Raw genomic sequence first — 49,060 nt, forward strand, 5'->3', positions numbered from 1 at the left:
GGTTTGTCATTCATCAATGATGTGACTGACAATCCGCCATCGCGAGCAGGCTCGCTCCCACAGGTATTGCATTCAACTCATGTTATCGGTGGCTGCCTCGGCCAGAGTGATCGCCGCGACCGTAGTGGTCACCTCGTCCACCGTGATTGCGTCCGCCACCACGGTAATCATTGTTCCAATTGCCACGGTTACGGCCATCCCAGCCGCCCCGGCCATTGCCGTCCCAACCGCGCCCCTGATGCGCCCGGTAATCGCTTCGTGGCGAAGGCTGGTAATAACGCGGTGCCGGTTGATACACCCGCGGCTGGTAGTAGTACCGCGGCGTTGGCTGGTAATAGCGGGCCGGCGGTGAGTAATACCGGCGCGGCGAGGTGTAGTAACCGCCACTGGAGTAGTAACCCCCGCTATCTGAGTAGTACGGCGCGGGGGACGTGTAAACCTCGGAACTGTAGTAGCTGCCTCCTCCATCGGCATAAGGCACGCACGCGCCAAGTGACAATCCCAATACAGCCATCAGAAGAATTGGGCGGAGCTGTTTTCGACAGAGCATGGCGGCCTCCTGGACCGCGAGTGAGCCACACCAGCGACGCTGGCGAGCGACAGTCAATTATTCGCTGACTGTCGAAAGATCAGACATCGTTTTCGACATCCGGTGCGCTCTTGAAACAAGTTGAAACATCTAGCCGATGAAAGGTTTTTCATCTATTCACCCGCTGATTAATGGTGCCGCCCATGGTATCCACCGCCGTAATAACGAGGGTGATGCCCGCCCCAATAGTAGTAGCGATAACCACCGTAAAAGCGCGGACCATAGTAATAACGCGGGCCGTAATAGTAGGAATACGGCGCATAGCCGGGATAGTAATAAGGCGTGGAATACACGTCGTAGGTGCCGGCGTAGTAGTAGCAGCCGGACAACCCGACACCGAGCACAACGCCCAGTAACAGTCGACGAAACATGGCGGCCTCCTGAAAGACCACAGCCGATACAGCCGGCTGACACCTGTTTTGACTGGCAATGCGTTGGCGAGTGCCGGGCGACGCCTGACCTTCGGATCAGCGGCCAGCCACGCTGCATCTCAGTGCACGGGCGCACCATCACAAAGCAGCGAACGGCCCTTGCGCCCTCCCGAAAAATGGCAATCCCCCGGCCCAGAGCGCTTCGAGCGACTTGGCACGGCTCTCGCTTTAGCAAACCCGTGCAGGAGTCATCACAGGTTCGCGGCACCACAATTTGCAATGGCTGACTAGGGTTCCGGCTCGCTAAGGCGAGTGGCTGGTCCGAGAGTTGGCGACCTCCAGTTGAGGTTACACGGCGGGACAAAAGCCCGGGAGACAAGCCACCGTTCGCGGTGCCGCGTTGACTCCTGCCCGCCCTTGATCAACTGGAGAACCACCATGTCCCGACTTCGTTTACCCGCCCTCCTCGCCGCTGCCTTCGCAGCCATCGTGAGCGTCTCGTCCCAGGCCGCGCCAAAAGACCACTTCAGCGTCTGCTGGACCATTTACGCCGGCTGGATGCCCTGGGAATACGCCGGCAGCCAAGGCATCGTCGACAAATGGGCGAAGAAGTACGGCATCAAGATTGATGTGGTGCAGCTCAACGACTACGTCGAATCCATCAACCAATACACCGCCGGCCAGTTCGACGGCTGCACCATGACCAACATGGACGCGCTGACCATTCCGGCCGCCGGCGGCGTCGACAGCACTGCGCTGATCGTCAGTGATTTTTCCAACGGCAATGACGGCATCGTGCTCAAGGGCGACGGCAAGAAAGTCGCCGACCTCAAGGGCATGGACGTCAATCTGGTCGAGCTGTCGGTGTCCCATTACCTGCTGGCCCGGGCCCTGGATTCGGTGGACCTCACCGAGAAAGACCTGAAAGTGGTCAACACCTCCGACGCCGACATCTCCGCCGCTTTCAACACGGAGCAGGTCAATGCCGTCACCACCTGGAACCCGATGCTCTCGGACATCAAGGCCAAGCCGGGCGTGACCGAAGTGTTCAATTCCAGCCAGATCCCCGGCGAGATCATGGACATGATGGTGGTCAACAGCGCCACCCTCAAAGACAACCCGGCCCTGGGCAAGGCACTGACCGGCGCCTGGTTCGAAGTGGTCGAGTTGATGAACGCGAAAAACGCCGCCAGCAAGGCTGCGCTCGAACACATGGCCAAGGCCTCGGGCACTGACCTCGCAGGTTTCCAGGCGCAACTCGACACCACCAAACTGTTCGCCACGCCGCAAGAAGCCCTGGCGTTCTCTACCAGCAAGCAACTGCCGGAAACCATGCGCAAGGTCGCGGAGTTTTCCTTCCAGCACGGCTTGCTCGGTGAAGGCGCCAAGGACACCAGCGCGGTCGGCATGGCCTTCGCCAACGGTGTGACCAGCGGCGACAAGAGCAACCTCAAGCTGCGCTTCGATCCGAGTTACGTGCAGATGGCTGCCGACGCCAAGCTGTAACAAGAGGACCTGGCCATGCGCCTGATCAATCGCCACCCGGATCGCCCGAGTCGCCTGTTGTTGGTGATCCTGCCGTTCGCCCTGGTGCTGTTCGCCTACTTCATGGGCTCGGCCGAACGGCTGCTGGACAACCCTAACGACAAGCTGTTGCCGAGCGCCGTGCAAATGACCGACGCGGTAAAGCGCCTGGCGTTCACCGCCGACAGCCGCACCGGCGAATACGTGCTGTGGCAAGACACCGCGTCCAGCCTGCGGCGCCTTGCCATTGGTCTGGGCATCAGCGCGTTGGCCGGGCTGTGCCTCGGCATCGCCGCCGGAACGTTGCCGCTGTTCGGCGCGCCGTTGTCGCCGTTGCTGACGGTGCTGTCGATGGTGCCGCCGCTGGCGATCCTGCCGATTCTGTTCATCGTCTTTGGACTGGGGGAGTTATCGAAAGTGATGCTGATCGTGATCGGCATCACCCCGTGCCTGGCGCGGGATCTGGAGCAGCGCGCCCGGGAAATACCGGTCGAGTTGCTGATCAAGGCCCAGACCCTCGGTGCCTCGACCTGGACGCTGATGCTGCGCGTGGTGCTCCCGCAATTGCTGCCGCGCCTGATGATCTCGTTGCGGCTGATGCTGGGTTCGGCGTGGTTGTTCCTGATCGCCGCCGAAGCCATCGCCTCCACCGACGGCCTCGGCTACCGGATTTTCCTGGTGCGCCGTTACCTGGCGATGGACGTGATCCTGCCGTACGTGGTGTGGATCACCCTGCTCGCCTGGCTGATGGATTGGGGCCTCAAGCGCCTGACTCAACGTGCGTTCCCTTGGTATGAAGGAGCCCGCGCATGAGCTTCATCACGGTAAAAAACGTCTGGCAGCAATACGCCGATCAGGTGGTGCTCGAAGGCTTGAACCTGAACGTCAACGAGGGTGAGTTCTGCACCTTGGTCGGCGCGTCGGGCTGCGGCAAATCGACCTTCCTGCGCCTGTTGCTCGGCCAGGAACGCGCCAGTCGCGGCGAGATTCTGCTGGACGGTCAACTGCTGGCCGGCGAACCGGATTCGAGCCGTGGCGTGGTGTTCCAGCGCTACTCGGTATTCCCGCACCTGACGGTGCTGGACAACGTCGCCCTCGGCCTCGAACTGCCGCGCTCACCGCTGCTTGGGCGCCTGTTCGGCAGCGCCAAAAAAGACGCCCGCGAACAGGCCTCGGTGCTGCTGCAAAAGGTTGGCCTCGGCCACTCGCTGGACAAGTACCCGGCGCAGCTCTCCGGCGGCATGCAGCAACGGTTGGCCATCGCCCAGGCGCTGATCATGAAACCCCGCGTGTTGCTGCTCGACGAACCGTTCGGCGCGCTCGATCCGGGCATCCGCAAAGACATGCACGCCTTGCTGCTGCAGCTGTGGCGCGAGACGCAACTGACGGTGTTCATGGTCACCCACGACCTGTCCGAAGGTTTCAGCCTCGGCACGCGATTGCTCGTATTCGACAAGGTTCGCGTCGACCCGCACGCCCCCGGCGCCTATGGCGCGCGCATCACTTACGACATCCCTTTGAACAGCGACCGCCGCGCCACGCGCGCCGCCGTCGATGCCTTGCCGGAAACACTGGCAGGCGCGCTTCGCACCGCTTAAGAGGATTTTGCACATGACTGATTCGACTCAACTGTTCCCGCCCTTCGCCGAGGAAATGCTCCCCGGCGGCGGCCATCGCTCCTTCGTATTGAAACGCGGCCAATTGCTGCGCCTGACCGACCTGCGCGGCGGCGCCAACGTCAGCCTGACGTTGCTCAATGCCAATGAAAAAACCGAACGCCTGAACCTGCCCGACAGCCTCAAATGCCAACACACCGCCAAGCTCACCACGGGCCATTGTTTGTACTCGGACATGGGCCGCGTGCTGGCGGCGATCACCGCCGACACCTGCGGCTGGAGCGACAGCCTCGGCGGTGTGCTGTGCGCTGAAGAAGTCGCGGAAAAGTACGGCGCGGGCCGCTATCAGGAACTGCGCAACGGCTTCTTCCGCAACGGCACCGACAACCTTTTGGTGGAACTCGGCAAATGGGGTTTGGGCCTGTCGGACTTGCTGATGACCCTCAACCTGTTCAGCCGCGTGAACGTCGACGAAGCCGGGCGTTTCCACTTCGTCGAAGGCAACTCCAGGGCCGGCGACTACATCGAGTTGTACGCGCCGATGGACACGCTGGTGGTGCTCACCGCCCTGCAACATCCGATGGATCCGTCGCCGGAATACGCACCAAAACCGTTGAAGCTGAGCTGGATGAACGCCGACGCCAGTGTCGCCGAACACTGCCGCACCTCGCGCCCGGAAAACGAGCGCGGCTTCATCAACACCGACCGCCTGTTCGCCTGAGGATCGCTGCCATGTCACTCGCAATCGCTACCGCTCAAAAGCATCCAGAAACAGCGGTCTACCGCGCCACCATTCCCGCCGGCGAACCGTGGCTGATGGAGGTCAAGGCCGGCCAGACCCTGCGCATCCTCGACCTGGAAGGCAATCAGGCGGTTGATACGTTGTTCTACAGCGTCGCCAACCCGAAAGAACGCTACGACGTGCAACGCACCTTGCGCCGGCAGAACAGCGTCTACCTGAGCACCGGCAGCGTGCTCTATTCCAACCTCGGCAAACCGATGCTGACCATCGTCGCCGACACCTGCGGACGCCACGACACCCTCGGCGGTGCCTGCGCACAAGAGAGCAACACCGTGCGTTACGCCCTGGAAAAACGCTACATGCACAGCTGCCGCGACAACTACCTGCGCGCCTGCGTCCACGACGGGCGACTGGGCAAGGGCGACATCGGGCCGAACATCAACTTCTTCATGAACGTACCGGTCACGGCGGATGGCGGGCTGACCTTTGAGGACGGTATTTCGGCGCCGGGCAAGTACGTGGATTTGCGGGCGGAGATGGATGTGATCGTGCTGATTTCCAATTGTCCGCAACTGAATAACCCGTGCAATGCCTACAACCCTACGCCTGCGGAGCTGCTGGTATGGAACTGAAATTGAACCGTCTGCGTCGCTGGTTGTTTGCCCTGTGCCAGGCCCGTTCCGGGCAGTGCCTCAAACCTCAGGAACACCACTAACCCCCTGTGGGAGCGAGCCTGCTCGCGAAAAACCCAAGTGCACCGCGGGGCATCTGGTTTTACGCGTAATCGTTCACGACCATCGCGAGCAGGCTCGCTCCCACAGGGTTCAGCGGTGTTCTGAAGACTTGTGATTTTCCGCCGGGGACGACCCCGGCGCCCAACGAAAAACTGCGGGACGGCCCGCATCCCCTCCAGGGGTTATGCCATGTTCGAAAAAGTCCTGATTGCCAACCGTGGCGCCATTGCCTGCCGCGTCCTGCGCACCTTGCGTGAACTGCACGTCAAAGGCGTCGCCGTTTACTCCGAAGCCGATGCCGCGAGCCTGCACATCCTGCATGCCGATGAAGCCCACAGCCTCGGTGAAGGCGCGGCCGCCGGTACCTATCTGGCGGTCGATAAAATCCTCGCCATCGCCAAAGCCACTGGCGCCACGGCGATCCATCCCGGCTACGGTTTCCTCTCGGAAAACGCCGCGTTCGCCGAAGCCTGCGAAGCGGCCGATATCGCGTTCATTGGCCCGACGCCAGAACAGCTGCGCGTGTTCGGCCTCAAACACACCGCGCGCGCCCTGGCCAAGCAACACGGCGTGCCGATGCTCGAAGGCACCGAGTTGCTCGACAGCCTCGACGCGGCATTGATCGCCGGCGATCAGGTCGGCTATCCGGTAATGCTCAAAAGCACTGCCGGTGGTGGTGGCATCGGCATGCGCGTGTGTCGCAGTGCTGGCGAGTTGAGCGAATCCTTCGAAGCCGTAAAACGCCTCGGCCAAAACAATTTCAGCGATGCCGGCGTGTTCATCGAGAAGTACATCCAACGCGCCCGACACCTGGAAGTTCAAGTGTTCGGCGACGGTCGCGGTGAAGTGATCGCCCTCGGCGTGCGCGACTGTTCAGTACAACGGCGCAACCAGAAAGTCCTCGAAGAAACCCCGGCGCCAAACCTGCCCGACGGCATGGCCGATGAGCTGTGCGCGGCGGCGATCAAACTGGCAAAAGCGGTGAACTACCGCAGCGCCGGCACCGTGGAATTTGTGTTCGACAGCGCAGACCAGCGCTTCTACTTTCTGGAAGTGAACACCCGTTTGCAGGTGGAGCACGGCGTCACCGAACAGGTGTGGGGCGTGGATCTGGTGCGCTGGATGGTGGAACTGGCGGCGGGTGATTTGCCGCCGTTGAGCGTGTTGAGCCAAGGTTTGAAAGCCGAGGGCCATGCGATTCAGGCGCGGCTTTATGCAGAAGATCCGGGGCGCGATTTTCAGCCGAGCCCAGGTTTACTGACCGCTGTAAATTTCCCTGTCACCGACGGCAAACAGCTGCGGATCGACACCTGGGTCGAGGCCGGTTGCGAGATACCGCCGTACTTCGACCCGATGATCGCCAAGGTCATCTGCTGGGCGCCGACCCGCGAACAAGCGCGTGCGGATTTGCATCAAGCACTGGGCGACAGCCAGCTCTACGGCGTGGAAACCAACTGCGATTACCTGCGGCAGATTTTGCTCGACGCGCCGTTCACCAGCGGCCAACCGTGGACCCGTTGCCTCGAAAGTCTGGTGTATCAGGCCAACACTTTTGAAGTGCTCAGCGCCGGTACGCAGACCAGCGTTCAAGACTATCCGGGGCGACTCGGTTATTGGGCCGTGGGCGTGCCGCCGTCAGGGCCGATGGACAGTCGTGCATTGCGATTGGGCAACCTTTTGCTGGGTAACGAAGAAGGCGCCGCCGCGCTGGAAATCACCATGAGCGGGCCGTTGCTGCGTTTCAATTGCGACGCGGTGGTGGCGGTCACCGGAGCAGTGATTCCGCTGACGTTGAACGGCGAAACCGTGGCGATGAACACGGCGCTGCTGGTTCCGGCAGGCACTACGTTGAGTCTTGGCACGATTGCCGGCGCAGGCGCCCGCAGCTATCTGTGTGCGCGCGGCGGATTGCAGGTGCCCGACTATCTGGGCAGCAAAAGCACCTTCACCCTTGGACAGTTTGGCGGCCATGGTGGTCGCGCATTACGGGCCGGCGATGTGTTGCATGTGCCGGCGTTGACCGATCACAGCGTCGGTGAGCAACTGCCTGCAATCGCTGAGTTGCCTGCCGTGCGGCAGATCCGGGTGATCTACGGCCCGCATGGCGCACCGGAATATTTCACCGAAAACTACATCGGCACGTTTTTCGAAACTCAGTGGGAAGTGCATTTCAACTCCAGCCGCACCGGCGTGCGCCTGATCGGGCCGAAGCCGGAATGGGTCCGTGCGGACGGTGGTGAGGCGGGGCTGCACCCGTCGAATATCCACGACAATCCGTATGCGATAGGCGCCGTGGATTTCACCGGGGACATGCCGGTGATTCTGGGGCCCGACGGCCCGAGCCTCGGCGGGTTTGTGTGCCCGGTGACGGTGATCGAGGCGGATCTTTGGCAACTCGGCCAGCTCAAGGCCGGGGACAAAGTGCAGTTCTCGCCAGTCGATCTCAAAACCTCCCGCACCCTCGCCCTGAAATGGAACACTTGTAGGAGCCGGCTTGCCGGCGATGAAGTTAATGCGGTGCCTGTTAGGGCCTCATCGCCGGCAAGCCGGCTCCTACAGTCGCCTGTGGTTTTGGATTTGGGTCAGGACGATACGCGGTTGGTTGCGCGACTGTCGGGGGATACGCACCTGCTACTTGAGATCGGCGCACCGGAACTGGACCTGGTCCTGCGCTTCCGCGCCCACGCCCTCATGCAAGCCCTGGAAAGCAAACACCTGCACGGCGTGATCGACCTCACACCCGGCATCCGTTCGCTGCAAGTGCACTACCAACCCGAGCAACTGCCGCTGGCCGATCTGCTCGGTATCGTCGCCGGTGAATGGGACGCGGTGTGCGCCGCCAAGGATCTGCAAGTGCCGTCGCGCATCGTGCATCTGCCGCTGTCCTGGGACGATCCGGCTTGCCAATTGGCGATCGAGAAATACATGACCACCGTGCGCAAGGACGCGCCGTGGTGCCCGAGCAATCTGGAGTTCATCCGCCGCATCAACGACCTGCCGAACCTCGACGAAGTGCAGCGCACGGTGTTTGACGCCAGCTATCTGGTGATGGGGCTGGGCGACGTCTACCTCGGCGCGCCGGTCGCCACCCCGCTCGACCCGCGCCATCGTCTGGTGACCACCAAATACAACCCGGCCCGCACCTGGACTGCGGAAAACTCGGTGGGCATCGGTGGCGCGTACATGTGCGTGTACGGCATGGAAGGCCCCGGCGGTTATCAGTTCGTCGGTCGCACGTTGCAGATGTGGAACCGCTACCGCGAAGTCGCCGCGTTCGATGGCAAACCGTGGTTGCTGCGCTTCTTCGACCAGATCCGCTTCTACCCGGTGAGCGCCGATGAACTGCTGCGCATCCGTCGGGATTTTCCCCTCGGGCGCTTCGATTTGAACATCGAACACAGCCAGTTGAACCTCGCGGATTACCAGGCGTTCCTGACCAAAGAGTCCTCGAGCATTGCAGCTTTTCGGGATCAACAGAAAGGCGCGTTCAACGCCGAGCGCGAGCGCTGGATCGCCAGCGGCCAGGCCCACTTCGACAGTGAGGAAGCGGCCCCGGAAACGACCGAAGACGCACCATTGGCCAGTGGCGAAATGAGCGTCGACAGCCACATCGCCGGCAACCTCTGGCAGGTCCAGGTGGAGACCGGTAGCCGCGTTGCCGCCGGTGATGTGCTGGTGATTCTGGAGTCGATGAAGATGGAAATCCCGCTGCTGGCACCGATGGCCGGCGTGGTGCGCGAAATCCGCGTGCAACCGGGTTCGGCCGTGCGCGCCGGACAGCGCGTCGTGGTGCTGGAACTCGACTGAACCCATTTTGCAAAGGACTCACTTCATGACCATCAATCTGCAACTCGACGCACTGCGCAACGTTTATCGCGACGGCAGCATCACACCGCGACAACTGCTGCTGAACCTGCGCGATAAAGCCGCCGCCCTGAACCCGGACTATCACCTGTTCATTCATTTGCTCAGCATTGAAGAACTGGAGCCGTACCTCGCCGCGCTCGACGGCCGCGATATCGACAGCCTGCCGCTGTACGGCGTGCCATTCGCGATCAAGGACAACATCGATCTGGCGGGCATTCCGACCACGGCAGCGTGCCCGGCATTTGCCTATGTGCCGCAGCAGTCGGCGACCATCGTCGAGCAATTGCTGGCGCTGGGCGCGATTCCGCTGGGCAAGACCAACCTCGACCAGTTCGCCACCGGCCTCAACGGCAGCCGCTCGCCGTATGGCGCATGCCCGAACAGCGTGTTGCCGGAGTATCCGTCGGGCGGTTCCAGCGCCGGTTCTTCGCTGGCGGTGGCGCTGGGCGTGGCGAGTTTTTCGTTGGGCACGGACACGGCGGGCTCGGGGCGAGTGCCGGCGGGGTTAAACAATCTGGTGGGGATGAAAGCCACCAAAGGGTTGATCTCCACGGCGGGCGTGGTGCCGGCGTGTCGTACGCTCGATTGCGTCACGACCTTCACCGCGACGGCTCGGGAAGCCAGTCAGTTGCTGGCGCTCACCGCGCATCTCGATCCACGGGACGAATACAGCCGCCGTAATCCGCTGTGGAATGACGGCTCGGCGTTCGGCACACCGCGCCCCTTCCGCTTCGGCGTACCGCGTGCGCAAGACCTGGAATTCTTCGGTTGCCCTGAAGGTCCGCTGATGTTCGGCGATGCCATCGACCGGCTCAAGGCGTTGGGCGGTGAAGCAGTGGAACTGGATTTGTCGCCTTTCCTTGAAGCGGCGCGCCTGCTGTATGAAGGCCCGTGGGTGGCGGAGCGCTACAGCGTCGCCGGCGAGTTGATGGAGCAAAATCCTCAAGCGGTGTTGCCGGTGATTCGTGCGGTGCTGGCCAAGGCGCCGGCGGTGAACGGTGTGCAAACCTTCCGCGCCCAATATCGGCTGCAAGCCTTGAAAGCGCTGTGCGATAAGGCGCTGGAAGGACTCGATTGCGTGGTCACGCCGACCATCGGCCGCCCCGTCACACTGGCAGAGCTTGAGGCTGAGCCGGTGCTGCGCAATTCGGAACTGGGTTACTACACCAACTTCATGAACCTGCTGGACTACGCCGCCGTCGCGGTGCCGAGCGGGTTCATGGGCAATGGTTTGCCGTGGGGCGTGACGGTGTTTGGCCGGGCGTTTACCGATCAGTATTTGTTGAGTGTGGCGGATGCGTTTCAGCGTCGTTCTCCTGCGCCCGCAACGGTTGCGCGCAACGATCGTGCAAGGCTGGTGGTGTGCGGCGCGCATCTCGATGGGCTGGCGCTGAACTGGCAGTTGAAGCGGCGCGGTGCGACGTTGGTCGAGACGACCTTCAGCTCGCCGGACTATCAACTGTATGCATTGGCCGGTGGCCCGCCGTTTCGTCCGGGGATGGTGCGGGTGAAGGATGGCGGCGTAGCAATTGCGGTGGAGGTCTGGGACTTGCCGAGCAGTGAGTTGGGGTCGTTTTTGACCGGGATTCCGGCGCCGCTGGGGTTGGGCAAGGTGCAACTGGCGGATGGGCGTTGGGAGAGTGGGTTTATCTGCGAGGCGTATGGGCTGGAGGGGGCGGTGGACATCAGTCATTTGGGCGGATGGCGTGCGTACCTGACAGATTTGAGGTGATCTTTCGATTCGCGGGCAAGCCTCGCTCCTACGGGGGATTGCGTAAACCTGTAGGAGCGAGGCTTGCCCGCGAAGACGTCAGCGCAGACGCCACCGCACCTGATCCTCGCCGATTCACCCTGCAAATCCCGCAGTTATTTCCCCGCAGTGCCACTAGAATGCTCCCCAACGGGCCACTGCCAACGGAATCGCCATGCTGCTTCACTCGCCGCTGTATTCGCAACGTTCGCTGGTCCTCACGCTGATCGCGCTGCTGGGCGCAGGTTTTCTCGCCACGTCATTTCTCAGCTACTACGCCTCGCGCGCCTCGATCCGCGACAACATCGTCAACACCGAGCTGCCGCTGACTTCGGACACGGTCTACTCGGAAATCCAGAAAGACCTCGTCAGACCAATCCTGATTTCCTCGATGATGTCCCGCGACACCTTCATGCGTGATTGGGTGGTCAACGGCGAACACGACCCCGACCAGATGACCCGCTACCTCAACGAGGTCATGACCCACTACGGCGCCTACACCGCATTTTTCGTCTCCAACGGCACGCTCACCTACTACCACGCCAAAGGCGTGCTCAAACAGGTCAAGGTCACTGAGCCGCGCGATGCCTGGTATTTCCGTGTGCGTGACATGGCTGCCCCTTACGAGATCAACGTCGACCCGGACCTGGCCAACAAGGACAATCTGACGTTCTTCATCAACTACAAGGTCTACGACTACAACAACCGTTTCATCGGCGCGGCAGGCGTTGGTCTGACCGTCGATGCGGTGATCAAGCTGATCGACAAGTATCAACAGCGCTATCAACGTAGCGTGTATTTCGTCGACAGCTTCGGCCGATTGGTGCTTACCGGTGCCGAGGGTGGCCCGCAGGGCGCGCATATCGGCCAGAAACTCAACGACCTGGAAAGCATGAAAGGCCTGGTCAACCAGCTGCCCAAGCCCCACAGCGGCAGCTACGAATATTCCGTCCAGGGCCAGGGCCATTTCCTCAACGTGCGCTTCATTCCGGAACTGAACTGGTACCTGTTCGTCGACAAACGCGAAGACGGCGCCCTCAGCGAAATCCGCCAGTCGCTGTACCTCAACCTGCTGATTTGCCTGCTCGTGACCCTGACTGTGCTGGCCCTGCTCAACCGGGTGATCAAGCGTTATCAGGGCAAGATCCAGGCGCAGGCGACCCTCGACAGCCTGACCGAACTGCCGAACCGTCGCGGCTTCGATCTGCTGGCCGCACAAGCCATGCACGAAGCCCAACGCGAGCCGAAACCGCTGACTGCGCTGCTGCTGGATCTGGACCACTTCAAGGCCTTGAACGACACCTACGGTCACCTCGCCGGCGATCAGGTGCTGATCGGCTTCGCAAGGGATCTGGAGAGTTGCCTGCGCCATTCCGACATCGTTTGCCGTTGGGGCGGCGAAGAATTCATCGTGCTGCTCAAGGACACGGACGGTGAGACCGGTCTGATGATTGCCGAGAAAATTCGTCAGCATGTCGAAGAACAGCTTTATGCCTACAACGGTCACACCTTGCATCTGACGGTCAGCATTGGCTTGACCACGCTGCAACCGGATGACACCTTGCACACCCTGCTCTCCCGCGCCGATCATGCGATGTATCGGGCCAAGCAATCCGGCCGTAACCGTACCTGCGCGGAAATGCCTCACACCAGTTATGCATAGTCCTACATGAACAAGCCTGAATTCTGCCCGGCCTGCGGCGCCTCCAACGACTGCACCCTGGCCGACCCGCGAACCGCCGATCGGGCCTGCTGGTGCTACGGCGTCAGCATCGACCCGGCGGTGCTCGAAGCACTGCCGCCCGAACTGCGCGACAAATCCTGCCTGTGCCCGCGCTGCGCGCAGGTCGAGGCGCAGTTGTAAGCATCCTTGTGGCCGATCACGTAAGATGCGCGGCCCGTTTCCTTCCGATGTTTTGTCATGCGTGTTGACCGTTTCCTCAGCAACCTGCCCCGCTTCAACCGTAAGCAGGTTCGCCTGTTGCTGGTGGAAAAGCGCGTGCGGGTCGACGGAAAAATCGTCAGCGACCCTCACACCGAGGTGCTGGAGTTCAGCCGCGTCGAAGTCGATCAAGAAGTGCTGCAACTCGGCAAACCCGCCCGCTACTTCATGCTGCACAAGCCCCCCGGTTGCGTCAGCGCCACCCGCGACCCGGAGCACCCCACGGTGCTCGATCTGTTCGACGAGCCGGACAAGGAAGACCTGCACATCGCCGGCCGCCTGGATTTCAACACCACCGGCCTGATGCTGATCACCAACGACGGCAGCTGGTCACGACGCCTGACCCAGCCGCAGACCAAATTGCCCAAGGTCTACTACGTCGAGACCGAGCAGGACATCGGCCCGGAATATGCTTTGAAATTCACCGAAGGCCTGTACTTCGCCTTCGAAGACCTCACCACGCTGCCGGCCGAGCTGGCGCTGCTCGGGCCGAAGTCAGCGCGGCTGAGCATCGTCGAAGGTCGTTATCACCAGGTGAAGCGGATGTTCGGCCACTTCGACAACAAAGTGCTGCGCCTGCACCGCGAACGCATGGGGCCGCTGGTGCTCGACAGCACGTTGAAACCGGGCGAATACCGCCCTTTGAGCGATGAAGAGATCGGATTGATCTAAGCAGCCTACCGCTCAGCAGAAGTTGTCGAACAATTTACGAATGGCACTTGCGCGATGCCAACTCCCCTGCTTGAATCAGGTCGTCAGCCGAAATGTGACTGACGAGTCACAACATACGTCTAAGAAACTTTTTGTCGGTTAGAGAACCTCAAGGTTCCGCCTCAGACCGACAGACTGCCCGCCAATAACAACACCCGTCGACCGGACTGCAATGGATCGACATGGGCCTTCAAATTCCAGGCATATGCCTACCTGTCACAAAGCTCGTGCAATCTCATTTGCGCGCATACCCGCTTGCCAGGAGTCTTATGACATGAGGCCAGAAATCGCTGTGCTGGATATACAAGGTCAGTATCGGGTTTACACGGAGTTCTATCGCGCAGACGCCGCAGAGAAGACCATTATCTTGGTCAACGGCTCGATGGCCACGACTGCGTCGTTTGCACAAACCGTGAAAAACCTCCACCCGCAGTTCAATGTGGTCTGCTACGACCAGCCCTACGCGGGCAAGTCAAAAGCCCACAACCTGCATGAAAAATTGCTGACCAAGGAAGTCGAAGGGCAGATCCTCCTGGAGCTGATCGACCACTTCGCCGCCGAACACGTGCTGTCGTTTTCCTGGGGTGGCGCCGCGACCCTGGTCGCCCTCGCCCAACAACCGCGACGGATCGAAAAAGCCGTGATCAGCTCGTTCTCCCCGGAGATCAACGCGCACATGCTCGACTACCTCGAGCGCGGCGTCGACTACCTCGGCAGCCGTGACGGCGACCGGGTCGGCAACCTGGTGAACAGCACCATCGGCAAACACCTGCCGACCCTGTTCAAGCGCTTCAACTACCGTCACGTCAGCAGCCTGGCCGATCATGAATACGGGCAGATGCACTTCCACATCAGCGACCTGCTGCACAGCGACCGCCAGTGCTTCTTCAAGGCTGCGGAGAAAATCAACGTGCCGGTGCTGTTCATGAACGGCGAATGGGACGAATACACCGCCGCCGATGGCGCGCGATTGTTCGCCAACCACGTGCAACACGCCACGTTCACGACGCTGGATGCGACGGGCCACTTTCTCGACATGGAACACAAAGCCGCCTGCCGAGACAGTCGCAATGCGTTGCTGGGTTTCCTGAAACCTGAGCAGCAGGCAAGCCGACCGCGTTACCACTACGTCCAGGACCACCATGCATTGTCCATTTGAAACAGCGTCATCGCGAGCAAGCTTCGCCCTATAGCGTTAACGCCAATCTGTAGGAGCGAGGCTTGCCCGCGAACGACCGCCACCCGGTCCGATGTCTTGTTTCACCTGTGCCAAAGCCCTCACGCGCAAAGAAAAACTTCATTTTCATGCGCACATCTGGTACAAAGTCAGCCGCTCTGAGCGGGTGTCGTATAATGGCATTACTCCAGCTTCCCAAGCTGATAACGAGGGTTCGATTCCCTTCACCCGCTCCACTATTTTCAAGGCCTCCAGCCTACCCCGCGTCAACAAGGTATCTGTTTCTGTTTTTTCAGAACACGAACAAACTAAAAACAGATACCAGTGCTTAGTCGACTTAGACCTATTGCGCCCCTCCTGCACGCTGGCAACTGGCCAACACACCACTATTCGCATGCCACCCACAGCTGATCAGGCTTAGTCATATAACTCTGGTTCATCATCTCCCATCCCATGCCCAGGCATGACCCCGCGAACATCCGCGCGGGCTATTTTCCAGCACAAGTCTGATACAGTCGCCCTCGTTAAATTCGTTGACAGGGAGTCAAGCATGGCAAAGCCAGCTGCACGAATCACCGACCCAACCAGTTGCCCCATACCTGGGCACGGCTCCAAAGCTATCGCCTCCGGCTCTCCTGATGTGTTCTTCGACGGCCTTGCAGCCGCTCGCAAAGGGGACACGTGTACTTGCGGTAGTGCGTTAGCCTCGGAAGTGTCCGGCACAGTGTTTATCAACGGCAAAAACGCCGCATTGGTCGGCACTGTCGGAACCCATGGCGACGTCGTAATCGGCGGTTCGGGTACGGTCATCATCGGAAGCTCCCACACCCCTGCCCCCTTTACTCCGCCTACGCCCATGGTCATTCACGGGAACTGGATCGGTTTTAAGATTTCCGCAGAAGAAAGCTACAAAGGATTTGCTTGCACGGCTCACTTTGACGATGGGTCTTCCATGCCCGGCGTCTTTGACGCAAACAACTCGGTCAAATTTTCCAACCCCACCGGAAAGGCATGCCATACCTTGGTATTTGCCCAACACGAGAACACCTGCACAACCGCAGGTATCGACGGACTGCTGAACGATATTTTGGGATAAGGATATTCTCGTGACGGAACCGAACCTGGTAACCGGAAGTTATGTTGTAAAAAGTGAACATACGCTCGACCGATCCCCCCTTGAGATGGCGGTTGCAGGCATGGAGGGGGCGGCCAGTCGTTTTTCCATCGATGCCATAAAGGACGAACGCGTCCGCGCAAGCTACGAGGGCAATATTCGACGAATGTCACAGCAGATATTCGCCGAGGTGCGGGCCGGCAACATAAGCGTTGAGGACGCGACAAAGTTCAGCAATGAGATGCGCAACAAAATCATGCTCGAACACCGCAAGCTGACCTCTGCGCAGGGCCTGGCCATCGTGCAAAAAAAGAAGAAAACCGGGAAAACACACAGCGAAATCCTGAACGAAAAATCTCAAACCCAGTTCAACAAAAATTACGAACAACTTTCAAAGGCCCAACAAAAAGAAGTCCTGTACAAAGCGCTGGAGCGGTCCGGAAGTGCCAATGCCAAGTTCACCTCTGGCACCAAAATCATGTCTGTTATGGGCAAGGTTGGCATCATCATGACAGCGGTGCTGGCCACTTACCAAATACTGAACGCAGACGACAAGGCCAAGGAAACGGCTCGTCAAGCCACGATCCTGGGTGGTGGTGCGGCGGGTGGATTTCTGGCGGGTTTGGGCATATCCGCACTTTGTGGTCCTGGAGCTCCGGCTTGCGCCATAGCCGTTGTTCTCATCGGTAGCATTGCTGGTGGCATTGCAGGCGGGGTCGCGGCTGATACGTTCGACGCAGAGCTAGAGGAGCTGGCCCATTGGGACATATTCTGACCCCCGCGGAACGAGCCAGCATCCAGATCGCGCTGGCAGAGGCTTTTGTAGACAGCACTGTCGACTACGCCTCTATTGCAGAACGAATCCGGGGCTATGACCCAAAGGTCGTTGAAGACATCTTGTACTCAGAGGTCGCGCCTGTGTGTTTCAGCAACCTTGAAACGCCCGTCCCTCCTGTTTGGACTGGTTTTCAGGATGAATGGTTACTAGATGAAATAGCCAAAGAACTCAAAGCGCGAGAAAACAGTTGGCTGCGACGTAGCTTCGACCTGTTAAAAGTTACATGGCTACGCTACAGCTACGGTTACATTTGGAAGGAGCTCATGAAATTTAATCAATTCCAGTAGCCCACCTGCACCAGCTTCCCTAGCTGATAACGAGGGTTCGATTCCCTTCACCCGCTCCAATCTAATTTTGTCTCACGTTGATTTTTTTGACGGGGGATGCAGAAACACAAAAAACCGGTCCAAGTGACCGGTTTTTTTGTGCCCGGAATCTGGAGCCCCGCGAGCCAGCGCAAGGCCAGCCGACCAGATGCCCCCACCCTGCCCGTACGCCATGCAGTGCTATACTTTTTCATGGCTTGAACGAAGTGCAAGCGTTGCCCACGGGTACCGATACCGACTGCAAATTCCGGCAAACAGCTGCAAGACAAAGGAGGTCTACGGCAAGCACGGGATGGGAGGTGTGGCATGAATCGACACTATTACATCAGTGACAATCTCGACGACCTTGAAGCCGTTGAAAATGAACTGGAAGCCAACGGCATCAACTCCGAACAAATCCATGTGCTCAGCGAACATGTGGCTGATGTTGAACAACATCACCTGCACGAGATCAACTCGTTGATGGAGCAGGATGTCGTTCACTCTGGCGAAATCGGTGCGGTGATCGGTTTGCCACTCGCCGCGTTGGTCCTTGGCGGCGCCTACTGGCTGGGCTGGACCGAATCCGTCGCAGGCTGGATGCCTTTTATCTTTCTCGCCGTTGTTATATTCGGCTTCTGCATCTGGGAAGGCGGTTTTTTTGGTATTCAGGTGCCAAACGCTCACTTCCGCAGTTTCAAACAGGTGGTAGAAGAGGGAAAACACATTTTCTTTGTGGACGTCGAGCCGAATCAAGAGCCGGTTCTGGACGGGGTTATCGGACACCATCCACTACTGAAGATCGCCGGTACGGGCACGGCAGCCCCTCACTGGACAGTCGCCTGGCTGCACAGGTGGCATCAGTTCAAACGAACGATATAACGGCATTGGTTGCCGATCAGTCCCTGGAGGTTCAAGGTCGTCCGGGCGTTTCCTATTGTCCGAAGAAAATCACCCGGCTGAGAAACACATAGTCCGCCTCGGTGGCCATCAGTCCGACAAGCACCAGCAAACACAACGGTGGCACCAGGATGGCGTAGACCATGGCCAATCGCTCCCAGGCCATGTGCATGAAGATGGAGACGATCAAACCGGCCTTCAGCAACATGAAAGTGATGATCAGGGCCCAGCGAAGGTAGCCGTGGAAGTGAAAGTAATCGACCAGGTACGACAGGGTACTGAGGACGAATAACAGCCCCCAGATTTTCAGGTACAGGCTGATCGGATGTTGCTGACCTTGAGCATGCGCCATCATCAGTGCTCCTCTGCGGATCCTGCTCTCCCCTTCATGAACAGCGTCCCGGACTTACCATAAATAGAAAAACGCAAAAATAAACACCCACACCAAATCCACGAAGTGCCAGTACAGCCCGGCTATCTCGACGTTTTGATAGTTTCCGGAGCGCTCATAATCTCCCCGCAATACTTTCCTCGCCACAATGCTGAGGTAGAGGGCGCCGATGGACACGTGCAGCCCGTGAAAACCGGTAATCATGAAAAAGCTGGCGCCAAATTGCGCCGCTCCCATGGGGTTCCCCCAGGGACGTACCCCTTCTGCGATGAGCTTGCTCCATTCAAATGCCTGCATGCCGACGAAGGTCACGCCCAAGGCAGCGGTCGCCAACATCAGGGCGGTGGTTTTCGCGCGATCACGGCGATAGGCATAGTTCACGGCCATGGCCATGGTGCCGCTGCTGCTGATCAGCACAAACGTCATGATGGCGATCAGAATCAGCGGGATTTCTCGACCGCCGATGGTCAAGGCGAACACTTCACTGGGGTTTGGCCAGGCCGTGGTGATGGTCATGCGAACCGACATGTAGCCGGTCAAGAAACAGGTGAATATAAACGTGTCGCTGAGCAGGAATATCCACATCATCGCCTTGCCCCAAGGGACCTGCTTGAAAGCCTCCTTGTCCGAGGCCCAATCATTGGCGATGCCTTGCCATCCTGGTGCAGACGGCGAGCCGAGGGTATTGGAAGAGCTTTCGCCTGGAGCTTGTGGATGCGATGCCATGGCTGATCACCTCAAGCCGCAGAGTCTGGCGATGGCTTCATAAGTCTGTGGCGTGCTGGTCAGCAAAGCGAATAACACAATCCACAGACCCAACAAGTAATGCCAGTAGATGGCACAGAGTTCGACGCTGGCGCTGAGTTGCGGCAACGGCACGCGATTCAGGAATCTGGCGACGGTCCTGCCCCAGGCAAACAACCCGCCCAGCAGGTGGAGCCCGTGCACACCGGTCAACAGGTAGAAGAAGCTATTGGCCGGGTTGCTGGCGACAAAGTAGCCCCAGGCGACAAACTGCTGCCAGACCCAGAACTGCCCCGCCAGAAAGGCAATTGCAAATACGCCTCCCACTACAAAGCCAATGACCGTTGCGTTCAGCCGAGCCTGGCGAGCGGCCATGCGCGCCCACTGCAACGCGATGCAACTCAACACCAGAAATGCCGAATTCACCCAGAGTTGCCATGGATTGGCTAACGGCGCCAAGGGCTCTGTCAGGGGTAGCCAGTCGGACATTTGTGAACGGGCGATAAAGGCCAGCAGAAAGAGAAAGAACAACGAACTCACCACGACCAGAAACAGGCGCAGGCCTATTTTTGCGGTCTGGTTTCGATTGGCACCTTCAGCGGACTGAATCCCTTCGGGATCACGACTCCAGCTGCCGTTGGGGTCCGCGCCGTCGGCGTTTTTCAACAGCAGTCTGTTCATGTTTTAACGTCCGCTGCCCGAGGTCCGGCACTGAGCTGCCGCATCTGTTCCAGCTCCTCGGCGGAGATTGTTTGCGGCACGAAATCCTGTTCGATCCCCGGAACGCTGTAGTCATAGGCCCAACGATGCACGACCGGCAGCTTCGCGCCCCAGTTACCGTGTATCGGCGGAGTGTTCGGCGTTTGCCATTCGAGGCTGGCCGCGCCCCACGGGTTGCCGCCAGCGGGCTTGCCCTTGAATGTGCTCCAGGCCAGGTTGAACACAAACAGCAACTGGGAAACGCCGACGGTCAAGGCCACCACCGTAATGAAAGCATTCAACTCTTGCGCCGACTGCGGGATGAACGCGTAGTTGTCATAAGCGTAATAACGGCGCGGCATGCCCTGGAAACCCAGGTAGTGCATGGGGAAGAAGATGGCGTAGGTGCCCAGGAAAGTAATCCAGAAATGCAACTTGCCCAGCGTGTCATTCAACAGGCGACCGGTGACTTTCGGGAACCAGTGATAAATACCGCCAAACACCACCAGTACCGGCGCGACGCCCATGACCATATGGAAATGGGCGACGACGAAATAGGTGTCCGAGAGCGGAATGTCCACGATCACATTGCCGAGAAACAACCCGGTCAGGCCACCGACCAGGAAGGTGACGATAAAGGCCAGGGCAAAAAGCATCGGCACGGTCAGATGAATGTCGCCGTGCCACAGGGTCAGCACCCAGTTGTAGACCTTCAATGCGGTCGGCACCGCGATGATCAAGGTGGTGACGGCGAAGAAAAAGCCAAAGTACGGGTTCATTCCGCTGACATACATATGGTGCGCCCAGACCACAAAGCTGAGTACGCCAATCGCGATAATGGCCCACACCATCATTCGGTAACCGAAGATGTTTTTCCGCGCATGGGTGCTGATCAGGTCCGAAACCAGGCCAAACGCCGGGAGCGCAACGATGTAGACCTCCGGGTGGCCAAAGAACCAGAACAGGTGCTGGAACAAGATGGGGCTGCCCCCTTGATGATCGAGTTGCTGCCCCAGCGAGATGATCGCCGGCATAAAGAAACTGGTGCCCAACAGTTTGTCGAACAGCATCATGACGGCGCTGACAAACAACGCCGGGAACGCCAGCAAGGCCATGATCGAGGCCATGAAGATTCCCCACACCGAGAGCGGCATGCGAAACAACGTCATGCCGTGGGTGCGCGCCTGCAACACCGTGGTGACGTAGTTCAACCCGCCCATGGTGGCGGCAACAATAAAAATCGCCAGAGAGACGAGCATCAGGACGATGCCCCACTCGACACCCGGTGTCCCCTGAGTAATGGACTGTGGCGGATAGAGCGTCCAGCCCGAACCGGTGGGGCCGCCCGGGACAAAGAAACTGGAGAGCAACACTACGACTGCCAGCAGGTAAAACCAGTAGCTGAGCATGTTGACGTAGGGGAAGACCATGTCGCGGGCGCCCACCATCAGCGGGATCAGATAGTTGCCGAAGCCCCCCAGAAACAAGGCCGTCAGCAAATAAATAACCATGATCATGCCGTGCATGGTCATCGCCTGGTAATAAGCACTGGCGTCCATGAACGCCAAACTGCCGGGGAAGCCAATCTGCATGCGCATCAAGCCGGACAGCACCACGGCGATAAGCCCCACGAACAGGGCCGTCAAGGAATATTGAACGGCAATGACCTTGTGGTCCTGACTCCAGATGTATTTGGTCAGGAAACTTTTCGGCTCGTGCAGTGCCTCTGTTTCGGCTTGCTCCGCATAGGCCATCACGTCATCCTCCGGCCGAAGTTTCAGTGTGTTTCTGGCGGCTTTACGGCGACTTCCCTGGCTCAGCCTTGCTCGATTCAGCGTCAGCATTCGCTTTGGATTTGATAAAAGCGATCAGGGCGTTCAGCTCCTTGTCGCTCGGCGTGAAGGGCGGCATGACAGCTGCGTAGCCCTTGACGATTTTGGCAGCGGGATTGAGAACCGACTCTTTCAAATAGCCCTCATCGACCTTGATGCTCGTACCGTCGGCAAGGGTTTCTGCCTTGCCATACAGGCCCTGCCAACCGGGGCCGATACCCTTGCTGCCATCGACACTGTGGCAGGCCAGACAACCGAGCGACTGCGCCAGCCGCTGTCCCTGTGCCACCAGATCGTCACCTGAGCCCGACACGTCGCCGGTAGACGGTTCTTCGGCTGGCTGCCCGGCACCCAGCGATTTGATCAGGGCGATGAGAGCAGCCAATTCATCATCCTTGAGAGTATAGGCCACCATCACCGGCGGGTAGCCTTGCACCAGGCGGGCCTTCGGATCGAGGATCGACTCTTTGAGGTAAGCCTCATCGACCTGCACGCTGCTGCCATCGGCGAGTTGTTCGGTGCGGCCGTACAAGCCCTTCCATCCCGGGCCGAGACTGGCACTGCCATCCTGGCTATGGCAGGCATGGCAGCCGTATTGCTCGACCAGTTGGCGGCCTTTTTCCAGCACGCTGTCCCGACCGGGCCTGGCGGCCGTGGTCAATGTCTGCGCAAAGGTCGGTTGGCTGCCCAGCCATTGAGCGAAGGCGGCCTGGTCTACCACGATCATATTGCCGCGCATGTTGTAATGACCGACGCCGCAATACTCGGCACACAGCACTTCATACTTGCCCATGACAGTTGGTGTAAACCAGAAGTACGACACCATTCCCGGCACCATGTCCATCTTGCTGCGAATCTGCGGTATATAAAAATTGTGCAGAACATCTTTGGAACGCAACAAGACTTTCACTGGCTGATCGATCGGAAGACGAACTTCATTACTTCTGACTATTACATCGTCCTGTCCAACAGGGTCCTTGGGATCAAGACCGAGTGGATTGACCGAATCAACAAGCTTGATATCCGACTTCCCCAACTTCCCGTCCTGGCCCGGAAAACGAAAAGCCCATTGCCATTGCTGGGCGACCACCTCAAGTTCATACGCATTTTTGGGCACCCGGATAAAATCGTTATAAACAACAAGACCCGGCGCCAACATCCCGGCAATCCCGATCGACGTCACGACAATCAGCCAGAATTCCAACCGTTTATTTTCTGGCTGGTAGGCGGCCCTGACGCCCTCCTTGTGACGGAAACGCATGACGGCCACCGCCATGAACACGGTGATGGCGATGAAAAATATCCCGCTGATGACCAGCGTGATGAACAGCGTGGTGTCTATTGAACCCCAATTGGAAGCGGGTGGTGCCGCATGCCAGGGCGCTAATAAATGGAAGAGCACGGATGCAATAACGATCAGGACAAGAATAATTGCCATTGCCATTTTGCCTTCTTCCTATTCCTGTCACTCATTGGCATGCATAAGCATCCCCACAGAACAGCAGCGTCTAATCACGACTCATCCGACGCCAAAACAGGCTGACCCAATACCACCTTTCGTCGTGGCAAAGTTCGCTGGAAGTATAGTTCATGGGCGCTACAGACGCTGTTGCTGCAAGGCCCGCGCACCTGGATATTCCAACCTCGGCATCAAGCTGATTACTTAAAACCCATTCGCTATATCTAACTGTCTCTATTCAGTAACACCCCTTCAGACTAATAAGGCGCGCAGAGACATCGAGTAAGCGAAACGCGGTGGCCAGCTATAATTAGTATCTGTGTTACGCAGGCAGGGATCGGCTGAAAATGCCACTGAAGACGGTCCTTGTCGGGTATAGCGGTCAGACCCATGACGGCTAAGAGCTACAACGTCCAGCCGTCCACAACGGAGATTTCGTCATGAGTGCCTTGACGATCGAAGGCTGGTGCAAATTCAACGGCGCACAAAAATCGACCCCAATAGGTGAAATCCATTTTTACGTCGATGGCCCCCTCCACCGGGGCCTGGAGGAGGCTGAAGAACGCTTGCAGGAGACCCATGAAAAGGAAGCCATGGTTGACGTCGACATGAGCACACTGGAGTTGATCTTGCCAGGGGGCTACGGGCCTTTGTCCGACTGCCAGATGCGCGTCTATATCCACAACGAGCGCGGCCAGTTTCATCTGGTGGGACATCGAGCGAGTGATGGCTGCCTGATCTACAGCAACGCGGTTTTGGTTGATCAGTTGATTGATTAGCGGCTAAGGGATTTTCGGTCCTCAAATGCGCGGAAGGGGCGGACGGAAAGAGTGGTGTCTGCCCCTGTTTCATCAACGCGTCAAAAACCGGCTTTGATGGCCGGTTTTTTTGTGTCTGGTGTTTGGTGAAATCAGGTGTGGGGAATCGAGTCAGCTGTTGGGATAGGAGCAGCTAAGCTACAGCTTGTTAGCGTTTTTTTTCAATAATACGAATTTAGTATCGAATTCCCTCTCGAATTACTATTTTCACATCGGCGAAATTAGCGTTTTCGCATAATATCGACGTTCTGTTAACGTTTTTCTTTCCCCGATAAAGGATTTCGTCAATGCAAGTCGGTTTCAAGACCCTCGCGAATCGTTATGACATCGCACTGGTGCAACCACTGCGTGTCGAGTCGATGATCGGCACTGTTCGTGTCAGCCGCGAAATTGACGGAAATGTGGAGAACCGTTAACCGACTTGCAGCGATAGCTTCCAGAACAGAAAAAGCATAAACAAAACCAAGCCTGGATTTTTACCGGGGTTAATTTTCCTACAGCGATTCTTTCTCCTTCAGTTCATCGTACATTTCCTGATAACTCATGTAAGTATCTGTACGCATTTTATTTAGCAACGACTCGCCTCGTATCTTTAGTATCGCTTCGTAAGACTTCAAAAAAATAGACCGAAAAGCTTTCTGCGATTCATCTTCTGATGCCCGAATAGAGCCAAACTCCAAACAATACAAGACCCAAGCGTGTAGATTTTCGCTATCAGCCCTCGAAAAGAAATCATAAAAATCATCAACATCAGCCTGAGAAAGCCTTAAATAGTCCTCACTATCAAGACCATTTGTACCAACATAAGGCAGGATATAATCTGCAAACTCCTTCTCAACTTTTGAATCCTCAATATATGCATTCAACGCATCTGATAGATACTTATCTTTCGGCCATCTAAACAGCTGTCGCTTATCAATTTTCGCACCTCGCCGCGTCAACCCAAGCATATATTCATCGACAATCTGTGCAGCTCTTTCGTCACGCCCGAGCCCTCTAAAGGTTTCACATATTGAATCCAAATCCATGAAAGACATTTCACCCAAACAAACTTTTAATGCTTTTTCAAAGCACCCAAGCAGCTCATCCTCATTATCTCTAAAGGAACATCTATATACAGACCACGCCTCTCTCAGCATCTGTATTTCCTTGTTATGCTTTACTTTTTCAGCCATTTTTTCAGCAAGCTTTCGTATCTCACCCTCATCCAAATAACCTTTTTCCACCAAAAAAATAACAGCTACATCTAATTCATCGCAGCTCGAAAACCCATATTCTTTCAAAAAAATTGACGTTTTATTTTTTATCGTGGCATCTGCGGAACCATCTTTACTAGCAAAAAAATCCTCAAATCCCCCCCCACCAAACTCCTTAATCGCACCTATCATTACACGCTGGGGGTCACTGGAGTAAATTGACCAAACGACTAATGGAAGGGTATGCAACACCTGCGTGACTATCGGCTCGGGATAATTAAGCACAACCCCACGGAGGGCCTTTGAAAAATAAAGTATTTTTTTGAGAATTCTGATATTAGAAATCTTAAGAGCGATGGAATTAGTCAACAACCGACTCTCATATTCATCCCCCATATCAAAAACTAAGTTTGCAGCCTCGTGCGGAGTAGGTGAAAATTCAATTTCATAATCAAATACTTTTTCATTAAACTGAAAGTACTCATCTAACCCTCCTTCCAATTGAGCATGATTCAACACCAAAATAACGCTGCAATTTTTATTTTCAACCAGATAAGAAATCAGCCCCAAAACTTCTTTTCCAGACAACCCCGTATTTCTTCGCTCATAATCATCAATACAAATCAAAGTATCAGCGACACTTGCGAAAGATATCGCATCGACGACGCCTCCCAATCCCTTTACAAACGGTAGCGATGCCGTTTCGGCAGTAACTTTCACTCCTTTCCTTACAGCTCTCTCTAAAGCGTGCCCTACACCTGCAAGATTTCCAATCAGGCTCTTGAAATCTCCGTTAACATCAGCATTTTCACTAGAAACAACATTTTCAAAAATTGCCCGTTTCAAATCAGCTAAATTACTTAACCCAAAAAGCGACACATAAGCGTATTTTTTGCGAGAAATCGATTCTTTTTTTTGCTTAAGCAGCATATTCCAAAGATATGTTTTCCCTGTCCCCCACTCGCCCTTTAGAACAACCGCTCTGGAATTAGGCTCAGAGACAAACATCTCCAGTGCAGATCTAACTTGTTGAACAGACATACAAAATTCCTTGCGTTTAGGTTATTCAAGCAAACCAGAAAATCTAGCAACATACATAAATGACTATCAAATAATAAAATCAAACAAATTTTGAGAATCAGTATATATCATAACGCCATGCATATCCGCACAACAGTTTTTCACACCCGTAAAAACTGGATAAGTTATCCCCCTAGAGCAATAGGGACGGATACAAACGCGTCTTAGCAGGAGTGGCATATTCATGAAAACAGATACATCCCCCTTCGCACATAAATCCAACCTGCAGCAGGGATTTTAATAGGCTTGTTTAGAATCTTCAGGCCGTCGAAGTGGAATCCAGTGAAGTTTTGATAGCCTTTGCTTTCTGCACAAGATCGCGTTGAGAAGCTCTAGCCTCGCTAACTATGCCCATCAAAATCTCTCGCCTAGTCTCGGCGGGTATGTTGGAGAAAAACTCAGTCCACGCGCTGGCTCTCTCAACCTTAGCTTTACTCATGACTTCATACCTCCGTTCAGCGAGCTAAATACTCTGACGTCATACCTGAAATCCCATGCTCTACCCGACTCAAAACTACAACATCCCCATTTTCACGCAGCCTCCGAATCGAGCCGATTTTTCAGAAAGGGCAAGGTCCTACACGACTCTGGGAATTGTCCGTACACTTGCGCATTGCAGTGTTTTTGTCACGAAGCCTATAGTCCGTTCACGCCAAAAAGGCGTATCGGGTTTGGCGACTCGATGACAACGACCCAGAAGCCTCGGAGTTTTTCCGGAGCTTTTCTGACTGCACTTTGCTGCGCTTTTTTTGGTGGCTGTGCGTGGGAGACCTTCGGGTCTGCCGGTTTTACCGTTGTCCGGTTCGCCAACCCGCGTACAGCTACCACCCTATTGTTTGGCGACGATTGAGTGGTAGGTCTTTCACCTACTAACGGTAACCACTCATGAACGAATATATGGCTTTAACCAGCAACGCCGACGACCTCCCCACGTTCTACGTCAACACCACCCAACCACTGCATTCCCTACTCAGCTCCGCCCGCTACAGAATCGGCGCGGTAACGCAGGTCCTGGAAAACCTCGCGATGCGTGGTGAAATATCCACTGACTCGGTGATTCTCAGTGACTTCGCATTGCTCTGCGCCATACCGCTGCGCGATGGCTGCGATGTGATGGATGTCATTGCACGACGTATGGATGCGGAACCGTCCTGACGCTAAACAGTGGCGCCTTTCGGGGCGCCCTTTGCGTTTTTAGCGTCAGTAACTGGATCAGCAGGAGAGCAGTGAACATGCTTTATCCGATAGCGATTTCAATTGGCGATGGCAAACACGCGTGGGGCGTTGATATCCCGGATGTCCCGGGTTGTTTTTCCGCCGGCGAAGATCTGGACGATGCAGTGGCTATGGCGCGCGAAGCCATTCAGGGTCATTTCGAAATACTGGCTGAAAACGGTTTACCGATTCCACCTGCCAGCAAAATCACGCTGCACACAGCCAATCCGAAGTACGCTGAATGTGTCTGGGAAGAAGTAGAGATCTCCATATCCAACGTTCAACGCTGAGCACTTCGGCGCCCCACGTATAGTTTCCGTATAGATCCCCACCAGCCAGTAAAGAAGCCGTAGCGCCCCCTCAAACCCGACAAAAAACCACCTACCCTGCCCTCTCACCTTTCACGCAGAGATCAGCATGGACAATTCAGAGTTGGGGCTCATGATCATTTCAATGATCGGGTTATTCGGCTTTGCGTCGTTTCTTTTCGATTACTTGAGCACCAAGCGAAGGGACAGATGACGTTCCGCGTTATCCGTCCCTTTTCCGCACTTAGCGGGTCGCGACGATGAACAATCGCGGGAACGGCAACAGCACCGAACCATCGCTCAGCGTCGGGTACGCCTGTTCGATAGCGGTGTGATATTGCTTGAGGTATTGCGCCTTTTCCGCGTCATCCAGCGGTTCGAGAAACGGCCGCAAGCCGCTGCCCTTGAACCACTCGACCACGCCCGACGCGCCGCCCGCCAGCGGATGATGGTAGGTGGTGCGCCACACATCGACGCGCGCGCAGTGCGGTCGCAGCATCGAGTAATAGTCGCTGGCACTGGCCATTTCCGTGCGTTGCCCGGCGGCGTCCGCCAATTTGCTGGCCCACGGGCCATTGGCAGCGACGTCACGCATCAGGCGATGGGACGGTTCGTTGAGGTTGTCGGGCATCTGAATCGCCAGGCTACCACCGGGAGAAAGCTTGCTCACCAGAGCCGGCAGCAAATTCGCGTGATCGGGCAGCCACTGCAACACAGCGTTGGCGAAGATCACGTCGAACGGACCGCTCTCGTTCCAGGTGCCAATATCCACGGTGTCGAACTGCACCTGCGGCAAGCGCTTGCGGGCGGCTTCGATCATGTCGGTCGAACTGTCGACGCCGCGCACCGTGGCGCTGATGAAGCGTTCCAGCAACAGCTCGGTCGAGTTGCCGGGGCCGCAACCGATGTCGATGGCCGAGCGTGCTTCAACGGGCGGGATCGCCGCGAGCAGATCCCGGGCCGGGCGCGTGCGTTCATCTTCAAAAGCGACGTATTGCTTGGCGGACCAACTCATTGCGTTCTCCTGTCGAATCGTTGTCCGGGCCTGGGCCGACAACCGGTTCGCTACGATACCTCGCCCCACGCATCCCTCCCTACCCGACTTTTGGATGTTCGAAGGATATGCAGGTCGTTTCTTATCGCCAAATGATCAGAATTCATAACCAGATCGACCGTTCGTCGAGCTATCAGCAAAGCAGTTTTGACAGCCTGAATTTCACTTCTATAGTCCAATCGCGGCCCGTCGGAAGGAACCCGAACCCGTTGGTTTGTACTCAAGGAGCAAGGCCAGCTCATGCCCGTGACAGGTGGGTTCCGTCCGTAGTGTTTGCGCAACGACCGCAAGGCAAGCAAGCGTTGTTGAGCCTGGAAAGATGCCAGGCATTCACTATGAACAAGGAGTTTCACTATGTCTCGAGTCACGGATGTACTGGTTTCCATCGACACCGAAACCATTCTGAAAAACTACCCGAACATCAGCAAAAACCCTGCTGCACCAACGCTGATCGACGTCAATCACGTGTACATGGTGACCAACCAGAACAACGTGGTGAGCGGCCAGGCCGGTGGCGAACTCAACTTGAAAGCCCAGGTGGGCGACCTGATTCGCTGGCGTGAAACCAGCCTGTCGCAGAGCTTCGAGACCGCGGTGATTTTCTATAAATTCATCGGCAATGTCGGCCTTGACTTGATCTCCACACCCACGCCACGCAAGGCTACTGCCTGCGTAGCCGTGCCCAACACCAGCAATCCATCAGTGCCCAGCTGCCAGAAAGTCGATAACCATTACTGGTCTTCGGAAACCCTGTCCAGCGGCAGCGTGACGTATCACTTCCACTTCCTGATCGTGGATCGCGAGTGCAAGATCGTCGGCTGCTGTTCGTGGGACCCGTTCATCACCATCCGCAACTGACGAGCGTCAGGCCCCTTGGCAACGAGGGGCTTTTGCTGACTGCGTTGCCGCCTCGACAGGAACGGAATGCCTTGCATAAACCGAAGCGGCTACCGTCAAGTGTCACCATCATGAAAGGAATCCATGATGACTTCCGAACCGATCAAATCTCCTTCCTCAAGCGTCGCGACTGCCAACAATGTGTTGCTGATCGTCGATGCCGAATCACTGCTTCTACGCTACCCGGACCCGAGTCTTGAGGCGGACAATCCGACACCCATTTCCGATGGATTCGTCTTCAGCATCAACGGATCGCCAGCGTCACAAAGTACAACAAATGACAGCCTAATTACGTTGACCGCTGGCAGGGATGCGACTTTCCATATCCGCGGAAGAACCGTCAGCTTGCTCGCTGAGCACAGTGTGGTGTTTTACGAGATGTCTGTGGGTGACGCCGGCGTATTGTCGGCGCCGGAACTGGTGGTGCGGGGCGACCTGACAGTGCCGGCACCCGACACTGAAAACCCGACTGAACCGGGTACTCACCAAGCCGATGATCATTATTGGGCATGCACCCGACTCGCCGCCGGAGTTGAGGCGTGTGAGCTGCATTTCATGCTGGTTGATAAAAACTGCGAGGCGTTGGGGTATTTCAGTTGGGCGGTTGACGTTAGGCTTTCGGACTGAAGAAATATAAAAAAACCGACCTGAAGGGCCGGTTTTTTTTCGCAATCAGCTGGCTAATCGTAATACCCAACCGTCTTCTTCAAATGATCCGAATATTCGTAGATGTCATCAACAGAGTTAATTGCATGCCGGGTTTCATTCTTCTCTTCGTCAAATATGCCGATGTATTTCTGTGAGCGATTGAAGTGCAGACGGCAGATCGGTTTGCGGTTGTTGTCGTCCAGCAGGATGCCGAAGTAACTCTGGGTATCGCGTTGAACAATCCGCTTGGCATCCACGACTGAGCGGACCACGGCGCGGACGATGTGATAACCCTCCAGTTCCTCCAAAGTTGTCAGAACCTTGTCTTCTGACTCGTCTCGTAGATCCGGTTGCTCAGCATCACCGGAAGTAACCGGTAAAGAAGCAAGCGTGGGCTGAATGGCTCCGCTCATGGCCGACTTGAGCCGGTCATTGATCTGGTCATTGAGAAATTGCACCACAGCCTTTCTCGTCAGCTCATGGAACTGCTCACGGACTTTTTGAGTAATCACCCCGTCGTAGACCCGCGAAGCGAACACTTTCACAAAATCGTCGTCTGGCTTGCTGACCTGAGAAGCGATGACTTTTTTGATTTGGCTGACGTACTTCAACTCACCGGCAGCGCTGATGATCGAATCCACATCGAACGCTGATTTGGTGAGCTTTATCAATTCGGGGACGGAATACTCATCGATGTCCAGAAGGTCGAGTTCGAGAAATGGCTTCTCATCCATTTTGTTGGGCGCGTCCAGGTCAGTGAAAAACTTGTAGACCTGTCCGTTGGTGAGGATAGATATACGAGCGCTGGTGACATGGAAGTAACGAAACAGCTGGGAGGCATGATTGATGTGTAGCGGCTCACCTATTTTCTTGCACTCGATCAGGATCTGCACCTCGCCAGCCTTCATGATTGCGTAGTCAATTTTTTCTCCCTTCTTCGTTCCGATATCGCAGACGAATTCGGGAGTCACCTCGGTCGGATCGAAGACATCGTAGCCGAGCACCGTGCTGATAAAGGGCATGACAAAAGCGTTCTTCGTCGCCTCCTCCGTCTGAATTGCAGCACTCTGTAAGCGGACTTTGGCGGCTAAACTTGCTAACTTTTCGAAAAATTCCATGCGTAACCCCTTCCTGGTTTCGATCCGTGTGTTTGCATGCTGGCAAATTGACTGCCATTGATACTAGACACAAACCGGCACAAAGAAAGATTCCGCCCAGGAATAGCGAACAACCTCCCCCGCCCTCATGGAATCCGAACAGGTAATCAGAATTTTCATCCCGCCCGCGCTGTCACCAATTCAGACGCATTCCTATAAGGGACACGGCAATGAAGTTCGCAAAAACTCGCAGAAGCTGCGTCGAGGCTATCGCTCCATGAGCGCAAACGAGGTGCAGGGATTGGTGACCAAGGGCAAGCACAAACAGGATTTGAACGACTGTTGAGTGCGCGGGGCAATTCAGTCGCGAAAGCGGTGTGCCTGGCACACCGCGGCGGTTGGATCGCCAGCAAGCCGGCTCCTACAGAAAGCGCGTCAGCAATCTGCTTGCAGCGCCCTGGCCATTTGCAGGTGGTTCTGCAGTTTGGGCAGGGTTTCTTCAGCGAAGGCTTTGATTTCCGGTACGTCCGTGCTCTGCGCCTCCTGCTCCAGTTGTTCGATGGCTTCCTGCGTGGTTTTCACCTGGCTGGCGGCGTATGCCTGATCAAAAGAATCGCCCTCCTGCACTTGCGGCATCAAGGCTTTGGCCTTGTCGACCACCTCTTCCCGTGGCGCCACCGGCAGATCCAGTTGCCTGGCGATTTTCGCCAGGTGCTGGTTCGCAGTGGTGCGGTCGTTGATGACGATGATGGTGAAGTCCTTGATCTCTTTGGATTCGGATTTCTGGTGCGCCAGGCGACTGGCTTCGATGTCGGCCATGCCTTTGGCCGAGGCATCGTTGATGAATTCGGCGGGGGACTGGGCAAAGGCACTGCTGGCACACAGGCCCAGTAACGTGGCAAATCCGGTGCTGCATAATCGGGTGGCCATCTGGCTCATGGTCGCGCCCTCCTCTCTATAAATTCAAACGGGAGCTTTCGCTCCCGCCTCTCAATCAAAACCACTTTCACCACTACTTGGATTTCTGGCCACCTTTGCGGCCCATGTCGGGTTTCAAAGGTTCTTTATCGACAGTCGTGGTGGTCGTTTTCCCACCTTTGCGACCGGCTTCAGACGCCTTCGTTCGATCGTTGGCGAAACTTCCCGAGTTCGAGTTTCTTGAGTTAGGCATGATTCTCTACCTCTTGGTGATGATCGCAGCGAGCAGGAGCCCGCATAGGATCTGAATTTCCATCACCGCAAAGGTTTAAAAAAAAAAGGGATCGACGCGACGAACGGTGCCGTGGTTTTCAGGCCCCGAGTCGCAGGTGATGCTGGCGTTTGGCTGTGTACATCGCCTCGTCGGCATGGCGGAACAATTGCTTTTCTTCCGTGCCATGCTCGGGAAAATGCGCGACGCCGATGCTCAATTGAATGTTCAGGCTGTGCCCATCCAGCCGCAGCGGTTGCGCCAGGATATGACGGATTTTGCCCGCCACGCTGTCGGCATCTTCCGAGGCCTGAATGGTGTGCAGCAGCACCACGAACTCATCGCCGCCGATGCGCGCCACGGTGTCGGTTTCCCGTACGCAGCCTTTCAGGCGATTGGCGACCGCTTGCAGCAGCATGTCACCGACCGCATGGCCGTGGGTGTCGTTGACTTCCTTGAAGCGGTCGAGGTCGACGTACAACAGCGCCATGCGCCCGCTTTCCGACTTGGCCAGTGCCAGTGAGGCTTTCAGCCGGTCCCGGAGCAACTCGCGATTGGGCAGTTGGGTCAGTTGATCGTATTGGGCCATGCGCTGCAGCCGGGCGTGCAACTGCTTGCGCTCGATGGCGGTGGCGATCTGGGCACACACGAACTGCAACAGTTCCTTGTCTTGCTCGGTGTAGCGCTCGCCGCCCGCCACGCTTTTGACGATCAGCGCGCCGATGGTGCCTTTCTGGGAGTTCAACGGCACGCCCAGCCAGCATGGCGAATGCTGGCCCGTGACCAGCGCCTCGAATCCTGCGGGGGTGTTTTCCTGATTCGGGGTCAGCAGGATCGGTTGACCGCTGCGGATCACTTCGGCACACAAGCGTCCGGTCACCGTTCCAGGCTGTTCGGGTTGCTGCTCGTTGTCGTCGACGTGGTAAGGGAAATTGAGCTGCGCGCAATGCTCGTCATACAGCGCCACGGAGAAGTTCAGCGCCGGCAGCCATTCACCGATGATCAGGTGGATGCGTTTGAACAACGCCAACAAATCCTCCGCCGCGTGGGCCGCTTCGGAGATCGCGTACAGCGCCGCTTGTCGGGACTCGGCCTGCTTGCGTTCGGTGATGTCACGGGCCACGGCGATGCGCAGTTGATCGACTTCCGACCAGCGTGCGGACCACAGGATATGCACCACCCGGCCATCCTTGCGCACGTAGCGGTTTTCGAAGTTGAGTTTGGGGTCGCCGCCCATGATCTCCCGCGCGGCGTCGAGGGTGCGCTGGCGGTCGGCGGGATGCACCAGTTCGATCATCGGCTGGCCGACCAACTCGTCAGGCGTGTAGCCGAAAATGCGCTCGCAGGCCGCGCTGACAAAAACGAAGCGACCCTGTTTATCGACCGCGCAAACGGCGTCCAGCAGTAGATCGATGTAACTCGCCGACGGTGCGGAATTTCTGGTTGCCATGGTGCAGAGAGCATGTCCGAACAATGCAGCAATAAAGAACCATCCCTGACCAGTGATGATGCCGCTGACGCGTCCCTGCGATCAGTTTCAAGCCTTGTTCGGCATCAGCCCCGGCAAGGCATGCACCAGGGCGTTGATGGCGAAACCGATAAACATCACCCCGCACAACCGGGTGATCGCCAGTTCATGCCGTTGATACAGGCCGCGCACCTGCCGTGCACCGACGATGCCAATGAGGATAGCGTAGGCGATCAAACCGCCAACGAAACTCAGAACGATCAGCCAGGGCAACATCGACCAATGCAGCAGTTCCGCACGGCTGGACAGCAACGCCGTAAAAGTCGCCACCGCGACCGGATAGGCTTTCGGATTAGTCAGACCGAACAGAATGCCGTGCCAGAACGGCTGCCGCGCCGGGCCTTGCGGCGCTTCGGCGCTGCTGCGTTTGGCCCGCACTGCGCGCAAACCGAGCCAGAACAGATAGAGCCCGCTGAGCACGCCCAACACGTCAAACGCGGTGCTGCCAATTTCCCGCGCACCGACAATCGCGATCAGCGCGGTGCTGCACCAGACCACGTCCCCGAGCAAATGCCCGCACAAAAAACCTGCCCCTGCCCTTCGCCCACGCGCTGCACCAATACCGAACACCGCCAAAACGCCGGGCCCGGGCGTGATGCCGTAGATAAAGCCCGAGGCGAGAACGGCCATTAGCAGCGATGGGGTCATCGGGAAATCCTTTTGTACTATCCGGTGAATGGGCGCAAGTCTATATCAGGTCCCGGGGAATCGACTGACTGATCGTCGAAGAACTTCATTCCTGCGTACGGCCCCTGACGACAGGCGGCCAATCGCGACGCCAGGTCGCCGACATGGGCTTCGAGCTGGTGGCCGTCGGGGTCGAGGAAGTAGAAGGACGCACCTTCGCTGCGGTTATCGCGCCATTCGCGGACGTTGGCGGCACGAAGGCGTTCAACGAATGGCAGGAAGCCGGATGTGCTGATGCTGAAGGCGTAATGGGTGTAGTCGGTAGCGGGTTCGGCGTTGCGCAGGGGATCGAGGGAAAGGCACAGCCACAGGCCGGGTAGCGAGAGATAGGCGCCGGAGTCCCATGTGGCTTCGAGCTTAAGTTGCAGGATGTCGTGATAGAACGCCACGCTGCGGTTCAGGTCGGTGACGGCGAGGGTCAGGTGGTTGAGGCCGGTTAGCAATCTGATTACCTCGAACGTCGGAAGACAGGCTGTGCAATATCTCCTCCTCAATCCGCTCATACAACCCGTTCAACGTCTGATCCAGGACCAGATCCCTTGTATGAGCTGGCTTGCCAGCGATTGCGGTCTGAGATTGCAATGCGGTTTTCGAGGGACTCATCGCCGGCAAGCCGGCTCCTACAGGGTTGTGCGTACTTTGGGAGAGATCGTTACTACCTGAACGCCGCGGTCCTGTGGGAGCTGGCTTGCCAGCGATTGCGGTCTGGGATTGCGATGCAGTTTTCGAGGGCCCCATCGCCAGCAAGCCGGCTCCTACGGGGTTGTGCGTGCTTTGGGAGCGATCGTTACTACCTGCACGCCGCGGTCTTGTAGGAGCCGGCTTGCTGGCGATAGCGGTCTGAGATTGCAATGCGGTTTTCGAGGGACCCATCGCCGGCAAGCCGGCTCCTACAGGGTTGTGCGTGCTTTGGGAGCGATCGTTATTACCTGAACGCCGCGGTTCTGTGGGAGCTGGCTTGCCAGCGATGGCGGTCTGAAGTTGCAATGCGGTTTTCGAGGGGCCCATCGCCGGCAAGCCGGCTCCTACAGGGTTGTGCGTGCTTTGGGAGCGATCGTTAACTCCTGCACGCTGCGGTCCTGTGGGAGCTGGCTTGCCAGCGATTGCGGTCTGAGATTGCAATGCGGTTATCGAGGGACTCATCGCCGGCAAGCCGGCTCCTACAGGGTTGTGCGTGTTTTGGGAGCGATCGTTACTGCCTGCACGCTGCGGTTCTGTGGGAGCTGGCTTGCCAGCGATGGCGGTCTGAAGTTGCAATGCGGTTTTCGAGGGACGCATCGCCGGCAAGCCGGCTCCTACAGGGTTGTGCGTGTTTTGGGAGCGATTGTTATTACCTGAACGCCGCAGTCTTGTAGGAGCTGGCTTGCCAGCGATGGCGGTCTGAAGTTGCAATGCGGTTTTCGAGGGACCCATCGCCGGCAAGCCGGCTCCTACAGGGTTGTGCGTGTTTTGGGAGCGATTGTTATTACCTGAACGCCGCGGTCTTGTAGGAGCTGGCTTGCCAGCGATGGCGGTCTGAAGTTGCAATGCGGTTTTCGTGGGCCCCATCGCCGGCAAGCCGGCTCCTACAGGGTTGTGTACTTCTCTAGAACTTGTCGAGTGTGCGCAGTTTTTGCGGCAGCCCCCACAACAACAGCGCAACCGCGATCAGCGCGCAGACGCCGATGACGTACAGCGCCGGGGTGGTGCTGCCGGTCAGGTCTTTGATGCGCCCGACCATGACCGGGCTGACGATGCCGCCAAATTGGCCGAGGGTGTTGATCACCGCGATCCCGCCCGCAGCCCCTGCGCCGGCACCGGCCAGCAGTTTCGGTGGCAGGGTCCAGAAGCTCGGAATCGAGGCGATGATCCCGGCGCCGAGCAAGCCCAGCGCGACGATCAGGAAGGTCGTGTGGTTGGCGAAGATCCCGGCACAGAAGAACCCCAGCGCGCCCACCGCCACCAGCCCGGCGACAAACTTGCGCCGCTCGCCGGTCGAGTCGGACAACCGCCCGATCACCACCATGCTGATCGCGCCGCAGATGTACGGAATCGCCGTCAGCAAACCGATCATCACCGGGCTCTCGGTGCCTGCACTGCGGATCAGTTGCGGTGCCCAGAAGTTCAAGCCGTAGGACGCCACCTGAATCAGGAAGTAGATCAGGCCCAGCGTGAGAAAACCGGGAATCCGCAGCGCGGCGAGCAGCGAGCCACCGCTCTTGTGCGGTTCGTGGTGGGCGATGCGGCTGGTCAGCAACGTCTTCTCCGACGGTGTCAGCCAATGGGCGTCTTCGATGCGGTCCTTGAGCAAGGTCAGCACCAGCAAACCGAGGCCGATGCAGGGCACGCCGCCGAGCAGAAACAGCCAATGCCAGCCGCGCATGTCCAGGAAACCATCGAGGTGTTGCAGCACCAACCCGGAGAACGGTGCACCGACCAGCCCGGCAAATGCTGATGACAGGAACAGCATCGAGGTGATGCGCCCACGATAATGCTGCGGGAACCACAGCGTCAGGTAATACAGCACGCCCGGCGCAAAACCCGCTTCCATCGCGCCGATCACGAAGCGCAACGCGTAGAACTGCCATTCGCTGTTGACGAAGACCATCGCCGCCGTCGCAAGGCCCCAGGACATCATGATTCGGGCGATCCAGCGCCGGGCGCCGACCTTGTACAGCATCATGTTGCTCGGCACTTCGAAGATCACGTAACCGACCACGAACAGCCCGGCGCCGAGGCCGTACGCGGTGTCGCTCAGGCTCAGGTCGGCCTGCAACTGGAACTTGGCGAAGCTGATGTTGATGCGGTCGAAAAAGGCGAACAAGTAGCAGACCATGATCAGCGGCATCAGGCGCCAGGCGACTTTGCTGACCAGGGCTTTTTCTTCGTCGTGGCTAACGGACGGGCTCGCGCCCGCCTCCAGTACATTGAGGCTCATGGTGCTTTCTCCAGGCGGACTTCCCGTGGGTGTCCGATTGTTTTTGTTGTCTGGTTGGGATGCTGTTTTCTGTAGGAGCCAGCTTGCTGGCGATGGCGGTGGGTCAGGAGACACCTATATTGGATTTTCCGGCTTCATCGCCGGCAAGCCGGCTCCTACAAGGGGATTCGGTGTGGTCAGGAAGGCAACGGGTGCAGGTCGCAATTGCGGCCGGCCTTGGCCAGTTGGCCGGGGACTTCGTGGCCGAGCAGCGCGGGTAATCCTCGCGACAAGTTCAACAACAACGGCAGATCGATGCCGGTATGAATGCCGATTTCATCGCACAGGTTGACCAGGTCTTCGGTGCAGATATTGCCCGAGGCGCCGGGTGCGAACGGGCAACCGCCGAGCCCGCCGAGGGCCGCGTCGAAACGTCGGGCACCCGCCTCGTAAGCCGCCAGCACGTTGCACAAGCCGAGGCCGCGGGTGTTGTGGAAATGCAGGGTCAAATCCGCTGGCGAAACCCGCTGCAACACCCGCCGCACCAGCCGATCCACCTGCCGCGGATTGGCCATGCCAGTGGTGTCCGCCAGGGTGACGCCCTGAATCCCGAGCTCCTGATATTCATCGACGATTTGCAGCACGCGGTCCTCATCGATCTTGCCCTCGAACGGGCAACCGAAAGTGGTGGCGATGCTGCCGTTCAATCGCACCTTGGTGTCACCCACGTATTGCACGATCTCGCCGAATGCGGCCAATGAAGCTTCGCAACGCATGCGCATGTTGGCCAGGTTGTGAGTCTGGCTGGCGGACATCACCAGGTTCAGCTCATCGGCGCGACACGCCAACGCCCGCTGCGCGCCCTTGAGGTTGGGGATCAACGCGACATAGATCACCCCCGGTTGGCGGGTGATGCCCTTGAACACCAGCTCACCATCGCGCAGGGCGGGAATGGCCTTGGGCGACACGAACGAGCCGGCCTCGATGCGACTGAATCCAGCCAGTGAAAGCTGATCGATCAGCGCGATTTTGTCGACCGTTTCCACCCAGGTCGGTTCGATCTGCAGGCCGTCGCGCGGGGAGACTTCCTGAACGATCAGGCTCTCGGAAAAATCAGTGATCATTGCACCACCCCTTCAGTTTTCAGGCGTTCGATGTCCGCATCCGTCAGGCCCAGCCCCGCAAGAATCCCGTCGGTGTGCTGGCCCAGACCCGGTCCCGACCAGTTCACGCCGCCGGGGGTTTCGGAAAGTTTGGGCACGATGCCCGGCATCTTCACTTTCGCGCCGCCGGGCAGGTCGGCGCTGAGCAACATGTCCCGCGCCTGATAGTGCGGGTCGGCGACGATGTCGGCCACGGAATAGATGCGCCCGGCCGGTACTTCAGCGGCTTCCAGGGCCGCCAGCACGTCATCGATGGGCAGGCTGCTGGTCCAGTGGGTGATGGCGGCGTCGAGCACATTGCTTTTCAAGGCGCGGCCATCGTTGTGGGCAAACTCTGGCGCTTCGGCCAGATCGCGGCGACCGATCACTTCCATCAATCGTTTGTAGATCGGGTCGCTGTTACCGGCGATCACCACGTAGGCGCCATCGGCCGTCAGGTAGGTGTTGGACGGCGCGATGCCCGGCAAGGCGCCGCCGCTGCGTTCACGGACATGACCGAGCATGTCGTATTCCGGCACCAGGCTTTCCATGACATTGAACACGCTTTCGGCCAGCGACACATCGACCACTTGCCCCCCGCCCTGCCCAGTCTTGACCCGCAGCAGCGACATCAACGCACCAATCACCGCGTGCAAAGACGCCAGGGAATCACCGAGGCTGACACCCACCCTCGCCGGCGGCGAACCGGGGGTGCCGGTGGTGTAGCGAATGCCGCCCATGGCCTCGCCGATGGCGCCGAAACCCGGGCGGTCGCGGTAGGGGCCGGTCTGGCCGTAACCGGAAATGCGTACCAGCGTCAGGTTGGGATTGAGCGCGTGCAGCACGTCCCAGCCCAGACCGAGTTTTTCCAGGGCACCGGGGCGCAGGTTTTCGATCAGCACGTCGGCGCTGGTCGCCAGTTGCTTGACCAGTTCGATGCCTTCGGGGGATTTCAGATTCAGCGCCAGGGACTTCTTGTTGCGCGATTGCAGGTACCACCACAGCGAGGTGCCTTCGTGCAGCTTGCGCCATTTGCGCAGGGGGTCGCCCTGGCCCATGGCTTCGATCTTGATCACTTCGGCGCCGAACTCGGCGAGCATGCGCGCGGCGAACGGCGCAGCGATCAGCGTGCCGATTTCGATCACTTTGATTGCGCTCAGGGGGGCAGTCATCGCGGGGTACCTCTTATTCTTGGAATATGCGCCAAGGCTAGAGGAGCGAGGGGAATGGAATCCAACCTTCAGTTGGCAACGGGCGTTCGCCAAACGCGAACGCTCTGGAAGATTGTCGCGACCTCAGGTCCGCCTTCGCGGGCAAGCCTCGCTCCTACAGGTTTGCGAGATCCCTGTAGGAGCGAGGCTTGCCCGCGAAGGCGCCGGACCTGCCAACAATAATCTCAACCCTGCCGGCGCAACTGCTCAAACAACATCCGGCTCACCGGCGACAACGCCGCTTCATCGCGCACGACGATGATCAACGCCCGATCCGACCAGTCATCCGTCAACGGCACCGCATGCAACCCCAGCGCCCGGCCAAACAACTCGTAAGCCTTCTGCGGCAAAATCCCGATGCCCATGTTGGCCTGGACCATCCGGCACATCGCATCGAACCCCGGCACATGAATCCGCAGCCGCAGCACTTTGCCCGCCTGCCGCGCGGCTGCGTGGGTGCGCATGTTGATGGAACTGGCGGCGTGCAGGCCGACGTAATCGCTGTCCAGCGTATCGGCGAACGCCAGGCTGGAACGGCTGGCCAAGGGATGGTCCGGCAGCATCAGCACCACCAGTTTGTCCTGGCGATACAGCACGCTGTGCAGACCTTTCACATCGCTGTCGCTGGAACAGATTCCAAGGTCCGCCACGCCATCCAGCACCCCTTGAATCACCCCGCTACTGGGGCGTTCTTCGAGGTCGGTCTTGACCTGCGGATGACGTTCTGAAAAGTCCCGCAAGTCTTCCGGCAGGAATTGAATGATCGCCGACAGGTTGGCGAGCATCCGCACATAGCCGCGAATACCGTGGCTGTGCTCACCCAACTCCAGGCCCATTTTCTCGACGTTGAACAACATCTGCCGAGCGTGGTGCAACAGGGTTTCGCCGGCCGGTGTCAGGGTCATGCCTTTGGCCTGACGCACAAATAGACTGATGCCCAGCGCCTCCTCCAACTCCATCAACCGCTTGCTCGCCGCCGACACCGCAATCGCTTCGCGCGCAGCGGCACGGGTCAGTGTGCCTTCTTCGTGGACGGCGACGAATAGTTGAAGGGTCATCAGATCGAGACGGCGGATCAGGCTTTTTTGCAGCATGGAGGGCTCGGCGATGTCGGTTCGGGCGAAGACGCAGCATAGCGTCCTTTGCGCCCGAACCGTGCGACCGTCAAAACGCGCTGCGGAAAATCTCTTCGATCTGCCGCTGATCCGCCGCACGTGGGTTGGTCACGCCGCACGCGTCTTTCAAGGCGTTGCTGGCGAGCGTCGGGATGTCGTTGAGGCGGGCACCGAGTTCACGCAACCCGGCGGGGATTTCCACATCTCTGGCCAGGCTGCGGATCGCCGTGATGGCTGCCTGCGCGCCCTCTTCCGGGCTGAAGCCGCGAATATCGGCGCCCATTGCGTGGGCCACGTCGGTCAGGCGCTCGGCGCACACCAGCGCGTTGAAACTTTGCACATGCGGCAACAGCACGGCGTTACAGACGCCATGGGGCAAGTCGTAGAAACCACCCAATTGGTGGGCCATCGCATGCACGTAGCCAAGGGACGCATTGTTGAACGCCATGCCCGCGAGGAACTGTGCGTAAGCCATGTTTTCCCGCGCGGCCAGGTCGCTGCCATCGCGCACGGCCAGGCGCAGGTTGCTGCTGATCAGCGTCATCGCCTTCAGCGCGCAGGCGTCGGTGATCGGGTTGGCGGCGGTGGACACGTAGGCTTCGATGGCGTGGGTCAGCGCGTCCATGCCGGTGGCGGCGGTCAGGCTTTTGGGCATGGCGACCATCAGCGCCGGGTCGTTGACCGACAGCAGCGGCGTGACGTTGCGGTCGACGATGGCCATTTTCACGTGACGGGTTTCGTCAGTGATGATGCAGAAGCGCGTCATCTCGCTGGCGGTGCCGGCGGTGGTGTTGATGGCGATCAACGGCAGTTGCGGCTTCTCGGATTGATCGACGCCTTCGTAATCGCGAATCTGCCCGCCATTGGTCGCGCACAACGCGATGCCTTTGGCGCAGTCGTGGGGCGAACCACCGCCCAGCGACACCACGAAATCACAGCGACTTTCCTTGAGCAGGCCCAGCCCGCTCTCGACGTTGGCGATGCTCGGGTTGGGCTTGGCGCCGTCGAAGATGACCGAGTCGATGTCTTTCATTGCCAGCCTTTCGGCGATCATCGCAGCCACGCCCGCCTTGGCCAGCCCGGCGTCGGTGACGATCAGCGCCTTTTTAAAACCGTACTTGCCGATGGCGTCCATGGCTTCGTCCAGGCAACCAATACCCATGACGTTCACGGCGGGGATGAAAAACGTGCTGCTCATGGCGAATCTCCAGGTCTGGGCCGTATCGGTGGTTCGATCCGGCGGATACCCACAGGATCGACCCATCGGCGCGGCGTTAACTTGATCTGGCTCAAGTCCGGGTCGTGATAAAGTCGCCGCCCATCCGACCTTTTGCTTTTTGAGACGACGACCGCAATGACCGATTTCCAGGATGTCGATGCCCAACTAGAAGACTGGAACGCCCTGCGCGCCACCGCCTCGATCAGCGGCCTGCTGGTGGGCAACGGCGCCAGCCGCGCGGTCTGGGACGATTTCGGCTACGACTCGCTGTTCGAGAACGCCCGCACCGTCGAAGAAAAACCCCTGAGCCAGTCCGAACTCAGCGTGTTCGACGCGATGCAAACGCGCAGTTTCGAGCAGGTGCTGGGGGCGCTGAAAACCACCAGCCGGGTGAACAAGGCCCTGGCCGTCAGCTCCGCCGCGCCGCGCAATCGCTACTACGCGATCAAGGAAGCGCTGATCAACACCGTGCACGCGGTGCACATCCCGTGGCGACTGGTGGTGCCTTCGACACTGGCGACGATCAATCAGGAACTGGGCCGTTACCGGACGGTGTTCACCACCAATTATGACTTGCTCAACTACTGGGCGATCCAGCACCAGCCGGATGCGATCACCGACCTGTTCCAGGGGGCCGAGCCAGGGTTTGATTTGAGCGCCACGGCGACCGATAAAACCCGTCTGCTGTACCTGCACGGCGGGTTGCATCTGGTGCGCAATCAGGACGGCACGGCACGCAAACTGATGTCGACCGAAGGCACGCTGCTGGGCAGTTTTGCGATCAACAACACGATCAAGACGCTGGATGACGTGCCGCTGTTTGTGAACGAAGGGCCGAGCGCAGACAAGCTCAAGACCATCCGCAGCTCGGATTATCTGTCGTTTTGCTATGACCAGTTATTGGGGCATGCCGAGGGCTTGTGCGTCTTCGGGCATGCGCTGGGCGAGCAGGACAGCCACATCATTCATGCGCTGCGCCAGGCGAAACCCAAGGTGGTGGCGATTTCGATTTATCCGCGCAGCAAGGCGTTTATCCAGCATCAGAAACGGCATTACGCGAAGGTGTTTGAGGGGACCGGATCAGAGCTGCGGTTTTTTGATTCGAAGACGCATGCGCTTGGAAGTCCCAATCTCACCGTTCCCGTCGAGGTGTAACACCGGCCCTGTAGGAGCCAGCTTGCTGGCGATGGCGGTGGATCAGTCAATGCAGATGTTGATTGACCCAACGCTATCGCCAGCAAGCCGGCTCCTACAGGGGTGCGCGGTGTTATGCAGCTCACTCTTCAGCGCTATGCACCACCACCAGCAACTGCGCCTGAACCTCGCCCACTGAGCGGATCCGGTGCGGTTTCTGCGCATTGAAGTGCAGCGCATCACCGCGCTCTAGCAGCACGCGCTCGTTCATGAAGTCCACTTCCACCTGCCCTTCATGGACAAACAGAAACTCCTCCCCCACGTGTTCCTTGAAGGTTTTGTCCGCGAATTCGAACGGCGGATAAATGATAAACGGCAGCAGACTGCGCTCACTCACCTGATGCGCCAGCACCGCATAGCCGGGGCTCTCATCATTGGCCGCCAACGACTGACGTTCATGGCTGCGCACCAGGCTGTAGCTGTCGAGGCTGACGCTGTCTTCGGAGAACAATTCCTCGACTTTGACGTTCAGCGCCTTGGCCAGCTTCAGCGCAGCCGCGATGGACGGCGTATTCAACCCGCGCTCGACTTTCGACAGATAGCTCTTGGTCATCCCGGATTTTTCAGCCAGGGCCTCAAGCGTCACGCCCAGTTTTTTTCTCAGTAATTTCAAACGGATAGACATGCAGAACGATTAATCCATCGAGGAGGCAACGATTCATCCTTGCCAATGACACAAAGTGTCATATAGCATCATTTGTGTCATTTGCATTCACCAAGGCCTTGCGAGCAACGAGTGAACGGCAAATCCGACGTCCATTGAACCACCCAAAGGACACCGATATGGCCAAGACCTTAGCATTACCCAAAGAGCAACTGGTCAAGCAAGCGCTGACCCAGATGCAAAATACCCTGGCAGATAATACGTGGACCGACCGGCAAAAGCTGGCCCTGACCTGCCGCATTCTGTTCGAGCACGGCCACGACTCCGGCCTGGCCGGGCAGATCACCGCCCGTGGCCCGCAGCCCGGCACTTACTACACTCAACAACTGGGCCTGGGTTTCGACGAAATCACCGCCAGCAACCTGCTGCTGGTCAACGAAGACCTGGAAGTGCTTGAAGGCCACGGCATGCCCAACCCGGCCAACCGTTTCCACAGTTGGGTGTACCGCGCCCGGCCGGACGTGAACTGCATCATTCACACGCACCCGACGCACGTCGCGGCGCTGTCGATGCTTGAAGTGCCGCTGCAGATTTCCCACATGGACCTCTGCCCGCTCTACGACGATTGCGCGTTTCTCGAAGGCTGGCCGGGTGTGCCGGTCGGTAACGAAGAAGGCGAACTGATTGCCGGCGCCCTCGGCGACAAGCGCGCGGTCCTGCTGTCGCACCACGGCCAGTTGTCCACCGGCTCGACCATCGAGGAAGCCTGTGTGATCGCGCAACTGATCGAACGCGCCGCGAAGCTGCAACTGTTGGCGATGAGCGCCGGGACCATCAAGCCGATCATTCCGGAACTGGGTCGTGAAGCCCACGACTGGATCTCGAAACCCAAGCGCCATGGCGCTGCGTTCAACTACTACGCTCGGCAGAACCTGCGCCAACACGCCGATTGCCTGAACTGAACCCACGCATTTTCAAGAGGAGCGTCGCCATGTCGACCCCAACGATTCACGGCATCATCGGCTACACCATCACCCCGTTCACCGCCAATGGCGAAGGCGTTGATCTCGACGCGCTCGGACGTTCCATCGACCGCCTGATCGACGACGGCGTCCACTCGATCGCGCCGCTGGGCAGTACCGGCGAAGGCGCTTACCTGAGCGACGCGGAGTGGGACCAGGTCAGCGAGTTCAGCATCAAGCACGTGGCCAAACGGGTGCCGACCATCGTCAGCGTATCCGACCTGACCACCGCCAAAGCGGTGCGCCGCGCACGTTTCGCCGAAGCCCATGGCGCCGACGTGGTGATGGTCTTGCCGACGTCTTACTGGAAACTCAGCGAAGCGGAAATCCTCGCCCACTACCGCGCCATCGGCGACAGCATCGGCGTACCGATCATGCTCTACAACAACCCGGCCACCAGCGGCACGGACATGTCGGTCGACCTGATCCTGCGCATCGTCAACACCGTGGACAACGTGACCATGGTCAAGGAGAGCACCGGCGACATCCAGCGCATGCACCAATTGCAACGGCTCGGCGAAGGTCAGGTGCCGTTCTACAACGGCTGCAATCCGCTGGCGCTGGAGGCGTTTGCCGCCGGGGCGAAAGGCTGGTGCACGGCGGCGCCGAACCTGATTGCGCAGCTCAATCTCGATTTGTATGAAGCGGTATTGGCCAATGATCTGAGCAAGGCGCGTGAACTGTTCTATCGCCAGTTGCCGTTGCTGGACTTCATTTTGAAGGGTGGGTTGCCGGCGACGATCAAGGCCGGCTTGCGTGCGACCGGGCTGGAAGTGGGGGATCCGCGATTGCCGGTGTTTCCGTTGGGTGAGGATGGCCTTGGCCAGTTACAAACCTTGTTGAAAGCATTGCGCTGATCTCGAAGTTCACAAAAAACCAATGTGGGAGCTAGCCTGCTAGCGATAGCGGCCTGACATTCAACATCTTCGTCGAATGTTCAGCAGCCATCGCTAGCAGGCTAGCTCCCACAGTGGATTTGTATTGGGTCTGGAAGATGTGCTCAAAGCACCGGCAAGGTCTTGTCCTTGATCACGGTGGTCGGGCCGTTGGTCTTCACGCTGGCGATGCCTTTTTCCCGCGCAGCCTCGGAAGAATAGGCCTCGCTGCTGCCGATGATCTCGTGGTTGGCGGCCTTGAGGTTGAAATACGGATGGCCATCCTTGGTAGTCTTTTTCTCGTAGCGCTCATCCAGCGGGCTGTTCTTCTGCACTGAGGCGATGCCGTTTTCGGCGGCGCTGCGAGTGGTGTAGTGCTCGCTGTTCAGAATGGTTTCGGCATTCGCCGCTTTCAGCACGAAGCGAAACTGGCCGTTGCTGGTTTTGCTCAACTCATACCATCCAGACATAATTTTTCTCCTTGGCGATTGAGGGGTTTCGCGCTTCAGAGTAAAGACCAGCCGTGGATTTTTGTCGCCTGAACCGGCCCCATCGCGAGCAGGCTCGCTCCCACAGGGGAACGCATTCCAATGTGGGAGCGAGCCTGCTCGCGATGGGATCGACACGGTCTACGCTATTTCACCGCAGCACGAACCACAGACAACTCGGGCACCTGCCCCCGCCGTTGCGACAAATACCGCGTACAACTCACCCGCAAGAACGATGCAAAATTCACCACTTCCCCGCGGTAATCCATCACCTCTTCATACAGCTTGGCGATCAACTGGTTGGTGGTCATGCCGTCGACCTCGGCGATTTCGCTGAGGATGTCCCAGAACTGATTCTCCAGCCGCAGGGTGGTGACCACCCCGCAGATGCGCAGCGAGCGGGAGCGCGATTCGTAGAGAATCGGGTCGGCCTTGACGTAGAGCTCGCACATGAAAAAGTCCCTCGTTACAGCGTGATTTTGGTGCCCAGCAACCCGAGGAAACCGGCGAGCCAGCTCGGGTGGGCCGGCCAGGCCGGAGCAGTGGCCAGATTGCCTTGAACGTGACCTTCCGTCACCGGGATATCGATAAACGTACCGCCGGCCAAGCGCACTTCCGGTGCGCAAGCCGGGTAGGCGCTGCATTCGCGACCTTCCAGAATACCCGCCGCCGCCAGCAATTGCGCACCATGGCACACGGCGGCGATCGGCTTGCCGGCCTTGTCGAAGGCACGCACCAGCTCCAGGACTTTTTCGTTCAGGCGCAGGTATTCCGGGGCACGACCGCCGGGGATCAGCAGCGCGTCGTAGTCGGCTTCAGCGACCTTGGCAAAATCGAAGTTCAAGGCAAACAGGTGGCCGGGCTTTTCGCTGTAGGTCTGGTCGCCTTCGAAGTCGTGGATCGCCGTGCGCACGGTCTGGCCGGCGGATTTGTCCGGGCAGACGGCGTGCACCGTGTGGCCGACCATCAGCAATGCCTGGAACGGCACCATCACTTCGTAGTCTTCGACGTAATCGCCGACCAGCATCAGGATTTTCTTGGCAGCCATGGGGAGGACTCCTCTGGGGAAATGCATAGGAGTATTCAAGGTAGTCGTTATCCAGAGGGGCGGGTAATAACCAGCTACTACGGCGTTATCGTTCTTCGCGGGCAAGCCTCGCTCCTACAGGTTATGCGTGATCCCTGTAGGAGCGAGGCTTGCCCGCGAAGGCGTCCTCAACTGTACGGATAACTCTGCGCCTAGCTGTAACAGCGGCCACCACCGGATTTATGGCTAGATGAAGACACTTCCCACCACCCTCGATTCTGGTTCCCCTCATGTCCACGCGCGAAAACACCGGCATGGCCCTCGGCCTGCTCGGCGTTGTGATTTTCAGCCTGACCCTGCCCTTCACACGGATCGTCGTGCAGGAACTCCATCCGTTGCTCAACGGCCTCGGCCGTGCGCTGTTCGCGGCGATTCCGGCGGCGCTGTTGTTGCTGTGGCGCCGGGAAAAATGGCCGACCTGGAAACAGGTCAAAGGCCTGACGCTGGTGATCGCCGGCGTGATCCTCGGCTTCCCGGTTTTATCCGCCTGGGCGATGCAAACCTTGCCCGCGTCCCACGGCGCACTGGTCAACGGCCTGCAACCCTTGTGCGTGGCGCTGTACGCCGCGTGGTTGTCCCACGAACGCCCGTCGAAAGCCTTCTGGGCCTGCGCCGCGCTGGGCAGTGCGCTGGTGCTGGGTTACGCGTTGATCAGCGGAGCCGGGAGCATTCAGGCCGGTGATTTGCTGATGCTCGGCGCGATTGCCGTGGGCGGTCTGGGGTATGCCGAAGGGGGTCGCTTGGCCAAGGAGATGGGTGGCTGGCAGGTGATCTGCTGGGCGCTGGTGCTGTCGACGCCACTGTTGATCGGACCGGTGGTGTACCTGGCGCTGCAACACCAGGGCGAAATCTCGGCCAAGACCTGGTGGGCCTTTGGTTATGTTTCGCTGTTCTCGCAGTTCATCGGCTTCTTCGCCTGGTACGCCGGGTTGGCCATGGGTGGCATTGCCCGGGTCAGTCAGATCCAGCTGTTGCAGATCTTCTTCACCATCGCGTTTTCGGCGTTGTTCTTCGGTGAACACATCGAGCCGATCACCTGGCTGTTTGCTGCCGGGGTGATCGTGACGGTGATGTTGGGGCGTAAAACGACGGTCAAACCCGCACGCGTTGCCACGGCATGACCCTGACCGCCCCCGAATGCACTGACACAACTCAATCCTGTAGGAGCCGGCTTGCCGGCGATGG

General features: G+C 58.2%; 48 protein-coding genes, 1 tRNA gene, 1 pseudogene and 1 riboswitch. Of the genes and pseudogenes, 26 read left to right on the forward strand and 24 right to left on the reverse strand.

Annotated elements, in window-relative coordinates; translation table 11 throughout:
• Positions 1-82 precede the first annotated feature (82 nt).
• Both KGB25_RS23695 and KGB25_RS23700 read right to left on the reverse strand, forming a co-directional pair.
• Positions 83-550, reverse strand: coding sequence for a hypothetical protein (locus tag KGB25_RS23695; RefSeq protein ID WP_223436945.1), 468 nt, complete (start codon positions 548-550; stop codon positions 83-85).
• Between the two features lie 167 nt (positions 551-717).
• Positions 718-960 (reverse strand): hypothetical protein, encoded by a 243-nt coding sequence (locus KGB25_RS23700; RefSeq protein ID WP_008025780.1) that lies wholly within the window; start codon positions 958-960, stop codon positions 718-720.
• 276 nt (positions 961-1,236) lie between these two features.
• A riboswitch (guanidine-I (ykkC/yxkD leader) is annotated at positions 1,237-1,337 on the forward strand.
• Positions 1,338-1,398: 61 nt separating this feature from the next.
• Here KGB25_RS23700 and KGB25_RS23705 point away from each other — a divergent pair.
• From KGB25_RS23705 to KGB25_RS23780, 16 genes are all read left to right on the forward strand, one after another.
• Positions 1,399-2,466 carry a putative urea ABC transporter substrate-binding protein gene (locus tag KGB25_RS23705; RefSeq protein ID WP_008025779.1) on the forward strand — a complete coding sequence of 356 codons (1,068 nt, stop codon included), beginning with the start codon at positions 1,399-1,401 and terminating at the stop codon, positions 2,464-2,466.
• A gap of 15 nt (positions 2,467-2,481) precedes the next feature.
• Positions 2,482-3,297 carry an ABC transporter permease gene (locus KGB25_RS23710; protein WP_223436947.1) on the forward strand — a complete coding sequence of 272 codons (816 nt, stop codon included), beginning with the start codon at positions 2,482-2,484 and terminating at the stop codon, positions 3,295-3,297.
• Positions 3,294-4,082 carry an ABC transporter ATP-binding protein gene (locus KGB25_RS23715; protein ID WP_223436949.1) on the forward strand — a complete coding sequence of 263 codons (789 nt, stop codon included), beginning with the start codon at positions 3,294-3,296 and terminating at the stop codon, positions 4,080-4,082. Before KGB25_RS23710 ends, KGB25_RS23715 begins: the two co-directional genes overlap by 4 nt.
• A gap of 13 nt (positions 4,083-4,095) precedes the next feature.
• Positions 4,096-4,821 (forward strand): urea amidolyase associated protein UAAP1, encoded by a 726-nt coding sequence (locus tag KGB25_RS23720; protein WP_008025773.1) that lies wholly within the window; start codon positions 4,096-4,098, stop codon positions 4,819-4,821.
• Between the two features lie 11 nt (positions 4,822-4,832).
• Positions 4,833-5,474 (forward strand): urea amidolyase associated protein UAAP2, encoded by a 642-nt coding sequence (locus tag KGB25_RS23725; protein ID WP_017336948.1) that lies wholly within the window; start codon positions 4,833-4,835, stop codon positions 5,472-5,474.
• Between the two features lie 291 nt (positions 5,475-5,765).
• Positions 5,766-9,383, forward strand: coding sequence for an urea carboxylase (uca, locus tag KGB25_RS23730; protein WP_223436952.1), 3,618 nt, complete (start codon positions 5,766-5,768; stop codon positions 9,381-9,383).
• Positions 9,384-9,408: 25 nt separating this feature from the next.
• Positions 9,409-11,175 (forward strand): allophanate hydrolase, encoded by a 1,767-nt coding sequence (atzF, locus tag KGB25_RS23735; RefSeq protein WP_223436955.1) that lies wholly within the window; start codon positions 9,409-9,411, stop codon positions 11,173-11,175.
• 193 nt (positions 11,176-11,368) lie between these two features.
• On the forward strand, positions 11,369-12,856 hold the full coding sequence (locus KGB25_RS23740; protein ID WP_008036200.1) for a sensor domain-containing diguanylate cyclase: 1,488 nt from the start codon (positions 11,369-11,371) through the stop codon (positions 12,854-12,856).
• A 6-nt stretch (positions 12,857-12,862) separates the two neighbouring features.
• On the forward strand, positions 12,863-13,057 hold the full coding sequence (locus tag KGB25_RS23745; protein ID WP_008025763.1) for a cysteine-rich CWC family protein: 195 nt from the start codon (positions 12,863-12,865) through the stop codon (positions 13,055-13,057).
• Positions 13,058-13,114: 57 nt separating this feature from the next.
• Complete coding sequence (locus KGB25_RS23750) at positions 13,115-13,807, forward strand: pseudouridine synthase (RefSeq protein WP_223436957.1); 693 nt, start codon at positions 13,115-13,117, stop codon at positions 13,805-13,807.
• A 313-nt stretch (positions 13,808-14,120) separates the two neighbouring features.
• Positions 14,121-15,005: an alpha/beta fold hydrolase gene (locus KGB25_RS23755; protein ID WP_192419443.1), complete on the forward strand. Its 885-nt coding sequence runs from the start codon at positions 14,121-14,123 to the stop codon at positions 15,003-15,005.
• A 180-nt stretch (positions 15,006-15,185) separates the two neighbouring features.
• A tRNA-Gly gene (locus KGB25_RS23760) sits at positions 15,186-15,259 on the forward strand.
• 314 nt (positions 15,260-15,573) lie between these two features.
• Positions 15,574-16,119, forward strand: coding sequence for a PAAR domain-containing protein (locus KGB25_RS23765; RefSeq protein WP_207286108.1), 546 nt, complete (start codon positions 15,574-15,576; stop codon positions 16,117-16,119).
• A gap of 10 nt (positions 16,120-16,129) precedes the next feature.
• Complete coding sequence (locus KGB25_RS23770) at positions 16,130-16,912, forward strand: hypothetical protein (RefSeq protein ID WP_008036197.1); 783 nt, start codon at positions 16,130-16,132, stop codon at positions 16,910-16,912.
• Positions 16,897-17,262 carry a hypothetical protein gene (locus tag KGB25_RS23775; RefSeq protein ID WP_008036195.1) on the forward strand — a complete coding sequence of 122 codons (366 nt, stop codon included), beginning with the start codon at positions 16,897-16,899 and terminating at the stop codon, positions 17,260-17,262. Before KGB25_RS23770 ends, KGB25_RS23775 begins: the two co-directional genes overlap by 16 nt.
• A gap of 345 nt (positions 17,263-17,607) precedes the next feature.
• Entirely contained in the window at positions 17,608-18,162 is a 555-nt protein-coding gene (locus KGB25_RS23780) for a hypothetical protein (RefSeq protein ID WP_008036193.1), read from the forward strand.
• 52 nt (positions 18,163-18,214) lie between these two features.
• Here the strand turns inward: KGB25_RS23780 and KGB25_RS23785 are convergent, their stop codons facing one another.
• Genes KGB25_RS23785 through KGB25_RS23805 form a run of 5 tightly spaced genes read right to left on the reverse strand, consistent with a single transcriptional unit; the run spans position 18,215 to position 23,290 of the window.
• Positions 18,215-18,532 carry a cytochrome C oxidase subunit IV family protein gene (locus KGB25_RS23785; protein ID WP_007988247.1) on the reverse strand — a complete coding sequence of 106 codons (318 nt, stop codon included), beginning with the start codon at positions 18,530-18,532 and terminating at the stop codon, positions 18,215-18,217.
• 54 nt (positions 18,533-18,586) lie between these two features.
• Entirely contained in the window at positions 18,587-19,297 is a 711-nt protein-coding gene (locus tag KGB25_RS23790; RefSeq protein ID WP_192419442.1) for a heme-copper oxidase subunit III family protein, read from the reverse strand.
• Between the two features lie 6 nt (positions 19,298-19,303).
• Positions 19,304-19,996, reverse strand: a complete 693-nt coding sequence (locus KGB25_RS23795; protein ID WP_223436959.1) for a cytochrome c oxidase subunit 3 — start codon at positions 19,994-19,996, stop codon at positions 19,304-19,306.
• Positions 19,993-21,768 carry a cytochrome c oxidase subunit I gene (gene ctaD / locus KGB25_RS23800; protein ID WP_223436993.1) on the reverse strand — a complete coding sequence of 592 codons (1,776 nt, stop codon included), beginning with the start codon at positions 21,766-21,768 and terminating at the stop codon, positions 19,993-19,995. Before ctaD ends, KGB25_RS23795 begins: the two co-directional genes overlap by 4 nt.
• A 43-nt stretch (positions 21,769-21,811) precedes the next feature.
• The gene (locus KGB25_RS23805) at positions 21,812-23,290 is read right to left on the reverse strand and encodes a cytochrome c oxidase subunit II (protein ID WP_008036186.1); all 1,479 of its coding nucleotides are present in this window, start codon (positions 23,288-23,290) and stop codon (positions 21,812-21,814) included.
• Between the two features lie 455 nt (positions 23,291-23,745).
• On the opposite strand from KGB25_RS23805, the gene KGB25_RS23810 reads away from it, so the two are divergent.
• Both KGB25_RS23810 and KGB25_RS30425 read left to right on the forward strand, forming a co-directional pair.
• The gene (locus KGB25_RS23810; protein WP_008036183.1) at positions 23,746-24,084 is read left to right on the forward strand and encodes a hypothetical protein; all 339 of its coding nucleotides are present in this window, start codon (positions 23,746-23,748) and stop codon (positions 24,082-24,084) included.
• A gap of 326 nt (positions 24,085-24,410) precedes the next feature.
• Positions 24,411-24,539 carry a hypothetical protein gene (locus tag KGB25_RS30425; RefSeq protein WP_263286183.1) on the forward strand — a complete coding sequence of 43 codons (129 nt, stop codon included), beginning with the start codon at positions 24,411-24,413 and terminating at the stop codon, positions 24,537-24,539.
• 78 nt (positions 24,540-24,617) lie between these two features.
• On the opposite strand, the gene KGB25_RS23815 is transcribed toward KGB25_RS30425, so the two are convergent.
• Positions 24,618-26,360 carry a P-loop NTPase fold protein gene (locus tag KGB25_RS23815; protein ID WP_223436962.1) on the reverse strand — a complete coding sequence of 581 codons (1,743 nt, stop codon included), beginning with the start codon at positions 26,358-26,360 and terminating at the stop codon, positions 24,618-24,620.
• A gap of 924 nt (positions 26,361-27,284) precedes the next feature.
• Between KGB25_RS23815 and KGB25_RS23820 the strand changes: the two genes are divergently transcribed.
• Positions 27,285-27,554: a short-chain dehydrogenase gene (locus tag KGB25_RS23820; RefSeq protein ID WP_223416122.1), complete on the forward strand. Its 270-nt coding sequence runs from the start codon at positions 27,285-27,287 to the stop codon at positions 27,552-27,554.
• A 77-nt stretch (positions 27,555-27,631) separates the two neighbouring features.
• Positions 27,632-27,889, forward strand: a pseudogene (locus tag KGB25_RS23825) (type II toxin-antitoxin system HicB family antitoxin); the annotation flags it as partial.
• Between the two features lie 277 nt (positions 27,890-28,166).
• On the opposite strand, the gene tam reads toward KGB25_RS23825, so the two are convergent.
• Positions 28,167-28,937: a trans-aconitate 2-methyltransferase gene (gene tam / locus KGB25_RS23830; RefSeq protein WP_223436965.1), complete on the reverse strand. Its 771-nt coding sequence runs from the start codon at positions 28,935-28,937 to the stop codon at positions 28,167-28,169.
• Positions 28,938-29,330: 393 nt separating this feature from the next.
• Here tam and KGB25_RS23835 point away from each other — a divergent pair, with 393 nt between their 5' ends.
• Complete coding sequence (locus tag KGB25_RS23835) at positions 29,331-29,834, forward strand: inclusion body family protein (RefSeq protein ID WP_008036175.1); 504 nt, start codon at positions 29,331-29,333, stop codon at positions 29,832-29,834.
• Positions 29,835-29,960: 126 nt separating this feature from the next.
• Positions 29,961-30,500: an AidA/PixA family protein gene (locus KGB25_RS23840; RefSeq protein ID WP_223436995.1), complete on the forward strand. Its 540-nt coding sequence runs from the start codon at positions 29,961-29,963 to the stop codon at positions 30,498-30,500.
• Between the two features lie 53 nt (positions 30,501-30,553).
• On the opposite strand, the gene KGB25_RS23845 is transcribed toward KGB25_RS23840, so the two are convergent.
• From KGB25_RS23845 to yiaY, 11 genes are all read right to left on the reverse strand, one after another.
• Positions 30,554-31,639, reverse strand: coding sequence for a type I restriction endonuclease (locus tag KGB25_RS23845; protein WP_223436967.1), 1,086 nt, complete (start codon positions 31,637-31,639; stop codon positions 30,554-30,556).
• A gap of 414 nt (positions 31,640-32,053) precedes the next feature.
• Positions 32,054-32,557 carry a DUF4142 domain-containing protein gene (locus tag KGB25_RS23850; protein WP_223416125.1) on the reverse strand — a complete coding sequence of 168 codons (504 nt, stop codon included), beginning with the start codon at positions 32,555-32,557 and terminating at the stop codon, positions 32,054-32,056.
• A gap of 73 nt (positions 32,558-32,630) precedes the next feature.
• Positions 32,631-32,789: a KGG domain-containing protein gene (locus KGB25_RS23855; RefSeq protein WP_008025734.1), complete on the reverse strand. Its 159-nt coding sequence runs from the start codon at positions 32,787-32,789 to the stop codon at positions 32,631-32,633.
• Positions 32,790-32,907: 118 nt separating this feature from the next.
• Entirely contained in the window at positions 32,908-34,257 is a 1,350-nt protein-coding gene (locus KGB25_RS23860; protein WP_223436970.1) for a bifunctional diguanylate cyclase/phosphodiesterase, read from the reverse strand.
• Positions 34,258-34,344: 87 nt separating this feature from the next.
• The gene (locus tag KGB25_RS23865; RefSeq protein WP_223436972.1) at positions 34,345-34,983 is read right to left on the reverse strand and encodes a LysE family translocator; all 639 of its coding nucleotides are present in this window, start codon (positions 34,981-34,983) and stop codon (positions 34,345-34,347) included.
• 17 nt (positions 34,984-35,000) lie between these two features.
• Positions 35,001-35,465: a fosfomycin resistance glutathione transferase gene (gene fos, locus KGB25_RS23870; protein ID WP_223436975.1), complete on the reverse strand. Its 465-nt coding sequence runs from the start codon at positions 35,463-35,465 to the stop codon at positions 35,001-35,003.
• Between the two features lie 1,142 nt (positions 35,466-36,607).
• Positions 36,608-37,939 carry an MFS transporter gene (locus KGB25_RS23875; RefSeq protein ID WP_223436977.1) on the reverse strand — a complete coding sequence of 444 codons (1,332 nt, stop codon included), beginning with the start codon at positions 37,937-37,939 and terminating at the stop codon, positions 36,608-36,610.
• A 176-nt stretch (positions 37,940-38,115) separates the two neighbouring features.
• Positions 38,116-39,042 (reverse strand): hydroxymethylglutaryl-CoA lyase, encoded by a 927-nt coding sequence (locus tag KGB25_RS23880; protein WP_223436979.1) that lies wholly within the window; start codon positions 39,040-39,042, stop codon positions 38,116-38,118.
• The gene (locus KGB25_RS23885; protein ID WP_207286759.1) at positions 39,039-40,232 is read right to left on the reverse strand and encodes a CaiB/BaiF CoA transferase family protein; all 1,194 of its coding nucleotides are present in this window, start codon (positions 40,230-40,232) and stop codon (positions 39,039-39,041) included. The genes KGB25_RS23880 and KGB25_RS23885 overlap by 4 nt, the downstream gene beginning before the upstream one ends.
• A gap of 224 nt (positions 40,233-40,456) precedes the next feature.
• Positions 40,457-41,365, reverse strand: coding sequence for a LysR family transcriptional regulator (locus KGB25_RS23890; RefSeq protein WP_223436981.1), 909 nt, complete (start codon positions 41,363-41,365; stop codon positions 40,457-40,459).
• Positions 41,366-41,435: 70 nt separating this feature from the next.
• Positions 41,436-42,584 carry an L-threonine dehydrogenase gene (gene yiaY / locus KGB25_RS23895; protein ID WP_223436983.1) on the reverse strand — a complete coding sequence of 383 codons (1,149 nt, stop codon included), beginning with the start codon at positions 42,582-42,584 and terminating at the stop codon, positions 41,436-41,438.
• 156 nt (positions 42,585-42,740) lie between these two features.
• Between yiaY and KGB25_RS23900 the strand changes: the two genes are divergently transcribed.
• Positions 42,741-43,760 (forward strand): DUF4917 family protein, encoded by a 1,020-nt coding sequence (locus KGB25_RS23900; RefSeq protein WP_223436985.1) that lies wholly within the window; start codon positions 42,741-42,743, stop codon positions 43,758-43,760.
• Positions 43,761-43,881: 121 nt separating this feature from the next.
• Here KGB25_RS23900 and KGB25_RS23905 read toward each other — a convergent pair whose 3' ends face one another.
• Complete coding sequence (locus tag KGB25_RS23905) at positions 43,882-44,424, reverse strand: helix-turn-helix domain-containing protein (RefSeq protein WP_008039507.1); 543 nt, start codon at positions 44,422-44,424, stop codon at positions 43,882-43,884.
• A 158-nt stretch (positions 44,425-44,582) separates the two neighbouring features.
• Between KGB25_RS23905 and KGB25_RS23910 the strand changes: the two genes are divergently transcribed.
• Complete coding sequence (locus tag KGB25_RS23910; protein ID WP_223436987.1) at positions 44,583-45,365, forward strand: aldolase; 783 nt, start codon at positions 44,583-44,585, stop codon at positions 45,363-45,365.
• A gap of 29 nt (positions 45,366-45,394) precedes the next feature.
• Entirely contained in the window at positions 45,395-46,282 is an 888-nt protein-coding gene (locus KGB25_RS23915) for a dihydrodipicolinate synthase family protein (protein ID WP_207286756.1), read from the forward strand.
• A 143-nt stretch (positions 46,283-46,425) separates the two neighbouring features.
• On the opposite strand, the gene KGB25_RS23920 is transcribed toward KGB25_RS23915, so the two are convergent.
• The 3 genes from KGB25_RS23920 to KGB25_RS23930 all read right to left on the reverse strand — a co-directional run bounded on the left by KGB25_RS23920 (position 46,426) and on the right by KGB25_RS23930 (position 47,836).
• Positions 46,426-46,770, reverse strand: coding sequence for a YegP family protein (locus KGB25_RS23920; RefSeq protein ID WP_008025708.1), 345 nt, complete (start codon positions 46,768-46,770; stop codon positions 46,426-46,428).
• A 164-nt stretch (positions 46,771-46,934) separates the two neighbouring features.
• Positions 46,935-47,240: a ribbon-helix-helix domain-containing protein gene (locus KGB25_RS23925; protein ID WP_223436989.1), complete on the reverse strand. Its 306-nt coding sequence runs from the start codon at positions 47,238-47,240 to the stop codon at positions 46,935-46,937.
• Positions 47,241-47,254: 14 nt separating this feature from the next.
• Entirely contained in the window at positions 47,255-47,836 is a 582-nt protein-coding gene (locus KGB25_RS23930) for a DJ-1/PfpI family protein (protein ID WP_192420596.1), read from the reverse strand.
• A 269-nt stretch (positions 47,837-48,105) separates the two neighbouring features.
• Here KGB25_RS23930 and KGB25_RS23935 point away from each other — a divergent pair, with 269 nt between their 5' ends.
• Positions 48,106-48,996 carry a DMT family transporter gene (locus KGB25_RS23935; RefSeq protein WP_223436991.1) on the forward strand — a complete coding sequence of 297 codons (891 nt, stop codon included), beginning with the start codon at positions 48,106-48,108 and terminating at the stop codon, positions 48,994-48,996.
• Positions 48,997-49,060 lie beyond the last annotated feature (64 nt).

The sequence above is a fragment of the Pseudomonas sp. BF-RE-21 genome (genome assembly GCF_019947305.1).
GTDB lineage: Bacteria > Pseudomonadota > Gammaproteobacteria > Pseudomonadales > Pseudomonadaceae > Aquipseudomonas > Aquipseudomonas migulae.

Excerpts from the sequence above, each read along its gene's own strand:
- KGB25_RS23695 (WP_223436945.1), bottom strand. The coding sequence starts at position 550 with ATGCTCTGTCGAAAACAGCTCCGCCCAATTCTTCTGATGGCTGTATTG.
- KGB25_RS23700 (WP_008025780.1), bottom strand. The coding sequence starts at position 960 with ATGTTTCGTCGACTGTTACTGGGCGTTGTGCTCGGTGTCGGGTTGTCC.
- KGB25_RS23705 (WP_008025779.1), top strand. The coding sequence starts at position 1,399 with ATGTCCCGACTTCGTTTACCCGCCCTCCTCGCCGCTGCCTTCGCAGCC.
- KGB25_RS23710 (WP_223436947.1), top strand. The coding sequence starts at position 2,482 with ATGCGCCTGATCAATCGCCACCCGGATCGCCCGAGTCGCCTGTTGTTG.
- KGB25_RS23715 (WP_223436949.1), top strand. The coding sequence starts at position 3,294 with ATGAGCTTCATCACGGTAAAAAACGTCTGGCAGCAATACGCCGATCAG.
- KGB25_RS23720 (WP_008025773.1), top strand. The coding sequence starts at position 4,096 with ATGACTGATTCGACTCAACTGTTCCCGCCCTTCGCCGAGGAAATGCTC.
- KGB25_RS23725 (WP_017336948.1), top strand. The coding sequence starts at position 4,833 with ATGTCACTCGCAATCGCTACCGCTCAAAAGCATCCAGAAACAGCGGTC.
- uca (WP_223436952.1), top strand. The coding sequence starts at position 5,766 with ATGTTCGAAAAAGTCCTGATTGCCAACCGTGGCGCCATTGCCTGCCGC.
- atzF (WP_223436955.1), top strand. The coding sequence starts at position 9,409 with ATGACCATCAATCTGCAACTCGACGCACTGCGCAACGTTTATCGCGAC.
- KGB25_RS23740 (WP_008036200.1), top strand. The coding sequence starts at position 11,369 with ATGCTGCTTCACTCGCCGCTGTATTCGCAACGTTCGCTGGTCCTCACG.
- KGB25_RS23745 (WP_008025763.1), top strand. The coding sequence starts at position 12,863 with ATGAACAAGCCTGAATTCTGCCCGGCCTGCGGCGCCTCCAACGACTGC.
- KGB25_RS23750 (WP_223436957.1), top strand. The coding sequence starts at position 13,115 with ATGCGTGTTGACCGTTTCCTCAGCAACCTGCCCCGCTTCAACCGTAAG.
- KGB25_RS23755 (WP_192419443.1), top strand. The coding sequence starts at position 14,121 with ATGAGGCCAGAAATCGCTGTGCTGGATATACAAGGTCAGTATCGGGTT.
- KGB25_RS23765 (WP_207286108.1), top strand. The coding sequence starts at position 15,574 with ATGGCAAAGCCAGCTGCACGAATCACCGACCCAACCAGTTGCCCCATA.
- KGB25_RS23780 (WP_008036193.1), top strand. The coding sequence starts at position 17,608 with ATGAATCGACACTATTACATCAGTGACAATCTCGACGACCTTGAAGCC.
- KGB25_RS23785 (WP_007988247.1), bottom strand. The coding sequence starts at position 18,532 with ATGGCGCATGCTCAAGGTCAGCAACATCCGATCAGCCTGTACCTGAAA.
- KGB25_RS23790 (WP_192419442.1), bottom strand. The coding sequence starts at position 19,297 with ATGGCATCGCATCCACAAGCTCCAGGCGAAAGCTCTTCCAATACCCTC.
- KGB25_RS23795 (WP_223436959.1), bottom strand. The coding sequence starts at position 19,996 with ATGAACAGACTGCTGTTGAAAAACGCCGACGGCGCGGACCCCAACGGC.
- ctaD (WP_223436993.1), bottom strand. The coding sequence starts at position 21,768 with ATGGCCTATGCGGAGCAAGCCGAAACAGAGGCACTGCACGAGCCGAAA.
- KGB25_RS23805 (WP_008036186.1), bottom strand. The coding sequence starts at position 23,290 with ATGGCAATGGCAATTATTCTTGTCCTGATCGTTATTGCATCCGTGCTC.
- KGB25_RS23810 (WP_008036183.1), top strand. The coding sequence starts at position 23,746 with ATGAGTGCCTTGACGATCGAAGGCTGGTGCAAATTCAACGGCGCACAA.
- KGB25_RS30425 (WP_263286183.1), top strand. The coding sequence starts at position 24,411 with ATGCAAGTCGGTTTCAAGACCCTCGCGAATCGTTATGACATCGCACTG.
- KGB25_RS23815 (WP_223436962.1), bottom strand. The coding sequence starts at position 26,360 with ATGTCTGTTCAACAAGTTAGATCTGCACTGGAGATGTTTGTCTCTGAG.
- KGB25_RS23820 (WP_223416122.1), top strand. The coding sequence starts at position 27,285 with ATGAACGAATATATGGCTTTAACCAGCAACGCCGACGACCTCCCCACG.
- tam (WP_223436965.1), bottom strand. The coding sequence starts at position 28,937 with ATGAGTTGGTCCGCCAAGCAATACGTCGCTTTTGAAGATGAACGCACG.
- KGB25_RS23835 (WP_008036175.1), top strand. The coding sequence starts at position 29,331 with ATGTCTCGAGTCACGGATGTACTGGTTTCCATCGACACCGAAACCATT.
- KGB25_RS23840 (WP_223436995.1), top strand. The coding sequence starts at position 29,961 with ATGACTTCCGAACCGATCAAATCTCCTTCCTCAAGCGTCGCGACTGCC.
- KGB25_RS23845 (WP_223436967.1), bottom strand. The coding sequence starts at position 31,639 with ATGGAATTTTTCGAAAAGTTAGCAAGTTTAGCCGCCAAAGTCCGCTTA.
- KGB25_RS23850 (WP_223416125.1), bottom strand. The coding sequence starts at position 32,557 with ATGAGCCAGATGGCCACCCGATTATGCAGCACCGGATTTGCCACGTTA.
- KGB25_RS23855 (WP_008025734.1), bottom strand. The coding sequence starts at position 32,789 with ATGCCTAACTCAAGAAACTCGAACTCGGGAAGTTTCGCCAACGATCGA.
- KGB25_RS23860 (WP_223436970.1), bottom strand. The coding sequence starts at position 34,257 with ATGGCAACCAGAAATTCCGCACCGTCGGCGAGTTACATCGATCTACTG.
- KGB25_RS23865 (WP_223436972.1), bottom strand. The coding sequence starts at position 34,983 with ATGACCCCATCGCTGCTAATGGCCGTTCTCGCCTCGGGCTTTATCTAC.
- KGB25_RS23875 (WP_223436977.1), bottom strand. The coding sequence starts at position 37,939 with ATGAGCCTCAATGTACTGGAGGCGGGCGCGAGCCCGTCCGTTAGCCAC.
- KGB25_RS23880 (WP_223436979.1), bottom strand. The coding sequence starts at position 39,042 with ATGATCACTGATTTTTCCGAGAGCCTGATCGTTCAGGAAGTCTCCCCG.
- KGB25_RS23885 (WP_207286759.1), bottom strand. The coding sequence starts at position 40,232 with ATGACTGCCCCCCTGAGCGCAATCAAAGTGATCGAAATCGGCACGCTG.
- KGB25_RS23890 (WP_223436981.1), bottom strand. The coding sequence starts at position 41,365 with ATGCTGCAAAAAAGCCTGATCCGCCGTCTCGATCTGATGACCCTTCAA.
- yiaY (WP_223436983.1), bottom strand. The coding sequence starts at position 42,584 with ATGAGCAGCACGTTTTTCATCCCCGCCGTGAACGTCATGGGTATTGGT.
- KGB25_RS23900 (WP_223436985.1), top strand. The coding sequence starts at position 42,741 with ATGACCGATTTCCAGGATGTCGATGCCCAACTAGAAGACTGGAACGCC.
- KGB25_RS23905 (WP_008039507.1), bottom strand. The coding sequence starts at position 44,424 with ATGTCTATCCGTTTGAAATTACTGAGAAAAAAACTGGGCGTGACGCTT.
- KGB25_RS23910 (WP_223436987.1), top strand. The coding sequence starts at position 44,583 with ATGGCCAAGACCTTAGCATTACCCAAAGAGCAACTGGTCAAGCAAGCG.
- KGB25_RS23915 (WP_207286756.1), top strand. The coding sequence starts at position 45,395 with ATGTCGACCCCAACGATTCACGGCATCATCGGCTACACCATCACCCCG.
- KGB25_RS23920 (WP_008025708.1), bottom strand. The coding sequence starts at position 46,770 with ATGTCTGGATGGTATGAGTTGAGCAAAACCAGCAACGGCCAGTTTCGC.
- KGB25_RS23925 (WP_223436989.1), bottom strand. The coding sequence starts at position 47,240 with ATGTGCGAGCTCTACGTCAAGGCCGACCCGATTCTCTACGAATCGCGC.
- KGB25_RS23930 (WP_192420596.1), bottom strand. The coding sequence starts at position 47,836 with ATGGCTGCCAAGAAAATCCTGATGCTGGTCGGCGATTACGTCGAAGAC.
- KGB25_RS23935 (WP_223436991.1), top strand. The coding sequence starts at position 48,106 with ATGTCCACGCGCGAAAACACCGGCATGGCCCTCGGCCTGCTCGGCGTT.